At 45.2% G+C, this 47,867-nt stretch carries 40 protein-coding genes and 2 pseudogenes (1 of these 42 only partly in view); 36 read left to right on the top strand and 6 right to left on the bottom strand.

Going from position 1 to position 47,867, the window contains the following annotated elements; all coding sequences use genetic code 11:
* From QVP35_RS16535 to QVP35_RS02990, 23 genes and pseudogenes are all read left to right on the top strand, one after another.
* Positions 1 to 1,842 (top strand): annotated as a pseudogene (locus tag QVP35_RS16535) (hydratase); the annotation flags it as partial.
* Between the two features lie 12 nt (positions 1,843 to 1,854).
* On the top strand, positions 1,855 to 3,339 hold the full coding sequence (locus tag QVP35_RS03095; RefSeq protein WP_006566688.1) for a Na+/H+ antiporter NhaC family protein: 1,485 nt from the start codon (positions 1,855 to 1,857) through the stop codon (positions 3,337 to 3,339).
* Positions 3,340 to 3,349: 10 nt separating this feature from the next.
* Positions 3,350 to 4,282, top strand: coding sequence for an AAA family ATPase (locus QVP35_RS03090; RefSeq protein WP_006566689.1), 933 nt, complete (start codon positions 3,350 to 3,352; stop codon positions 4,280 to 4,282).
* A gap of 9 nt (positions 4,283 to 4,291) precedes the next feature.
* Positions 4,292 to 5,284, top strand: a complete 993-nt coding sequence (locus tag QVP35_RS03085; protein WP_006566690.1) for a DUF58 domain-containing protein — start codon at positions 4,292 to 4,294, stop codon at positions 5,282 to 5,284.
* 49 nt (positions 5,285 to 5,333) lie between these two features.
* Positions 5,334 to 7,352 (top strand): transglutaminase-like domain-containing protein, encoded by a 2,019-nt coding sequence (locus QVP35_RS03080; RefSeq protein WP_158565675.1) that lies wholly within the window; start codon positions 5,334 to 5,336, stop codon positions 7,350 to 7,352.
* A 120-nt stretch (positions 7,353 to 7,472) separates the two neighbouring features.
* Positions 7,473 to 7,934 carry a C40 family peptidase gene (locus QVP35_RS03075; RefSeq protein ID WP_006566692.1) on the top strand — a complete coding sequence of 154 codons (462 nt, stop codon included), beginning with the start codon at positions 7,473 to 7,475 and terminating at the stop codon, positions 7,932 to 7,934.
* Between the two features lie 207 nt (positions 7,935 to 8,141).
* Positions 8,142 to 12,056 (top strand): PAS domain-containing hybrid sensor histidine kinase/response regulator, encoded by a 3,915-nt coding sequence (locus QVP35_RS03070; RefSeq protein WP_022260779.1) that lies wholly within the window; start codon positions 8,142 to 8,144, stop codon positions 12,054 to 12,056.
* Positions 12,053 to 12,550, top strand: coding sequence for an ABC transporter substrate-binding protein (locus QVP35_RS03065; RefSeq protein ID WP_006566694.1), 498 nt, complete (start codon positions 12,053 to 12,055; stop codon positions 12,548 to 12,550). Before QVP35_RS03070 ends, QVP35_RS03065 begins: the two co-directional genes overlap by 4 nt.
* A 57-nt stretch (positions 12,551 to 12,607) precedes the next feature.
* Complete coding sequence (locus QVP35_RS03060) at positions 12,608 to 14,023, top strand: 5'-nucleotidase C-terminal domain-containing protein (protein WP_006566695.1); 1,416 nt, start codon at positions 12,608 to 12,610, stop codon at positions 14,021 to 14,023.
* An 11-nt stretch (positions 14,024 to 14,034) separates the two neighbouring features.
* Positions 14,035 to 14,676, top strand: coding sequence for a hypothetical protein (locus tag QVP35_RS03055; protein ID WP_006566696.1), 642 nt, complete (start codon positions 14,035 to 14,037; stop codon positions 14,674 to 14,676).
* A 12-nt stretch (positions 14,677 to 14,688) separates the two neighbouring features.
* Positions 14,689 to 16,611, top strand: coding sequence for a response regulator (locus tag QVP35_RS03050; RefSeq protein WP_009289471.1), 1,923 nt, complete (start codon positions 14,689 to 14,691; stop codon positions 16,609 to 16,611).
* Positions 16,612 to 16,693: 82 nt separating this feature from the next.
* Positions 16,694 to 17,890, top strand: coding sequence for an enoyl-ACP reductase FabV (gene fabV / locus QVP35_RS03045; RefSeq protein WP_006566698.1), 1,197 nt, complete (start codon positions 16,694 to 16,696; stop codon positions 17,888 to 17,890).
* Positions 17,891 to 17,893: 3 nt separating this feature from the next.
* The gene (locus QVP35_RS03040; RefSeq protein WP_006566699.1) at positions 17,894 to 19,027 is read left to right on the top strand and encodes a ribonuclease E/G; all 1,134 of its coding nucleotides are present in this window, start codon (positions 17,894 to 17,896) and stop codon (positions 19,025 to 19,027) included.
* Between the two features lie 120 nt (positions 19,028 to 19,147).
* A complete protein-coding gene (rplU, locus tag QVP35_RS03035) occupies positions 19,148 to 19,456 on the top strand; it encodes a 50S ribosomal protein L21 (protein ID WP_006566700.1) in 309 nt (102 codons plus the stop codon).
* Between the two features lie 15 nt (positions 19,457 to 19,471).
* A complete protein-coding gene (locus tag QVP35_RS03030; RefSeq protein WP_006566701.1) occupies positions 19,472 to 19,798 on the top strand; it encodes a ribosomal-processing cysteine protease Prp in 327 nt (108 codons plus the stop codon).
* A 4-nt stretch (positions 19,799 to 19,802) separates the two neighbouring features.
* Positions 19,803 to 20,084 carry a 50S ribosomal protein L27 gene (rpmA, locus tag QVP35_RS03025; RefSeq protein ID WP_006566702.1) on the top strand — a complete coding sequence of 94 codons (282 nt, stop codon included), beginning with the start codon at positions 19,803 to 19,805 and terminating at the stop codon, positions 20,082 to 20,084.
* A gap of 99 nt (positions 20,085 to 20,183) precedes the next feature.
* A complete protein-coding gene (obgE, locus tag QVP35_RS03020; RefSeq protein WP_006566703.1) occupies positions 20,184 to 21,467 on the top strand; it encodes a GTPase ObgE in 1,284 nt (427 codons plus the stop codon).
* Positions 21,468 to 21,476: 9 nt separating this feature from the next.
* Positions 21,477 to 21,767 (top strand): ribosome assembly RNA-binding protein YhbY, encoded by a 291-nt coding sequence (gene yhbY / locus QVP35_RS03015; RefSeq protein ID WP_006566704.1) that lies wholly within the window; start codon positions 21,477 to 21,479, stop codon positions 21,765 to 21,767.
* 29 nt (positions 21,768 to 21,796) lie between these two features.
* Entirely contained in the window at positions 21,797 to 22,402 is a 606-nt protein-coding gene (nadD, locus tag QVP35_RS03010; protein WP_006566705.1) for a nicotinate-nucleotide adenylyltransferase, read from the top strand.
* A complete protein-coding gene (gene yqeK / locus QVP35_RS03005) occupies positions 22,389 to 22,961 on the top strand; it encodes a bis(5'-nucleosyl)-tetraphosphatase (symmetrical) YqeK (RefSeq protein WP_006566706.1) in 573 nt (190 codons plus the stop codon). The genes nadD and yqeK overlap by 14 nt, the downstream gene beginning before the upstream one ends.
* Positions 22,958 to 23,311 (top strand): ribosome silencing factor, encoded by a 354-nt coding sequence (gene rsfS / locus QVP35_RS03000; RefSeq protein ID WP_006566707.1) that lies wholly within the window; start codon positions 22,958 to 22,960, stop codon positions 23,309 to 23,311. The genes yqeK and rsfS overlap by 4 nt, the downstream gene beginning before the upstream one ends.
* A gap of 186 nt (positions 23,312 to 23,497) precedes the next feature.
* Positions 23,498 to 24,306: pseudogene (locus QVP35_RS16690) on the top strand (leucine-rich repeat domain-containing protein); the annotation flags it as partial.
* 489 nt (positions 24,307 to 24,795) lie between these two features.
* A complete protein-coding gene (locus QVP35_RS02990; protein WP_353307738.1) occupies positions 24,796 to 26,604 on the top strand; it encodes an InlB B-repeat-containing protein in 1,809 nt (602 codons plus the stop codon).
* 78 nt (positions 26,605 to 26,682) lie between these two features.
* Here the strand turns inward: QVP35_RS02990 and lexA are convergent, their stop codons facing one another.
* On the bottom strand, positions 26,683 to 27,300 hold the full coding sequence (gene lexA / locus QVP35_RS02985; RefSeq protein ID WP_006566711.1) for a transcriptional repressor LexA: 618 nt from the start codon (positions 27,298 to 27,300) through the stop codon (positions 26,683 to 26,685).
* A 151-nt stretch (positions 27,301 to 27,451) separates the two neighbouring features.
* On the opposite strand from lexA, the gene QVP35_RS02980 reads away from it, so the two are divergent.
* Positions 27,452 to 27,751: a LysM peptidoglycan-binding domain-containing protein gene (locus QVP35_RS02980; protein ID WP_006566712.1), complete on the top strand. Its 300-nt coding sequence runs from the start codon at positions 27,452 to 27,454 to the stop codon at positions 27,749 to 27,751.
* Between the two features lie 102 nt (positions 27,752 to 27,853).
* On the opposite strand, the gene QVP35_RS02975 is transcribed toward QVP35_RS02980, so the two are convergent.
* Together QVP35_RS02975 and QVP35_RS02970 are read right to left on the bottom strand one after the other, a co-directional pair.
* On the bottom strand, positions 27,854 to 29,344 hold the full coding sequence (locus tag QVP35_RS02975) for an N-acetylmuramoyl-L-alanine amidase (protein WP_006566713.1): 1,491 nt from the start codon (positions 29,342 to 29,344) through the stop codon (positions 27,854 to 27,856).
* Between the two features lie 154 nt (positions 29,345 to 29,498).
* Positions 29,499 to 30,962 carry an N-acetylmuramoyl-L-alanine amidase gene (locus tag QVP35_RS02970; protein ID WP_022260776.1) on the bottom strand — a complete coding sequence of 488 codons (1,464 nt, stop codon included), beginning with the start codon at positions 30,960 to 30,962 and terminating at the stop codon, positions 29,499 to 29,501.
* Between the two features lie 395 nt (positions 30,963 to 31,357).
* Here QVP35_RS02970 and QVP35_RS02965 point away from each other — a divergent pair, with 395 nt between their 5' ends.
* The 10 genes from QVP35_RS02965 to QVP35_RS02920 all read left to right on the top strand — a co-directional run bounded on the left by QVP35_RS02965 (position 31,358) and on the right by QVP35_RS02920 (position 42,470).
* Complete coding sequence (locus tag QVP35_RS02965) at positions 31,358 to 32,065, top strand: AzlC family ABC transporter permease (RefSeq protein ID WP_006566716.1); 708 nt, start codon at positions 31,358 to 31,360, stop codon at positions 32,063 to 32,065.
* Positions 32,062 to 32,379, top strand: coding sequence for an AzlD domain-containing protein (locus QVP35_RS02960; RefSeq protein ID WP_006566717.1), 318 nt, complete (start codon positions 32,062 to 32,064; stop codon positions 32,377 to 32,379). The genes QVP35_RS02965 and QVP35_RS02960 overlap by 4 nt, the downstream gene beginning before the upstream one ends.
* Before the next feature lie 16 nt (positions 32,380 to 32,395).
* The gene (leuB, locus tag QVP35_RS02955; RefSeq protein WP_006566718.1) at positions 32,396 to 33,478 is read left to right on the top strand and encodes a 3-isopropylmalate dehydrogenase; all 1,083 of its coding nucleotides are present in this window, start codon (positions 32,396 to 32,398) and stop codon (positions 33,476 to 33,478) included.
* A gap of 84 nt (positions 33,479 to 33,562) precedes the next feature.
* The gene (gene ilvD, locus QVP35_RS02950) at positions 33,563 to 35,233 is read left to right on the top strand and encodes a dihydroxy-acid dehydratase (RefSeq protein ID WP_006566719.1); all 1,671 of its coding nucleotides are present in this window, start codon (positions 33,563 to 33,565) and stop codon (positions 35,231 to 35,233) included.
* A 12-nt stretch (positions 35,234 to 35,245) separates the two neighbouring features.
* Positions 35,246 to 36,934, top strand: a complete 1,689-nt coding sequence (ilvB, locus tag QVP35_RS02945) for a biosynthetic-type acetolactate synthase large subunit (protein ID WP_006566720.1) — start codon at positions 35,246 to 35,248, stop codon at positions 36,932 to 36,934.
* Positions 36,935 to 36,952: 18 nt separating this feature from the next.
* Positions 36,953 to 38,035, top strand: coding sequence for a 3-phosphoserine/phosphohydroxythreonine transaminase (gene serC, locus QVP35_RS02940; RefSeq protein WP_022260775.1), 1,083 nt, complete (start codon positions 36,953 to 36,955; stop codon positions 38,033 to 38,035).
* Positions 38,036 to 38,047: 12 nt separating this feature from the next.
* Positions 38,048 to 39,208, top strand: a complete 1,161-nt coding sequence (locus QVP35_RS02935) for a phosphoglycerate dehydrogenase (RefSeq protein WP_006566722.1) — start codon at positions 38,048 to 38,050, stop codon at positions 39,206 to 39,208.
* An 11-nt stretch (positions 39,209 to 39,219) separates the two neighbouring features.
* Positions 39,220 to 40,305, top strand: a complete 1,086-nt coding sequence (gene asd, locus QVP35_RS02930; protein ID WP_006566723.1) for an aspartate-semialdehyde dehydrogenase — start codon at positions 39,220 to 39,222, stop codon at positions 40,303 to 40,305.
* A gap of 173 nt (positions 40,306 to 40,478) precedes the next feature.
* Positions 40,479 to 41,519: an Ig-like domain-containing protein gene (locus QVP35_RS02925; RefSeq protein ID WP_009289481.1), complete on the top strand. Its 1,041-nt coding sequence runs from the start codon at positions 40,479 to 40,481 to the stop codon at positions 41,517 to 41,519.
* A gap of 90 nt (positions 41,520 to 41,609) precedes the next feature.
* Positions 41,610 to 42,470 carry a mechanosensitive ion channel family protein gene (locus QVP35_RS02920; protein ID WP_006566725.1) on the top strand — a complete coding sequence of 287 codons (861 nt, stop codon included), beginning with the start codon at positions 41,610 to 41,612 and terminating at the stop codon, positions 42,468 to 42,470.
* A gap of 39 nt (positions 42,471 to 42,509) precedes the next feature.
* On the opposite strand, the gene QVP35_RS02915 is transcribed toward QVP35_RS02920, so the two are convergent.
* Genes QVP35_RS02915 through argH form a run of 3 tightly spaced genes read right to left on the bottom strand, consistent with a single transcriptional unit; the run spans position 42,510 to position 46,407 of the window.
* The gene (locus QVP35_RS02915; RefSeq protein ID WP_006566726.1) at positions 42,510 to 43,286 is read right to left on the bottom strand and encodes a class I SAM-dependent methyltransferase; all 777 of its coding nucleotides are present in this window, start codon (positions 43,284 to 43,286) and stop codon (positions 42,510 to 42,512) included.
* A gap of 7 nt (positions 43,287 to 43,293) precedes the next feature.
* The gene (locus QVP35_RS02910) at positions 43,294 to 45,027 is read right to left on the bottom strand and encodes a hypothetical protein (RefSeq protein ID WP_006566727.1); all 1,734 of its coding nucleotides are present in this window, start codon (positions 45,025 to 45,027) and stop codon (positions 43,294 to 43,296) included.
* Entirely contained in the window at positions 45,028 to 46,407 is a 1,380-nt protein-coding gene (gene argH, locus QVP35_RS02905) for an argininosuccinate lyase (protein ID WP_006566728.1), read from the bottom strand.
* Between the two features lie 154 nt (positions 46,408 to 46,561).
* Here argH and QVP35_RS02900 point away from each other — a divergent pair, with 154 nt between their 5' ends.
* On the top strand, positions 46,562 to 46,987 hold the full coding sequence (locus QVP35_RS02900) for a putative ABC transporter permease (protein ID WP_009289485.1): 426 nt from the start codon (positions 46,562 to 46,564) through the stop codon (positions 46,985 to 46,987).
* Between the two features lie 215 nt (positions 46,988 to 47,202).
* Positions 47,203 to 47,867: the 5' portion of an ankyrin repeat domain-containing protein gene (locus QVP35_RS02895; RefSeq protein ID WP_006566730.1), read on the top strand. 70 nt of this gene lie beyond the right edge of the window; only the first 665 of its 735 coding nucleotides appear in the window; its start codon is at positions 47,203 to 47,205; the stop codon falls past the right edge of the window.

Below are 47,867 nucleotides of genomic sequence, written 5' to 3'. Positions count from 1 at the left end.
CAGCCATACCCGCTACGGAGCACTGGGAACAATGGCCATGGGCGAGGGAGGACCGGAGCTGGTAAAACAGCTTCTGAACCGTACTTATGACATTAATATGCCTTCCGTGGTAGGTGTTTACCTCACCGGGAAACCTGAAAAAGGGGTAGGCCCTCAGGACGTGGCTCTGGCCATTATCGGAGCCGTGTTTGAATGCGGATATGTTAACAATAAGGTGATGGAGTTTGTAGGACCGGGTGTGGCAAACCTGTCTGCCGATTTCCGGATCGGCATCGACGTTATGACCACAGAGACTACCTGTCTTTCTTCTATATGGAAGACCGATGACACGATCAAAGAATTTTACGAGATACACGGAAGAGAAAAAGATTACAAAGAATTAAATCCGGGAGCAGTCGCATACTACGACGGAATGGTGGAAGTGGATCTGTCAAAGATCAAGCCGATGATCGCCATGCCGTTCCACCCGAGCAACACCTATACAATAGAAGAAGTCAATGCAAATCTTAAGGATGTCCTGGCAGAAGTTGAAAAACGTGCTTTGGTCAGCCTTGACGGAGCCGTAGACTACTCTCTTCAGGATAAGATCAAAGACGGAAAGCTGTATGTGGATCAGGGGATCATCGCTGGATGTGCAGGAGGCGGATATGAGAATATCTGTGAGGCAGCCAATATCTTAAAGGGTGCCAGCATCGGCTCCGATGAATTCACCCTGAGCGTTTACCCGGCAAGTACGCCTGTATTCATGGAACTTGTAAAGAACGGGGCAGTGGCAGACCTGATGGCTACAGGCGCAGTTGTGAAGACGGCCTTCTGCGGACCGTGTTTTGGAGCAGGGGATAAACCGGCCAACAAGGGGATACACCGGCCAACAATGCGTTCAGTATCCGCCACTCTACAAGAAACTTCCCGAACAGAGAAGGCTCCAAGCTGCAGAGCGGACAGATCGCATCAGTTGCACTGATGGATGCAAGATCGATCGCAGCCACTGCGGCAAACAAAGGTTACCTGACTCCGGCGACAGACATTGATACAGACTTCAGCGTGCCGAAGTATTTCTTTGACAAGACGATCTACGAAAACCGTGTCTTTGACAGCAAAGGTGTGGCAGATCCTTCCGTGGAAGTACAGTTCGGGCCGAACATCAAGGACTGGCCGGAGATGTCTGCACTTCCGGAGAATCTGGTATTGAAGGTCGTGTCTGAGATCCATGACCCAGTGACAACCACGGATGAACTGATCCCGTCAGGGGAGACTTCTTCTTACCGCTCTAATCCACTCGGACTCGCAGAGTTTACACTGTCCAGGAAAGATCCGGCCTATGTGGGACTCGCAAAGGAGATCCAGAAAGCACAGAAAGCCATAGAGGCGGGGAACTGTCCTCTGGATGCCGTGGAAGAATTAAAATCTGTGATGGAAGCGGTTCATACGAAGTATCCGGAAGCCGGCGAAGGAAATATCGGCGTCGGAAGCACGATATTTGCAGTGAAGCCCGGTGACGGCTCTGCCAGAGAACAGGCGGCTTCCTGCCAGAAAGTCCTGGGAGGATGGGCGAATATCGCCAACGGATATGCAACAAAGCGCTACCGTTCCAATCTGATCAACTGGGGCATGTTGCCGCTTACGATCGAAGAAGGAGAACTTCCGTTTAAGAATAAAGACTTCTTATTCCTGCCTGGTATCAGAAAGGCAGTAGAGAACAAAGACAGCAGGATCAGGGCTTTTGTTGTGGAAGACGGAGGACTCAGGGAGTTTGCTCTGACTCTGGGGGAACTCACCGATGACGAAAGAGAGATCATCCTGAAGGGATGCCTGATCAATTACTATAAAGAGGAGAACTGAGGAGCAGTATAAATGGTCGGAACTATTTGGGCGCTGATACCGCCTGTCATTGCCATTGGACTGGCATTGATCACAAAAGAAGTTTACCTTTCCCTGATGGTGGGGATCGCCTCCGGGGCTTTGATGTTTGAACATTTTCAGCCTGTGGAAGCGATGAATACCATATTTGAAATCATGACCGGAAAGATCGGGAGCAACTGTGATATCCTGATCTTTCTCGTGATGCTCGGTATCCTGGTGGCCCTGATTACAAAATCAGGTGCCTCCAGGGCATACGGAAAATGGGCGCTGAAGGCAATCAAATCAAAGAGACAGGCTATGTTTGCAACCTCTCTTCTGGGGACGGTTATTTTTGTGGACGATTACTTTAACTGTCTGACAGTGGGAACCGTCATGAAGCCTATCACAGACAAATATAAGATCACCAGGGCAAAGCTTGCCTATGTGATCGATGCCACCGCGGCTCCTATCTGTATTATCGCACCGATTTCCAGCTGGGCCGCTGCGGTGGGATCTTCCCTGCCTTCGGGCAGCAATATCGACGGATTTTCCCTGTTCGTAAAGGCAATTCCGTTTAATTACTATGCACTGCTGACACTTGTATTCCTTATATTTTTAATGATCCTGAATGCTGATTTTTCTAAGATGAAGCGGTATGAGGAGGAGAAAGGGAATGAGACACACGATCAAAAGCATGAGGCAGATGTTCCGGTCGTCGGAAAAGGACAGGTAAAGGACCTGATCCTTCCGATTCTGTTTCTGATTGCTTCCTGTATTGGATTTATGCTTTATACCGGAGGATTTTTTGAGGGAAAAGATATTATAACGGCATTGTCCGAATGCAGCAGCGGAAGAAGTCTTGTATTGGGGTCCTTTTCAACGCTGATCTTTACATTTCTTCTGTATATTCCGAGGAAGGTCGTGGCCTTCGTGGATTTCTGCGGGAGTTTCAGCCAGGGATTTAAGTCGATGACATCGGCCATCATGATTCTTTGCCTGGCATGGACTCTTTCCGGCATATGCGGAGAAGAGTATTTAAGGATCGGACAGTTTGTCAGCGGGATTATCAGCGGAAATACATCCGCAGCGGCTGTGCTTCCGGCCCTGTTTTTCCTGGCTGCTCTGGGCCTGTCCTTTGCCACGGGAACTTCCTGGGGAACATTTGGAATTCTGATTCCTATCTCCGTAGCTGTCGTGGGGAATGATATTTCTGCGCTGACGCTGCTGGTGGGGTCTGTTTTGTCCGGAGCCGTATGCGGAGACCACATTTCTCCGATCTCCGATACAACGATTCTGGCCTCTGCGGGAGCCGGATGCCGCCATATTGACCATGTTGCAACACAAATGCCTTATGCGCTTATTGTGGCAGTCTGCGCTGTAGTCGGATACCTGACGGCGGGAGCGTTGAATAACGGATTTTTAGGCCTGGCGGTTGCGGCCGGAGCCCTGGCTGTGGCCATGGCTTCCATCGTGTGGAATCTAAAAAAGAAGGCTTAGAGGTGATAAGATGAGCAATTTGGCCACAAGAGCAATAGAAGAAATAGGAAAAGTGATCATCGGAAAAGATCATATCATAAGGCAGGTCATGACTGCGATCCTGGCCAACGGCCATATTCTGATCGAGGATATTCCGGGTGTGGGAAAGACTACGCTGGCGATTGCATTTTCTAAGGTTCTGGGTCTGGATTATCAGAGGATACAGTTTACGCCGGATGTGATGCCTGCGGATATTGCCGGGTTTTCTGTCTATAAGCAGGGCAGTGAATCCTTTGAATACCAAAAGGGGGCGGCCATCACCAACCTTCTCCTGGCAGATGAGATCAACCGGACTTCGCCCAAGACCCAGTCGGCTCTCCTTGAAGCCATGGAGGAAGGAAGAATCACCGTAGATGGGGTGACGAGAGAACTTCCCGATCCATATGTGGTCATTGCCACACAAAACCCTCTGGGAGCGGTGGGGACCCATTCACTCCCGGAGGCCCAGCTTGACCGGTTTATGATCCGGATTTCCATGGGATACCCGGACCGGGAGAGTGAGGTGGCGATGCTCAAACAGGAGAGAGTCAATGTTGCCATCGATTCTCTGGAAGAGATCATACAGGTGACGGATCTCATACTGATGAAACAGCAGGCGGAGCGGATATATGTCCACGAGGATCTGTACCGGTATATTGTCGATCTTGTATGTGCCACCAGAAATCATCCGGATCTTAGCATGGGGATCAGTCCCAGAGGAACTATCTCTCTTCTTCAGATGGCCAAGGCAAATGCATATCTCGATGACAGAGATTATATGGTACCGGATGATATTAAGCAGATTTTCTATGCCGCATCCGCCCACCGTGTCATGAAAAGCAAAGAGGCGAGGATCAAACGCAGGACGGTCAGGGAGATTCTTACGTCCATAGCCGAAGAGATCCCTGTCCCAGAGAGCAGATAAGGAGCATCCATGATCATTGGAATCATCATCCTAAGCGTGATTTATGTTATCTTATATCAAAATATCATCGGAGGATGCCTTCTGGCATCCTTATTTGTTTTGGTGTTATTTTCCTGGTGGAACGTGCGGAGGAAGACATCAAAGCTTAAGATTGAAGTGTCTCTTGACCGGAAAGCGGCTTCAAGGAAGGAAGAGATTCATTTAAAGGGAATCTTTGAAGGAATCCGGTGTCTGGATGCCGCAGAGTGCGAGGTGACTTACCAGGTGCGCTACTGGCTCATGGGCCGGAAAAAAGTCATAAAGGAGAGATTTGAGTATTCCGGGAAGGAGTCAGAGGGCTTTTTGATCCCGCTTAAATTTGACCACTGTGACGAGGTGCACATAACGGTAGCTAAAATAAAAATGCGGGATATGACGGGCCTGTTTTGGGCAGATAAATTTGTAAAAGTCAAAGCCGGGGTGCTTATCATGCCGGATGCGTATCCGCTGGGCCGGATGTCAGATCAGTCGGTGGAGGCAAAGACCATGGACCCGTATGAGTATGACGGCCTCAAGGAATACCGGCCCGGAGACAAAGGCTCCAGGATTCACTGGAAACTGCTCGCGGGAAAAAATCTGCTGATGGTGAAGGACACGGAGGAAGAAAGGGAAGAAAAGCTCTTAATTTTTCTAAGTCTTCCGGAGCGGGGAGAGGCATATGATGATTTTTTTGCTGTATTTTTCTCTGTCTCAAAGTTTTTTTTAGAGCAGGGAATGCCTCAGACAATTTACTGGGGGACAAAGGAATACTACCTGGAACGGTATCAGCAGTATGAAGAATTGTTTGGGGAGATGTTTGCCTCAGACTTCGACGGAAACTTTGAAAACAGGGAGTATGAGGGAATTCATATTTATATGAGAGAGACAGAGCCTGACCTGATTTATGTCGAAACAGAATCGGAGACGAATACAGTTGACAGGAGCGGGCTGGAACAGGGAATCTATGATCTGGAATTATTTTAAATCAGACTGCAAGGGGTCTTTTTATATGAAGGAAAAAATTCAACCATATATGAAATATATATTTCTGAGCATGATATTTCTTGGCTTGACAGACAGTGTGTTTGTCGGGTTTTTTACGAGAGCCTTTCAATATTATCTGCTTTGTGCCGGTGTGGCGATCCTGACAGTGCTCTGCGTTTTGTTAGAAAGGTATCCGAAAGCCGTCTTCGGCGCAGTCGGCTTTGCGGTAGCGGCTGCATTTTTTTTAAGGAGCGCTCTTGCCAATGGATTTCAGGTGATCAGCAACCGGATGGCCGATGCAGTAAATCAAGTGTTTGATATGGGATTTTATTATTACGTGGATATCCGGCCTGAGTATACGCGGCGGGACAGTATCCTCTTTATCCTGCTTTTATTCCTGCTGGGCAGTGTGGTATTTCATTATCTGACGAAGAAGACGAAGATCTTTGCGGCAGTGGTATCTGCCGTCGAAGCCTGTCTGCTGATCCTGACTCCGTACTCTATCACGGGACCGTTTCTGCTGTTTTTATGCGGATTGACTGGCTATGTCCTTTGGACACGCAAAAAGACATTCAGCGCATCGGTCATATCCGTATGCCTTCTTCTGGGGGCTGTCGCAGTATCCGGAACTGCCGGAGAGCCTGCAGAAAGCAATCCGGTGAAGGAGACGGCACTGGAACTTGTAAGGACGCTGTCACAGGGCAAAGATTATCAGGTGGCAGGAGGGATCGGAAGCGGCGATATCGGAAAGATCGGTTCCGTGGCACCCAGGGGAACGAAGCTGTTTCAAGTAAAGCTTTCAAAACCGGAGACGCTGTATCTGAAGGGATTCACAAGCGGTGTTTATGAAAAAGGAATGTGGAAAAAGGAAAAGAAAGACGCAAAGGTGATTCTGGGAGAGAACAGCCTGGATCTGCCCTACCAGTTTTTTGATCTGAAGATTCCTGAGCTCAGCCTTGAACTTTTAGATACCGGTCTTCAGAAAAAAACGGAAAATGCAGAGATCCGCTATCAGAAATTTACGGATGAATATTATCTTTGGCCTTATTTCAGCAGTATTTCTCCGGAAAAGGGGAGATACTACGGAGATTACAATATAAAAAGGAACGGAAAGAGGGAAAAGGAAACGCTTACATACTATCCTGTATCCTTAGACAATATCCTGAAGGCAGACGGGAGGATCACCGATGCCCTTCTGGACGGACAGACCGGGGATGTAACTTTGGAAAGGGAATATTTTGAGGCGATGGATTCCTACAATCAATATGTCAGGAGCCAATATTTGAAGGTTCCCGGAGATTTAAAGAAGAAGCTTACAAAGAAATTTCCGGAACTGCTGCAGGTGGTCTCCATGAGGAAAAAGACCGGGATGATTCAGACACTTTTGAGAGAGAACTATCAGTATACAAGCGACTCCGGAACTACCCCGGAGGGGAAAGATCCCATCTGGTATTTTCTGAATGAGAATAAAAAAGGCTACTGTACGCAGTATGCCTCCGCTGCGGTCATGATGTTCCGTTCTGCGGGGATTCCTTCCAGATATGTGGAGGGATATCGGATTGATGAAAGGAAGTTTAAGAGGGATCATACGGCCCAGGTTACGGATTTTTATGCTCACGCATGGCCCGAAATATACGTAGAGAATGTGGGGTGGGTTCCGGTGGAAGTGACCAATACCCGGAATCTGCTGTCCGAACAGGATCAGACAGAGAGGGATGCATCATACACAGAACACGGGAAGGATTCCTTTTTGAAAAAAAATCTGGTTCTTCAGAGCCTGGCTGCACTGCTCTTATCTTTTTTCGTAATTGTTACAATTGTTAAGATTACGGCAGAAATTATCCGGTACAGAAACTGGAGAAAGAGCACGAACAAGGAGAAAGTCATAGTTTATCAAAATTTAATAAATTCTCTGACAGAAGGCAAGAAGCTGGACGAAAAATATGTCCTGACTCTCGAAAAAGTGCGTAAAATCTCGGAAAAAGGCAGATTCAGCCAGCATGAAATCACTGACGAAGAACTAAGATATGTGAAGAGATTTGTCGATATATTAAAGAAAAAAATATAATTGTTACACAAATGTTAAAAAACTCTTGACAGTTTTATTACATATAAGCTACAATAGCAACAGTGAAAGAAATACATGAAACATTATTGTAGTATTTGTATTGATTGATTAGGAGAACACATGAAACGTTTGGTAGTAAAAGCAATGGTAGTCATAATGCTCACTGTAGTGGGATGTTCAGCGATCGGCGGAACAAGAGAGACAGAAGCTGCTTCCAATAAAGGGCAGAAAGTTGTGAATTATGCAAAACGCTTTGTCGGTAATAAATATAGATATGGCGGAACCAGTTTGACGAGAGGAGCCGACTGTTCCGGATATGTAATGTCTGTTTACAGAAAATTCGGAAAAAGACTTCCGCACTCTTCTTACGGAATGAGAAAAGTAGGAAAGAAAGTAAAAGGCGGAATCAAGAAGGCGAAGCCGGGAGACATCATCTGTTACAGCGGACACGTAGCAATTTATATGGGAAAAAATAAAATTGTCCACGCAAGCAACTCTGCACCGTATCCCAGAGGGGGAATCAAGATCTCCAAGAATGCAAAATACAGAAAGATCGTCGCAGTAAGAAGAATTTTTAAATAAGTATACATAAACATAAAACTGTTGTATTAGTATTTATACTACTGATACAGCAGTTTTTTTGTTTCGCCCTTGATCCGTGTGTGATCATTGCACTTTTATACCTTGTATGGTAAAATTAATTAATATATATATGGACAGAGTTGGTGCCGGGATAAGAATTTTTATTCCTGTCCAATGTGGAAAGCAGTAACAAAGGCGGTGCTGTGGATGGAGAAGATAAGGCGTGAGGTCCAGGAGGCCCTGGAGATGATTCCAGGCGGAGTGTGTGTGTATTTGTATAAAGAAGGTCGGATTTATCCGGTGTTCCGCAACTCCTCATTCTATGAAACATTAGGCTGTTTTGAGGAGTATACCGGGGAAATAAGCCGGGAGACGGCATTTCAGGGAATACACAGGGAAGACCTTCCGGAAGTGAAGGAAAAAGTAAACAGATTATTGCGTAAGGGCACGGCATTATCACATACCTGCCGTATTTTTAATGACAATCAGGGAAGATACCGGTGGGTCCATATCGATGGGTCCGCAGAGCACGGTGAAGATGGCAGCGTGCTCTTTTATGCTGTTTACAGAGATGTGAGTGAACAGATACAGCTGAAAGAGGAATTGGTCCGTTCCAATGAACAGATGCAGGATATTATAAATTTGATTCCCGGAGGCGTGGCGATCTACAAAGTATCTGATTTCTTTGAGACCGTATATTTTTCGGACGGTGTATCGGAGTTATCCGGATATTCAGCTTTAGAATACAGGGAGCTGATCAAAAGGGACGCTGTTGAGATGACCTGCCGTGAAGACAGAGAAATGATCATCTCCAAGGCAGGGGAAGTGGTTCAGACAAAAGGAACTTCAGAATTTGAATTCCGCAAAAAGCACCGGAATGGGCAGATTGTCTGGGTCCATGTACAAATGAAGTGGATTGGAGAAGAAGATGGGTGCCCGCTTGTGCTCTGTGTATTTCATAATATTACCGATCTTAAAGAAGCTCAGCTGGAGAAGGAACATCTGATTAACTCTATACCGGGAGGGATTGCCAGCTATCGGGTGGAAGGGGAACGATTCATACCCGAGTTTTATTCTGACGGTGTGATGATGATTTCAGGCCATACACGGATGGAATTTGAAGCAATGGTCCGGCGCAATGCATTTGATGTTATTTATGAGCCAGACAGGAAGAGAGTGCTGGAAGCCGCAAAAACTGCTCTTATAAGCGGGGAAGTGCTGGACGTCTCATATCGGATGTATCATAAAGATGGAAATCTGATCTGGATTCATTTAAATGGCCGGCGCATGGGGCCTTTGGCGGAGAAGATGAGATTTTATGCCGTGTTTACCGGAATGTCTGCTGAGGCCAGGCTGTTTCAGGAGATTGCTAATGAAACGGCCGACGGCATCTATGTGATTGACAGATCGAACTTTGAACTGCTCTATGCAAATGAATCTTTAAATCTTTTTATGGAAAAAAAGGAATGTACCGGTCAAAAATGTTTTAAAGTCCTCCACGGTAAAGACAGTCCTTGTGAATACTGCAACATTATACAATATGAACCCGGAAGCGAAGAACATGAGATAAAGATTCCCGGCTCAGACAGGGTGTACAGCGCCCGCTGCCACAAAACAGTTTGGAATGGAATTCCCGCCTATGTGCAGTATGTTAAGGATATCACACAGACGGTGAGAGAGCAGGAGAGGATCAGGAATCAGTATAAAGACCTGCTTCTGAAGCATTACCGGACTCCCGGTCCCGATGCACTGGTCGTGGGGCACTGCAATGTCACGAAGAGCAGGATTCTCGATATTTTAGATTATACCGGTTCGGATCTGATGGAAACCTTCAGTGACGACAGAGAATGTTTTTTTATGGGCCTTTCAAGTCTGGTGACGGATGAGAAAGAACGGAAAACATTCCGGGAGACATTTTTAAATGAGCCGTCTCTAAAGGCCTTTGAGCGGGGAGACTTAGAGCGGAAGCTTGAGTGCTTTGTCCGCCTGCCGAAGGATCAGAGGGGCAGATATGTACAATTTAATATGAATATGGTAGCAGCGCCTGACAGCGGAGATATCACAGGGATTCTGACGGTAACGGATATCACCGAGCGGAAGATTTCGGATCTGATCCTCAGGCAGCTGTCAGTGACAGGATGTGATTTTGTTGTCGATGTTGATCTGACCGCAGACCGTTATAAATTGCTTTCCTGCAGTGAGAATGCATTCTGTGTTCCGCCGCATAGGGGCAGACATTCCGAATGGACCGCCTATATGCTGCGGTCAAGGGTTGTCCCAAGAGACCGGGAGCAGTATAAGAACGGGCTGGAACCGGAAAAAATGATGAGCAGGCTTCAAAAAGACGGGCCGTATACATTTGCCTTTTGCATCTCGGATGATAAAGGGGATATCAGAACAAAAAACATGACAGTTTCAGCCGTCGATCTGAGACTTGGCAGGGTCTGCCTGTCCAGAAGCGATATCACAGACTCCATCCGGGAGCAGCAGGGACTGCTCCATATGATTGCGTATACATTTGAATTGGCTGCGTTCATTAATTTAAGCAGCAGAAGCCTGACATTATATACGAGGGAGAGCGTACTTGACAATTTACAGCCCCATTATGTAGAAAACTACGACAGGACAATTCTTAAATTTGTTGAGCACCACGGTACTTCAGAACATAAGGAAGAAGCACGGACACAGTTTAGGATTGAGACAATGACGGAGCGCCTCAGAGAGAAGCCTAACGGTTATGATTTTCTGTTCTCCTATGAAGGAGATAACGGGGAACGTTTTAAGCAGATCAATGTCCTGTGGGGAGACGTAAATCATAGGACACTCTGCCTGGTGAGGGCGGATGTGACGGAAATGCTGACTGCGGAGAGACAGGCGAAAAAACGGTTGGAACATGCGCTCGCATCGGCAGAAGAAGCCAATAAAGCAAAGAGTGATTTTCTCTCTGCTATGAGCCATGATATCCGGACCCCTATGAATGCGATTATGGGGATGACAACACTGGCATCCGCCTATCTTGGTGACGATGAACGGGTGGCCGGATATCTGGATAAGATAGAAGTGTCTTCAAGGCACCTGCTCAGCCTGATCAACGATATTCTGGATATGAGCAAAATTGAGAGGGCACAGATCACTTTGAATCTCTCGAAGGTATCTATTCCTAAACTGTTGGATCAGCTTTCTGTTATGATTTTATCTCAGGCAGAGGAAGCAGGCCTTACACTTAGCATACGGGCGGAAGGGGTGAATCATGAAGATTTTTATGGAGATCCTCTCCGCATCAATCAGATCCTTATTAATTTGCTGAGCAATGCTGTAAAATTTACAAATAAGGGAGGCATGGTGGAACTGCTGGCAGAAGAAGTTGAAACAGAAGGATCAGCCGGGCGTGTGAGTTACCATTTTACGGTCAGAGATACAGGGATCGGCATGCCGGAGGAGTTTGTTTCCAAAATCTTCGAGCCGTTCAGCCGCAGCGGAAATGCGGCGCATATTGAGGGGACAGGGCTTGGTCTCAGCATTACAAAAGGACTGATTGATCTGATGGGTGGAAAAATTTCTGTGGAAAGCTGGATCAATGAGGGATCTGTTTTTAGAGTGGAATTAGAGTTTGACCGGGCACAGGCAGAAAACAGTTCTTATATAAAGAATGCAGAGCCGTCATTCAGCCTTTCTTCCGGGAAAAGGGCATTTTCCGGCTGCTGTTTTCTGGTGGCCGAGGATAACGCCATTAATGCAGAAATACTTTGTGAACTGCTTGGACTTTGCGGAGCAGAAACTGTGCTCATGACGGATGGAGCTAAGGCGGTAAAGGCATTTCAGGATACAGAGCCGGAAACATATGATGCCATTCTCATGGACATCCAGATGCCTAAGATGAACGGATATGATGCCGCCCGCGCTATCAGAGGAATGGAGCGGGAGGATGCGGAGGAGATACCGATTATTGCCATGACGGCCAATGCTTTTAATGAGGATGTTCAGAACGCATTTCAGGCGGGGATGAATGCCCATATAGCAAAACCTATCGATTTAAATGTACTTATGAACACACTGCAGAAGGTTTTGGATGAATCAGGAAAGGAACTGGAAACTTCCGGAGAACAGAAACGGAGGAAATGAAAAGAAGAGTATTGGCGGTCATATTAAGCATAGCATGTTTGACTTCTATATTTACAGGGTGCAGTTTAAAGAAAAGCAATGAGAGCAAAAAGAAGACAGTAGTGACACTTGTCTATAATCAAAAGTTAAATAATTTTGAAAAATATGTGGAAAGTAAACTTCCTGATGTAGATCTGCAGTGGGAACATATGGCTTCCAGTCCGCTGAGCACTACGATCAAACGGCGGTTAAAAGCCGGACATGGCCCGGATTTGGTTGTCTCCACCCAGCCGGCAGATGAGGAGAGCTCAGCGGATGTGCTTCCTCTGGACGGATATGAATTCAGTGACCGTTATGAGAGCACTATGCTGAAAAATCTGACAGTAAATGAAAGGCTTTATTACCTGCCTATGCCGGGACAGTATAATTGCTATGTGATCAATAAGACCTTATTTGAGGAAGCAGGTCTTAGTCTGCCAAAAAATAATCGGGAGCTAGTATCGGATCTTGAATAATTCCGTAAGAAAAAGATTGGCCTGTCTGATACCGGACACGTTTTTGGCATTAGAGAAATGACAAATGAAAATATCGGAACCTTTCTTGCGGGCTGTATAACACCTGAGTTTTTGGGGAATGCAAAAGGGGTAAAGTGGCTGGCCGCCTATGAAAAAAAGGAAGGGAAGATGACGGGTACATGGGAAAAAGCATTTTCTTTGTTTGAACAGTTACAGAAAAAGGATCTGATGAACCTGGAGCCTCTGCGCAAGCAGGGCAACTTGATCAACAATACAATCTATATGGGCAGAGGGAAAATGATCGCAGCCTATGGAAGTTCGGCATTTCTTGAAGAGTGCCGGCAGATGAATGAAAAAGAAGTGAAAGCGGGGACTAGTAAAAAGTATGAATATGTAATGCTCCCTTTCCTGGGAGAAAAGAAAACAAAGAATTGGACGCTGACGCTTCCGGCAGGCTATGTTGGACTTAATTCAGCTCTGAAAAAGGAGGGTAATGAAGAAAAGATGGATGCCTGTCTTAAGGTAATGGATATTATTTCTACTCAAAAAGGGCAGGAAGCGCTCATGAAAGATTTAAGGCTTGATAACTCCTATTTAAAGCAATTTGACAGAAGTGACAGTAAAGCTCCTTCCGGACTTGAGAGCACAGTTAAGGACGGATACGTCTATTATGTAAAATTTCCGGGGAAAGTGGTGGAGTATCTGGGATTGCAGGGAACACAATATCTGAGTGGACAAAAAAGTGTAAAAGATGTTTTGGCGGCTGTGGATGATTACTATCTTAACGGATCAAAGGAGGCTGATCAGGACCTTACGGTTGTGGGTACCTCCCCGAAAGATTTTATTTATCAGAATTATAACACTCGGCTGAAGGAGACGATTCTTGGAAATCTCGTGGCCGACAGTATTGCCGATTATTCTGATGCTCCGATTGCCGTGGCAAATGGAGGGGGAATCCGGGCAAGCTTATACAAAGGCAATATTCTTGGAGATGATCTGAAGGCAGTATGTCCTTTTGATAACCAGATTCTTGTAGTAAAAATGACAGGTTCAGTGCTCAGGGAGATGCTGGAGCACAGTTTATCCGAAATTGACGGCAGCCGTGGAATTCCGGGAGGAAGATTCCTGCAGGTATCCGGTATCACATTCACTTATGACAGCGCCAAGCCGGTCGGACACAGACTTTTAGATGCAAAGCTGAAGGATGGGACAAACATCGAGAACAAGAAAGACTATACTGTGGCGATCACAGATTATATGGCAGGTTCCAAAGGATATTTAGAGGGCAACGGCGACGGATATACGATGCTCAATCTTTTCAGTGAAAAAGACCCGAAAGCAAAAGGTGTTACGCCGGTAAAACAAAATGTGGGTACTTACCGTGATGCTATGCAAAATTTTATTCAGAAACATGCGGATGCTTTGGAAGCTGTCAAAGCCGAGGGGCGTATTACAGACATCAATGACGATTAGGGAGGAAGTTTATGGCCAAAAAATCAAGCAGGCATATGGGAAGCAGTGCGCCGGCGTTCATTTTGATATTAATCTGTGCTTTCCTGATGTTCTTTATGCTGCAAAAATTCCAGAGCCGGACAGATGACACTGTTTCCAGTATCAGCAAAGCTTATCTGAGTGAGCTGAGCAGTCAGACGGTAGGTCATTTGAAGACGAGTCTGGACAGCCAGTTTGCCCAGATCGTCACGACTGTGGACAGTATCAATGAAGCTGACCTGAAAGACTTGAATTCGCTGCAGCGGTTTTTGAAAAAACAGATGAAGAACAATCGATTTTCCTATGTGGCCGTGCTGGACAGCGATGGTATGTGCTATACTCCTGATGATGTTTACTCAGCCATATCAAAGATCAACTCTTTAGATACGCTTTTAAGCGGAAAGGGAAGATTAATTTCTTCCAATGAAACGATTCTTGGAGACGACATGATCTTACTTGGAACTCCGGTTTCTGATATTAAATTCAGAGGGAAGCAGATTACCGCGGTTTTGGTCGGAATGGATACCCATATACTCAGTGAAAAACTGGTTCTTCACAAGGACAATACGAATTCTTATGCTGATGTCATATCGAAAAAGGGTGCATTTGTTATGCGTTCCGCCAAGGGAGCTTAGACCCGGGCAGGTGTGAATTATTTTGGAATGCTGGAGAACAGGGCCGTTCTTGACAAGGGATTCTCTCTCAAAAAAATGCAGGATCAGATTTCCGGCCGCAGAGAGGGAATGGCAGCGCTTTCGATTGACGGAGTACATGAATATGTCTATTACGGTCCTATTCCGGAAACCGAATGGACGGTATGCGTGACGATGCGTTCCGGAGGGGTAGATTCACAGATTGAATCTCTCAGTGGGTTTATGTCCCGCAGTACAGTGGCGGCTGTATTGTTTATAACGGCTCTCATTATGGGCTTTTCTCTGGTGTACATTCATCTGATCCGGCGCAACGCAGAGCTTCTGGCAGCAGAGAAAAACAGGGCGGAGGAGGCATTTAAACATGCGGAAAAGGCAAATCTGGCAAAGAGCGAATTCCTCTCAAGAATGTCTCATGAGATCAGGACACCAATGAATGGCATTATCGGCATGACGCTGATTGCCGGGCAAAATCTTCAAAATTCGGCGAAGATCAGCGACTGTCTGAAAAAGATCAGCCTTTCCTCAAAACATCTCCTGGCACTTATCAATGATGTTTTGGATATGTCAAAGATTGAAAGCGGTAAGATTGAGATCAAAAACGAAGTATTCGACTTTAAGGTTTTCATTGAATCTTTGACGACGGTTTACTATGCTCAGGCCGTGTCCAAAAAATTGAATTTTGACACGATTCTGATTGGAGAAGTGCGGGAAGAATTGATAGGAGATTCTTTGAGATTGAATCAGATTATTACAAATCTGCTTTCCAATGCTATTAAGTTTACACCGGAGGGCGGGAATGTGACGCTCAGAATTCAGGAATTAAGAGAAGAAGATGAGCTGGTTTGGTTCAGATTTCAGGTAGAGGACACCGGATGCGGCGTAGCACCGGAAAATATGGAAAAAATATTCAATGCTTTTGAACAGGAAACATCAGATGTGGCACAGAAATATGGAGGCACGGGTCTGGGACTGTCTATTTCCAGGCGTTTTGCCTCATTGATGGGCGGCAGTCTGATATTGAACAGTGAAGTTGGAAAAGGCAGTGTTTTTACGGCAGATATCCCATTTCAGATTTCAGAGAAGAAAAAAGCTCCGGCCGTTGATTATGGAAAACTGAGAGTTCTGGTCGCAGACGATGATATGGTCACTTGTGAGCATGTCTCACTGCTCCTTAACAATATGGGGATTCGTTCTGCATGGACGGATAATGGATATGATGCCGTATCACGTGTAGAACAGGCTCATAATAAAGGCGAGGATTTTGATGTGTGTTTTGTGGATTGGAAAATGCCGGGCTTGGATGGGCTGGAGACTACACGCCGTATACAAAACATTGTAGGAAATGAATGCACGTCTGTCGTACTGATCACTGCCTATGATCCGGGGGAGATTGAAGAGGCGGCGAAGGAAGCGGGAGCAGTCGGGGTTATCAGCAAACCTTTATTTGAAACGACGCTGTCGCAGGCATTTGAGTCGATAAGAATGACAGATCCGGCCAATCCGCCGCAGTCTAAGAGAGAAGCGCGGCACGACTTTACAGGCAGACATATATTAATTGCAGAAGATAATGAAATAAACAGGGAGATCGCGGTGGAACTGGTTGCCATGTCCGGTGCAGAAGTAACTGCAGTTGAGAACGGGGAAGAAGCACTGAACATCTTTAACGCTTCAGATCCGGGATTTTTTGATCTGATTCTTATGGATATACAGATGCCTGTCCTTGACGGTTATGAAGCTGCCCGCAAGATTCGTTCCCTGGAACGGCCGGACGCAGGGACTGTGCCAATCTTTGCTATGACGGCAAATGCGTTTGCTGAAGATATGGAGAAAAGCAGGCAGAGTGGTATGGATGACCATATCAATAAGCCGATCGATTTGAATGAATTGTTTGACAAGATGGCCAGCAGGCTTTCCTAAATATTGGGGAAACTTGACAGTGGAATGAGGAACGATTATAATTTTCAGTAATGAATGAACAGGAAAAGAAAAGGAGATATACATGAAAATAAGTCCAAAAGTCCGGGAATTTTTGTGCCTGACCGCACATCCAGAGGGCTGCCAAAAAAACGTTGAGAATCAGATTACATATGTAAAGAAGCACAGTGAAGTTAAGAACGGGCCAAAGAAAGTCCTGATCATCGGAGCGTCCACCGGATACGGACTGGCATCAAGGATCAACGCGGCATTCGGATGCGGTGCTGCTACGATCGGCGTCATGTTTGAGAGACAGGCTGCAGGAAAGAGGACTGCTACGGCGGGCTGGTATAATACAGCTGCATTTGAGCATGCGGCAGCCAATGAGGATCTGTATGCCAAGACAGTCAACGGCGATGCATTCTCAAAGGAAGTCAAAGATCAGGTGATCGATCTGATTAAGAAAGATCTGGGAAAAGTCGACGCCGTCATTTACAGTCTGGCAGCACCGAGAAGAACGGCCGAAGACGGCACCGTGTACCAGTCTGTGCTAAAGACGACAGGAGAAGATTTTACAAATAAGAATCTGAATCTGAAAGACAATACCATCGGAGAGAAAACCATCGAGGCTGCCACAGAGGAAGAAGTGGAAGCGACGGTGAAGGTGATGGGCGGAGAGGACTGGAAGGCATGGATTCGGGCCCTCACAGATGCCGATGCCATTGAAGAGGACGCTGTTACATTCGCCTATTCTTATATCGGACCGGAACTCACTTATCCCATTTATTTTGAGGGTACCATCGGCGCTGCAAAGAAACATCTGCACAAGACTGCAGGTGAGATCAGTGAAGAATTTAAAGAAAATGGAATCAGTGCATATATTTCGGTCAACAAGGGTCTCGTCACTCAGGCGAGTTCTGCAATTCCGATCGTTCCCCTGTATATGGCGGTGCTTTACAGTGTCATGAAGGAAAAAGGACTCCACGAAGGATGCATCGAACAGATTACCAGGCTGTTCGGAGAAAAGGCTGTGTTTGGACAGGCAGAGACAGACGGTCAGGGGCTGATCCGTCTGGATGACTGGGAGTTAAAGCCGGAAGTACAGGCAGAAGTGGAACGGCGCTGGGAGAAGATCAATACAGAAAATGTCAGGGAGTATGCCGATATTGAGGGATACTGGGAAGACTTTTACCAGATGTTTGGCTTTCATATGGACGGAGTGGATTATGAAAAAGATCTGGACCCTTCCGTGAATATCCCGAGTATACCGGACGCAGAATAATATATGAATGAAGTAATCATTACAAGGCTCGGAAGACATATTGTCAGCGCATGGCTTGAGGACGGAGAATTCGCGGAATTTTCCTCTGAACCGGCTGAGGAAGGCAGTCTGGTCGGAAATATTTACAAGGCCAGGGTGAAGAATATCGTAGGAAATATTCACGGAGCTTTTGTGGAGATCGACGAGGGCAGGCTCTGTTTTTATCCTCTGGACGAACGAAGAAAACCGGGAAAACTCAAAAACGAAGAAGAAATCCTCATTCAGGTAAAAAAAGACGGTACAGATAAGAAGGAGCCGTTAGCCACAGAGAACATTGAACTGACCGGAGAATATCTTGTGCTGTCCTCTGACAAGCCGTTTGTTGGCATATCAGGGAAAATTCGGGACAAAGAAAAAAAAGAAGACTTAAAGAGATTTGTCTCTGCTTTTGTCACCGGGGAGTATGGATTTATTGTGAGAACAGAGGCTGAAAATGCGGATCAAGACAAAATCGGGAGAGAAGCAGCAAGTCTGGCTGAGAGATATGTTCAGATCCGGGAGAAACAGCAGTATATGAAGCCATGCCGGCTTCTGGCCACAAATCAGAGTTTCTCATCCCGTTATGTGTTTGGACTTTCTCCTTCCCGGGCGGAACGTATCATCTCCGACGATGAGGTGATCTTAAGAGAGGCAGAGGAGAATGGATATCAGGTCCGCCGGATGGACAGACAGGATCAGTCTATCGAGAGAGGATACCGGCTTTCTCACGCACTTGAGGCAGTGTTTCATACGAGAGTGTGGCTCAGGTCGGGAGGGTTCCTGATCATCGAGCGCACAGAGGCCATGACAGTGGTCGATGTAAATACAGGAAAGTCGATCGGGCGTGGACAAAAGGAAGGCCATATCATAAAAATCAACCGGGAGGCGGCAAGGGAGACGGCCAGACAGATCAGGCTTCGGAACTTATCCGGGATCATTCTCGTGGATTTTATTGATATGAAAGAAAAAGAAGAAGAGGGCAGGCTCCTCTCCTATATGCAGACGATGCTGAACCGGGATTCCAAGAAAGCGGTGGCCGTAGACATGACGAAGCTTGGACTAATGGAGATTACGAGAAAAAAGATCAGGAGACCCCTAGAAAAAGAAGATTTTCTGTAAGATTATTGCTTGACATGGAAAAAATAAGTTGCTATACTGTAACAGTATGCCGCACAGCGAGGTATAAGAATCTGCAAGGATCACCAAAGCTGGCGAGTTTGATTATAGGAGGTGCCATAGATGTACGCCATTATTGCAACAGGAGGAAAACAGTATAAAGTAAGCGAAGGTGACGTGATCAAAGTTGAAAAACTTGACGCGGAAGTCGGAGCAAAGATTACTTTTGATCATGTTTTATTAGTTGGTGGGGATACTGTAAAGGTAGGAACACCGAACGTAGATGGTGCAAAGGTTGAAGCTTCAGTTGTAAGCGAAGGCAAAGACAAAAAAGTCATTGTTTACAAGTATAAGAGAAAAACCGGATACCATAAGAAGAATGGTCACAGACAGTTATTCACACAAGTGAAGATCGATAACATTGTTGGATAATAAAGGACCGAGAGGATGACACAGATTACATTCTACCGGGACCATAAAGGAAAGCCTGTGGGCTTTCAGGCGAAGGACCATGCCGGATATGCAGAGGAAGGACAGGATATTGTCTGTTCTGCGGTATCTGCACTGGTCATCAATTTCCTGAATTCTTTTGAACAGCTGACAGAGGATGCCGGCACATGCCGTACATCGGAAGATGATGCGGTGATCGAGTTCAGAGTTTCAGGTACATGTTCTGAAGAAGGACAGATTTTATTGGATTCTCTGGTTCTTGGGATAACCAACATTGAATCGGAGTATCGTCCATATATTCACGTAGTATTTGAGGAGGTGTAAGACAATGATGAAAATGAACCTTCAATTTTTCGCTCATAAAAAGGGAATGGGTTCCACAAAGAACGGAAGAGATTCTGAGTCTAAGAGATTAGGTGCGAAAAGAGCTGACGGACAATTTGTAAAAGCTGGAAATATTCTTTACCGCCAGAGAGGAACAAAGATCCATCCGGGAGTCAACGTAGGCCGCGGTGGTGATGATACTTTATTTGCATTGACAGATGGTATCGTTCGTTTCGAGAGAAAAGGCAGAGATAAGAAACAGTGTTCTGTACACCCAGTTGCATAATTGTCGACTTAAGTTTGTACAGGCAGACAGTTGAATGTTTAACGGCTTCAAATTTCACAATTTGGAGCCGTTTTTTTGAAAATCAGAAAGGAAAAGCCGATGTTTGCAGACAGAGCAAATATATATATCAGATCAGGAAAAGGCGGCAGCGGCCATGTGAGTTTCCGAAGAGAGCTCTATGTGCCCAACGGCGGTCCGGACGGCGGAGACGGAGGACGCGGCGGCGACGTGATCTTCGCTGTGGACGAAGGGATGAATACTCTGGCAGATTACCGTCATAAACGAAAATATAAGGCCGGAGACGGCGAAGAAGGCGGAAAGAGACGCTGCCATGGCGCAGACGGAGAGGACATTGTACTGAAGGTTCCGCCGGGAACGATCATAAAAGAGAAAGAAACAGGGAAAGTAATCCTTGATATGTCAAATAAAAAAGAACCGGTAGTGCTTTTAAAGGGAGGCCGCGGAGGAAAAGGCAATCAGCATTATGCCACGGCCGTGATGCAGGCACCTAAATATGCCCAGCCGGGAGGCAAATGCCAGGAACTCGAGGTGACCCTTGAACTAAAAGTAATTGCCGATGTGGGACTGGTAGGCTTTCCAAATGTGGGGAAATCCACGTTCTTATCAAGGGTCACCAATGCAAGGCCCAAGATTGCAAACTATCATTTTACAACACTGAATCCTAATCTGGGGGTCGTAGACCTGGCGGGAGGAAAAGGCTTTGTCATCGCCGATATTCCCGGAATCATAGAGGGAGCTTCTGAGGGAGTCGGCCTGGGATTTGAATTTCTCCGCCACATCGACAGGACGAAGGTCATGATTCACCTGGTGGATGCGGCTTCTGTGGAAGGCAGAGATCCGATTGCGGATATCCGGGCCATCAACGGCGAACTGGAAAAATATAATCCGGAGATCTTAAAGAGACCACAAGTCATTGCGGCCAATAAGATCGACGCTATGACCGAAGAAGACCGGGAAACCGTGCTGGATCTGCTGAAGGAAGAATTTGCAGAGAACGGCATTGAAGTATTTCCAATCTCGGCTGTTACCGGAGAGGGAGTCAAAGAGCTTTTGTGGCATGTGAGGAAGCTTTTAGATGAACTTCCGGAAGGCGCGATGGAATTCGAGCAGGAGTACGACCTTGACTTCGAGGAAGAAGAGGGCGGAATCAATGTGGCAAACCCGGAAGAAGGAGTCTTCACGGTGGAAGGCCCGAAGGTAGAGCGAATGCTCGGCTACACAAACCTGGAGTCAGAGCGGGGATTCGATTTCTTCCAGAAATTTTTGAAACGAAACGGAGTCCTTGAAGAGCTGGAAGCCATGGGAATTGAAGAAGGGGATACCGTAAAATTATATGATTTAGAGTTTGATTATTACAAGTAAGGAGAAGCAATGACGAGTAAACAGAGAGCTTATTTAAAAAGCCTGGCAATGAAGATAGATCCTGTCTTCAGGGTTGGAAAAGACAGCATATCCCCGGAACTGATCGAGGGGGTAAGAGAGGCCATAGATGCTAGGGAACTGATAAAGATCGCAGTTCTTCAAAACTGTATGGATGACCCGAAGGAAGTGGCGCAGACTTTAGCCGAGCGGACCAGATCAGAAGTGGTCCAGGTTATCGGAAAGAAGATCGTGTTATATAAAGAGTCCAGGGATCACAAGAAGATCCAGCTGCCGAAATAATATCATGGAAGGGGCTTTTCGGAGGGATTATGAAGAAAATAGGAATTCTTGGCGGGACATTCAACCCGATCCATCACGGACATCTGATCCTGGGGCAGACTGCCCTTGAGGATTTTGGGTTGGACAAGGTGCTGATCGTCCCGACCAAAAATCCGGCCTACAAAAAAATATCTAAAAATGTAGAGATCGAAGACCGTGTTAATATGGTCAGAATGGCCATAGAGAACCATCCCGGCTTTGAATTTTCTGACATTGAACTGGACAGGGAAGGATATACTTATACAGTAGATACACTGAGAAAGCTTACCAGACTGCATCCTGATGCGGAGTACTATTTTATCATGGGCGCAGATTCTCTGTATCAGATCGAATTGTGGAAAGATCCGGGACAGATCTTGTCAATGGCAACGATTTTGGTTGCATCCAGAAATGATTCCAGGAGTGCATTGGATGCACAGATTGAATACATTCAGGACAAGTATCAGGGACGTATTTATCATTTGGACAGTCCGGATTTGGAAATCTCATCGAATGAGATCAGAAAGAGGGCGTCCAGAGGACAGAGCATCCGCTATTTTGTACCGGAAAAAGTCAGACTTTATATAGAAAGAAATGATTTGTATGGAACTCAATGAAATAAAGAAAAAACTGTCGGGAAACCTGAAAGAGGGCCGTTATACACATACGCTCGGTGTGGCCTACACCGCATCTGCAATGGCAATGGCAATGGGAGCAGACATTCAGAAGGCATTCAGGGCAGGGCTGCTCCACGACTGTGCCAAAGGATATTCCATAGAACAGCAGATGAAATTCTGCGGTCAATATGGGATCATACTCACAAGAGAAATGAAAAAAAGTCCGCAGCTTCTTCATTCTGCACTGGCACCGTATATAGCAAGGGACTGCTACGGCAATGAGGATGCAGAGATTGCATCTGCGGTAGAATGTCATACAACCGGAAAGCCGGGAATGAGTCTTTTAGATAAGATTATATTTATTGCCGACTATATAGAGCCCGGCAGAAAAGACATACAGGGTCTTTCCGAGATCAGGCGGCTGGCATTCTCGGATATCGACCGATGTCTTCTTAAAATAATTGAAAATACCATGCAGTATCTGAAAAGCAGGGATCAGGCGATTGATCCAAGGACCACAGAGACTTATGAATACTACAAGGAGGGTGATCACACATGAATCAGTCTTTAGAAATGACAAAAATTGCGTATCAAGCGTTAGAAGAAAAGCTGGCCGAGGAGATCAAGGTCTTAGATATCCGCCAGATCTCCGTCATTGCCGATTATTTTATCATCGCCAACGGAAAAAATAAGAATCAGGTGCAGGCGATAGTCGACAATGTACAGGATGCTTTGCAGAAAGCAGGATATGAGATGAAACAGATGGAGGGATATCAAAATGGAACCTGGGTTTTGATTGACTTCGGTGATATTGTAATTCATATCTTTGATCAGGAAAACCGTTTGTTTTATGATCTTGAGAGAATCTGGAAGGACGGGGTGGAGGTCTCAATGGAGACCGGTGTCTAGCCCGCTGTTATAAAGAAAAAAATAGGTGAAGATTGCTGTCGCAATGGCTGAAATAATATGGCTGTGCGGCAGTTTTTTTCTTTTATAAAATTAAAAATTAAGAGACTTTTCTTTGGGTTATGATGTATAATAAAGGTAAATTAAAGGGGATTCTACAGGGAAGCATAGTATAATGGAGGGGATAGAATGAAGGGGATAAAAAAGCCGCTTATTATTTTGCTCGTCTTAATATTGTCAATACGTACAACAGGAGCCATAATGGCTGAGAATGGCGGAGCTGATCATATAATGCCTAAGGAGGAGGACTATATGTTCAGCGCAGGGGCGATTACTGGTCTGAGTACCGACTTTTTAAGCGGATTGACAGATGAGCAGAAACAGAATATTCATTTGGTGATTCCGGGTACGATCAACGGACAGACGGTAACATCGATTGCAAAAGATGCTTTTAAACTCAGTTATAATACAAAGTATTCAGGGTGCAGATTCGTAAGCCTGGATCTTTCAAATGCATCAGGGCTTACCAGTATTGGAGAGAATGCATTTTACGGAGCTTCCGGCATAAGCGGATCACTGAAAATACCTTCTAAGGTGACGGCGATCGGCAACAGTGCTTTTCGGGGATGTACCGGATTTACCGGAACACTTGTGCTCCTGGGAATTTAAAGATGATCGGAGATTACGCATTTTTTGATGTGGGACTTGGAGGAACTTTACAGATACCCGATCAAGTAACCTCCATCGGGTCAAATGCATTTAAGATCAGCGACAGCAGCCTCGTCGGTTTCTCAGGGAAGCTGACAATACCGGCAAGTGTTGAAAGTTTGGGTTCCGTTGCTTTTTCCGGAAATAAAAAGATAACATCGGTTGAATTTGAGGGGAACAAGCTGACTCAGATACCGGATTCTGTTTTCCGTTACTGCGGTCTGAACGGCGCGGTTGTGATACCGCCTTCTGTCCAAAAGATAGGAAGAAATGTATTTGATTCCACTAATTTAAAAACGATCTATCTGCCAAAAAGGACGGATGAAAGCAATACAGCGTTTATCAACTCGGGTACGTTCGGCACGTTCTCAAACAGCAAACTGACGGCAATCGTGTGTCATAAAGAGGATTTCAGTGTGGTTTGCAGTACATTAGGATCTCAGTTCAGCAAAAAGACAGGATATGAAATTTCTGTCAGTTTTGTAAACGGAGGAAGTGCTGAACCGATTGATCGGCTGTATAACCTTCCCTATAATTATACGAAAGATGATCAGGGAGTGTGGAGTGCAGACAGTACATACAGGTTTCCGCAGATACAGGGGAAAAAGTGGGGGCTCACAGAAAATGCAGTCAGCCCGGTGTCTGAAACGGATATTATAAAGCAGGAGAAACTGTATCCCATCAGTGCACTGGAAGATCCGGTCATTACCTTCGGAGACGGAATTGATAAAGTATATGACGGTGAACCGGCAGCGTTAAAAGTGACGGCGGAACACCCGATGGCAAAGCCCATAGGGAAGGCGAAAACAGGGGATGTAGTGTTTTATTATACATGGTCATGGGGAACGATCACATCATCTTCGGCAGTTTTAAAAGGCTTTGATGAGAATACTTATAATGTGACAGATGTCAGGGAACCAAGATTCCCTATTTCGTGCGGTGTTCGTGTTCAGGCGTGTCTTGTAAATGGCACGAAAGCAACTCCGTTCTATACAGTTGATCATGATTTTACGGTGCATTTGCGACAGGCTGAACCGGAAGTGAATCCTGTATATCCAAAAGGAATGACAAATATCTCGGAAGGTATGCCTCAGATTACTCTCTCAAAAGGAGATACCAAGGGTACTATAAGCTGGGACAAAGACCAGATCTTTGAGGTTGGAAAAAAAGAGTACCGATGGACCTTTGTGCCGGATAAAAATACGGACGGAAATTATAATTATGCCTCTAAATCTGGTACAGCAGTGCTGAATCTGGTGGATGGAAAAGTATTCAAAGCCACAGTGCATCAAGCAGAACACGGACACATCACTCCGGAAGGCGAGTTTGAGACTGCGCAGGGAAGCCTGACTGAGTTTCGAATTAAACCGGATGCGGGTTATCGGCTTAAATCTGTCAGCATGAATGGCCGAGATGTAACCGGAGAGATTGAAAATGATGTTTATACGCTTCATAATATTCAGTCAGACTATGAGATCAGTGCAGTATTTGCTCCACTGTCAGCGGCAGATATGAAGAAGATTGCAGATCAGCTGCCGCAGGCTGCCAGCGGAAAGCCTTTGAATGAGGAAGAAAAAATTTCGATTCTGGATGCGAAACAGCATTTTGATGCTCTGCCGGAAACATCACAGGAAGAAGTTCCGGAGGCATCGAAGAAAAAGCTGAGAGAAGCAATTTTAAGCCTGCCCCAGGTGCAGACCGAAGTGAGCGGCAACCTGCAGCTGAACGATCAGTCTCTGCTTCTGGATAATATGACTTCCGCGGATGTACAGAAGCTTTATCAAAATGACAGAAGCTTTAAAATTGAAGTAGTGGCCGCAGATACGAGACCGGATCGGGGAGAAGCAAAAGCGATAGAGGGACAGCTTCACGGAGCCACTATATATAAAAATATGGATATCCGAGTAATAAAGACCGTTGTGGAAAATAATAAAAAAACGATAGAGGACCTGTCAGTCTTGCGTTCTCCAATCCGTATTGTATTTGATATACCGGAAGAAATCAGAGCTCCTCAGTCAGGAGCCGAAAGAGAATTTTTTATCATAAGAGCACATAAGGCGGACGGAAAGATAACAGCAGAACTGCTGACGGATCAGGACGACAGCGACGCTACAGTTACAGTGGACAGTGATCAATACTCTGTCTATGCGATCGCCTATAAGGACAGTGGAATTTCAGGGAAGGATCCGCAAATACAGACACCAAAAGAAGAACGGTACGAGGTAGTGTTTGACAGCCGGGGCGGCAGCAGCGTGCCGAGTATAAAAAATATTAAATATGGTGATCACATTCAGGCTCCGCATACTCCGAACAGAAAAGGTTTTTCGTTTACAGGCTGGTATAAACAAAAGGAATGTAAAGATAAATGGAATTTTAATGAGGATATCATCACAGAAAACAGGGTCTTGTACGCGGGGTGGAAGGAGTCCGCAGATGTGGGAGGGTCACTGAGTGTTACGAATAACAGCAGCAAAAAATCAAAATTTCTGCCGAAAACAGAAGATTCTATGACTTTTAATAGTGCAGGGCGTATGGGAATAAGTATTGTTATAATGGCGCTGCTGTATAGAAAGAGAAGAAAACTTTAGATAATGAAAAAGAAGAAAAGCTGAATGCGGCTTTTCTTCTTTTTTGTATGTAAGACTGCGTAATGTATAACTGTCGGATCATGACATGCTGCGGTAAAGGCCGATAACCTTTCCTAATATAGAAACTTCATCTACAATGATCGGGTCCATAAAATCGTTTTCCGGCTGAAGGCGGTAATGCCCGTCTTCCTTGAAGAATCGTTTGACGGTGGCGGAATCTTCTATGAGGGCTACGACGATATCGTTATTCTCAGCGGAAGGAGTTTCCTCGACGATCACCATGTCACCGTCATAGATGCCGATGTTGATCATGCTGTCGCCTTTCACATGGAGAATAAAGGTGTTTTTGGAGCCAATAAACTCAGGAAGCATGGGAAAGTAGTCTTCAACGTTCTCAGTAGCGATGATCGGCTCTCCTGCAGTGACGGTTCCCACTATAGGAATGTTCACTACCTCGCGTCTCGTGAGCTGGAAGTCATCGTCTATGATCTCAATGGCTCTTGGCTTCGTCGGATCTCTTCGAATATAGCCCTTGCTCTCTAAAGACTCCAGATGGGAATGAACGGAAGATGTGGACTTCAGACTGACAGCGGCACAAATCTCACGGACTGCGGGCGGATATCCCTTTTCCAGTATCTGAGATTTTATATATTCTAAGATTTGTTCTTGTTTTGGGCTCAGCTTTTGTTTGCTCATAATGTGCCTCCTTTATTTTCTTGTTATTATCTTACCATATATTACAGATTGAAACAAGTGTTCCCGAACAAATTTTCGGAAAGACATTGACAAACGAACGCGCGTTCGTTATAATAGAACTATAAACAAATGTTCGATAGGAGGATGCGTTATGAAAACACTGAAGATAAAAGTTTTGATCACAGTCTTATTTATTGTTACGATTTTGGGTATCGCCGGTGCTGTTGTGGCGGAGAGCCGGCAGGTGGCGGGGGCTGCCGACGGCAGAGAGAAGTATTTTACCAGTATCCGGATTAAAAAAGGGGACAGTCTTTGGAGTATAGCAAAAAGCCGTATATCGGAGGAATACAGTTCTATTGGTGAGTATGTGGAAGAAGTATGCGAGACCAACCATATCTATGACGGGGAGATCAAAGAAGGTATGTACCTGGTTGTCCCATATTACAAATGATTCTGTGATGAGTATAAGATTATGAATTACTTTGGAAGCTGAATAAAAGGCCGGAACAACTCGGCATTGAGTTGTTCCGGCCTCCTGTAACAGATAAATTTCTTATCGTTTGCTCGGATATGTAGAAAAAGAGTTTACGATAGCGTTGTACACGGCTTTTCCATAAGTACCAGTATTGCTTTTCATTTTTTTTGCTTCTGTCTTGTTAGAGATGAAGCCGATTTCTGTAAGGCTGGAAGCAGTCTTTGTATTTCTCAGGACAGCCAGTCCAGTCCTGTTTTTAAGTCCACGGTTCGTAAAGCCTGTGGCAGGCCGTACATATCCATGAATCTTGTTTGACCAGTTGTAGCTGGTAAGACCTGAGGTTGACTTATAACCTTTGGAGTTATAGAGAGTCTCCGTCCCGTGGGCGGAAGGAGTCGCTGAGTTTATGTGGACACTGATAAAACGGTCAGCCCCTACATTGTTTGCCAGATCTGAGCGGTATGACAAAGATGGGTACCAGTCGGACAGCCGTGTGTAGTAGACTTTATATCCGGAATTCTTGTCAAAGTATGATTTGGCAGACTTGACGATTTTAAGTGTCAGATCCTTTTCCCTGAGCCCGTTTCCGGTAGCTCCGGAATCAGATCCTCCGTGGCCCGCATCCAACACGACGATACGGTTATATATCTTCTTCGGTGAATCATACTTTATATAGATATAGTCGGACGTCTGTGAGACTGCATAAGCCTTTATCACGTCTTTTCTCGGACGGATATAGATATTCGTATAGCCGCCGCTGTATGTGACCGTATAGGAACGGAAGTACTTGTCCGTTTTTATGTAGCGGTTGGAACTGGAGCTAAAGTGTGTCTTATAGTTGCCCTTTACCTTAATGATCAGCCTGCGGTTATCGTAATCGTCCGAGGTTGAGATGGCAGATGACGCAAGCCCTTTTGGCTTTTTTATCCTCACACTGTAGTTAGATGCAGAAGCAGTGATCCTTGTCCCGGGAGTGATACTTGAAGTACCAGAGGAAGAGGAGGCTCCTGAATTTGAACTGCCCCCTGTATTAGTGGAAGGCAGTTTCTTCGTTGTTATCAGGCCGCTTTTCTGTGAACCGCTCCATTTGTAACTGTGGCCTAAGTTCTTTGCACAGAACGCCCCTGGCACATAGATATAATTCTTTTTCTTTGCGTAAGAATATACTTTCCTTGCCGGAGTAGGCATCTTTGTCTTTTTCCCGTTTACATAGGCATACATGCTGTCGAGTGTCATGACAACAGATTTACTTCCACGTTTCAGCGTAACTTTTTTTGTTTTAGACGAATAGCTGTAAGACACCCCTAAGCTTTTCTGTTTTTTAAATAGCCAGTATGCTGAATACATAGAAGTGTTGGCCCGGGAGAATCCGGGGGCATAGGTTTTTACTGTTTTGCCGTTGACTTTTACATTTCGGCATTTCTTTTTCTGCTTTTTTCCTGCAATCTTTAGTGTATAATACTTGCCTGCTTTTGGTACAGAGGCTGCGTTTACGGTGGATGCAGGGATCGTAGCTGCTGTCAGCATCATAATTGATAAATAAGCGATAGATTTTTTTAAATTATTCATACTTTCCCGTCCTTTCGCGTAAATTGTAACATAATCGTAATAAAAATGCAATAATCATATAAAAAATCCCATAATATTTTGCTTTTTGGAGGACTCTCCAAAAGAAATATCATGGGATTCCGGATGAGGCTACGATCGTCGTCATTCAGTAATACTAAAAGGAAGCCAGGATTCCATCATAAAATGCCTTTCCGATCTTTGTATAATTGTTTTTCATGGAGGACGCCTCCGTAGGGTTGGATATGAACCCTACTTCTCCGAGAGTTGCCGCAGTTTTGGAATAAGTCAGGACAGCGACTCCGTTTACTCCGGGGACTCTTTGCTTTAAACCGCGGTCTGTAAAACCGGTGGCACTTCTGATTTTCTTATGTACATCACTGGCCAGGGCTTTGCCGGTCAGACTGCTGTACGGGGAAGGAGCTTTTCCGCCTTTTGGGTTATAGAGTGTTTCGGTACCTTTTGCTGAATAACTGATTTTGCCTACATCGTTGATATGAACACTGACAAAGCGGTCTGCACCTACGTTGTTTGCCATCTGATACCTCTCCGAAAGAGACGGATACCAGTCAGACAGTCTCGTATAGTAGACTTTATAATTGGCATTCCGATCAAAGTAATATTTCGTTTTCTGTACGATGGAGAGTGTCATGTTTTTTTCCTGAAGACCGTTTCCAATGGCTCCCGGATCGCTGCCACCATGTCCGGCATCTACGACAATAACCCTTGAGAACATAGATTTCGGGGCAGCATATTTCACATAGATATAATTAGAATCCTGTGTAATGCTGAATCCTTTGATAGAGCTTGTCTTCAGGTAGATCTTGGTCTTTCCTCCTGTGTAAGATACAGAATAGGTCAGGCTGTCTTTTATATTCCGGTTGGCAGAAGAGGAAAAATGGGTTTTATAATTGCCGTTGATATTTAAGATAAGCCGTTTGTTCCAATAATCATCTTCTGAAGTAACTGCTGAGGATGACAGGCCCGACGGTTTTTTTAAACGTATGGAATAATTGCCGCTGCCTGCGGTTATTTTTGTCTTCGGTGCCGTGGTCTGTGAGGCAGACGGTGCTTGGGCGGATGGTGTTCCGGATGAGGGAGAAGACGAAGAAGATGCCTTCATCACTCCGGACAAGAGCCGGTTGTTCCAGGTGTATGAGATGCCCAGCTTTCCGGCCACAGTCTGTCCGGGTACCATGATATAGTTTTTCTTTTTTTTCACATAACGGACTTTTCTGGGGGCAGCCGGAAGAGTGAATGATTTACCGTTTAAAGTAGCTTTCTTGCTGTTCAAAGTCATGACAACCGTCTTGCTGCCTCTTTTCAGAGTAATTTTTTTCGTTTTGCTTGTATATTTATATGAAGTACCAAGAGATTTGCACCTGCCAAAAATCCAGTAGGCAGAATACATAGAAGTAGATCCGTCCAGAAAGCCGGGCATGTTTGTTTTAATGACTGTGTTATTATATCTTGCGTTCAGAGCTTTCTTTGTGTAGGTTTTTTTGTTGTGTGTATATTGTACTTTAAATTTTGTCCCCGCGCTGATGGCAGAAGCAGGATGGATGCTTGAGGCAAGCATCAATGCTGACAGGCCAAAGCACAGAAGTGTTTTTCGATTCATATGGACTCCCCTTTTCCTTTTTTATTCTCTTTCTGCTATTATAATATATTTTTCTGTCTGAAACAACAGCGTAATCATTAATGGAAGATCATGGAACGGGAGTATCCGGTTTCGCCAATCAGCATTCGGCGTGCAAAGTTTAAAGGCCTTTGAAGTAGTGAGTGACATGGGAGACGAAGCGACCCTGTTTTCTTTGATCTGAAGATTTTAAAATATTGTCATAATTCTTGTTAAAACAGCAAAAAGGCCCAGAGAATCACATATTCAATGAAAAAACTATTTTCAATCTATATTAAAATATGGTATTCTATTATATAAGTTCGCTTCAGGAGGGAGTTGAAACCCCCTATATTATAGAAGAAGAACAATTAATGTAATAGCGACAGGAGAAGAAAATGAAAGTAGAGAACAGCTTTCGCCGGGGAGCTTTGGATTCCATTCCGATAGCGCTTGCGTATCTGGCAGTTTCTTTTGCTTTTGGAATCGCCGGGAGTGCCAAGGGTGTTCCTGTCTGGGCGGTAACGCTGATCTCTGCCACATGCCTTACATCAGCGGGCCAGTTTGCAGGACTGATTTCCATTACCGCAGGAGGATCTCTGATCGAGCTGGTTCTGTCTCAGGTTATCATCAACCTAAGATATTCTATTATGTCTATTGCGATTGGACAGAAGCTTGAATCAAGGACAAAACTTTGGAACAGATTTTTGATGGCATTTGGAGTCACCGACGAGATTTTTGCCATGGCCTGCGGCCGAAAAGGTGAGATAGGTCCAAAATATTTTTATGGACTCATGAGTTTCTCATGGCTCGCATGGACGTTAGGTACCTTCCTGGGAGCCACTGCAAGCGGGCTGCTGCCCCAGATGGTGATGAACGCGCTGGGGATTGCTATCTATGGAATGCTGACTGCGATCATTATTCCGCCGGCAAAGCATAATAAAAAAATAGTGGCAGTTATCATTGTGTCTGTATGTTTTAGTTTATTATTTCATTATGTAAAACTGTTTTCTTTCATTTCCAGTGGATTTTCCATTATTCTCTGCACGCTGATCGCAGCGGGGGCAGGGGCTGTATTGTTTCCGGTGAAGGAGGAAGAGGAATGAATCTTTGGAGATTATTTTTGTATATCATTGCAATGGCAGTGACTACATATCTTGTAAGAATGATTCCGCTGACGGTCTTCCAGAAAAAGATAACCAATCGTTTTTTTCGATCGTTTCTTTTCTATGTGCCATATGCTGTTTTGGCAGCCATGGTCATACCGGCAGTGTTTTCAGCTACAAAGAGTTTTGGATCATCCGTCACAGGTTTTGCGGCAGCGGTGATTCTCTCATACAGAGAAATGAACATCGTCACGGTAGCCTGTTTAAGCTGTGCGGCAGCTTTGGCAGCGGAGATGGTATCAGTGATATTATAAGGAAGAGGAGAAGACTATGAATTTTAATGTAGCAGTTATCAAAGGAGATGGGATCGGCCCTGAGATTGTAGACCAGGCTGTGAGAGTTCTGGATGCAGCGGCAGAGAAGTCGGGACATGAATTTACATATAAGCAGATTTTAATGGGAGGGGCATCCATTGACGCCTATGGAAAACCTCTCACAGAGGAGACACTGGAGACTGCCAGAAACAGTGATGCAGTCCTGATGGGGTCGATCGGAGGCAACACTACCACATCGCCGTGGTATCGGCTGCCTGCTGAGCTTCGTCCGGAGGCAGGGCTTCTTGCCCTGAGAAAGGGATTGGGGCTGTTTGCAAACATCCGTCCGGCTTATTTATATGAAGAGTTAAAGAAGGCATGTCCATTGAGAGACGAGATCATCGGCGACGGTTTTGACATGGTGATTATGAGAGAATTGACAGGCGGACTTTATTTTGGAGAGAGAAGCACCGAAGTGGTGGACGGCATCCGGGTAGCGAAAGATTCTCTCACATACAATGAAAATGAGATCAGAAGAATTGCAGTCAAAGCCTTTGATATCGCCCGCAAGCGAAAGAAACATGTTATCAGTGTTGACAAGGCCAACGTATTGGACTCTTCAAGACTCTGGAGACAGGTAGTGGAAGAGGTTGCAAAGGACTATGAGGATGTAACTTACGAGCACATGCTGGTTGACAACTGTGCCATGCAGCTGGTCAACGACCCAAAACAGTTTGATGTGATCCTGACAGAGAATATGTTTGGAGATATTTTATCAGACGAGGCCAGTATGATTACCGGGTCCATCGGGATGCTCTCATCGGCCAGCCTTGCAGAGGGCAAATTCGGATTATATGAGCCGAGCCATGGTTCTGCCCCTGACATCGCAGGAAAAGATATTGCCAACCCGATCGCTACAATCCTGTCGGCAGCCATGATGCTCAGATATTCGTTCGATCTGGACGCAGAGGCCGACATGATCGAAATGGCAGTGAAGAAAGTGCTGAAAGACGGATACCGCACCGTGGATATTATGTCCGACGGAATGGTCCAGGTGGGAACCAAAGCGATGGGAGATCTGATCATCGAGAGGATATAAGACAATATGATATAAAGTGCCATAGGCATATAAAAAGCCTCCGGAATCCCGGAGGCATAGATAATATTTAGGAGGAAGTGCGATATGAGTAATACTTATACAAATGGAGAGAATTTTGCTCCTCAGAGATCGTTGTTTAATGCATTGGGTTATACCAAAGAAGAGATGGAAAAGCCGCTAGTCGGTATCGTCAGCTCATACAATGAAATCGTGCCGGGACACATGAACCTGGATAAGATCGTAGAAGCAGTAAAAATGGGAGTCGCTATGGCAGGCGGAACCCCGGTCGTCTTTCCGGCGATTGCAGTCTGTGACGGAATTGCCATGGGGCATATCGGAATGAAATATTCTCTTGTGACAAGGGATCTGATCGCTGATTCCACAGAGGCAATGGCACTGGCCCATCAGTTTGACGCCTTGGTCATGGTCCCCAACTGCGACAAAAATGTTCCGGGACTCTTGATGGCAGCGGCACGCGTCAATGTACCCACAGTGTTCGTCAGTGGCGGACCAATGCTCGCAGGACGTGTAAAGGGACAGAAAACCAGTCTGTCCAGCATGTTTGAGGCGGTGGGCTCCTATGCTGCCGGTTCTATCTCCAAGGAAGAACTGGATGAATTTGAAAACAAGGCATGTCCGACCTGCGGTTCCTGTTCCGGCATGTACACGGCAAATTCTATGAACTGCCTGACAGAAGTGCTGGGCATGGGACTGAAAGGAAACGGAACCATTCCGGCAGTATATTCAGAGAGAATCAAGCTCGCGAAGCATGCAGGAATGAAAGTTATGGAGCTTCTTGAAAAAAATATCCGCCCGAGAGACATCATGACCGAAAAGGCATTTTTGAATGCACTGACTGTGGATATGGCACTGGGATGCAGCACCAACAGTATGCTCCATCTGCCGGCCATCGCCCATGAAGCAGGCGTAGAACTGAACCTGGAGCTGGCAAACGAGATCAGTGCGAAGACACCAAATCTCTGCCATCTGGCTCCGGCAGGCCATACTTATATAGAAGATTTAAATGAGGCTGGCGGCGTTTACGCAGTTATGAATGAACTAAATAAGAAAGAACTGTTACATACAGATCTGATCACCGCAACCGGAAAAACGGTGGCAGAGAATATTGAAGGGTGTGTCAACAGAGATCCGGAAGTCATCCGTCCGGTGGAGAATCCATACAGCGAGACCGGCGGAATCGCAGTGCTTAAAGGAAATCTTGCACCGGATTCCGGTGTCGTAAAACGTTCTGCCGTGGCTCCGGAAATGTTAAAGATGGAAGGGCCTGCAAGAGTGTTCGACTGTGAGGAAGATGCCATCAAAGCGATCAAAGGCGGAGAGATCAATGCCGGAGATGTGGTAGTCATCCGCTATGAGGGACCGAAAGGCGGACCGGGAATGAGAGAGATGCTCAATCCGACCTCAGCCATCATGGGCATGGGACTCGGCTCCAGTGTGGCGCTTATCACAGACGGACGTTTTTCAGGGGCTTCCAGAGGCGCATGCATCGGACACGTTTCTCCGGAGGCAGCGGTCGGCGGACCGATCGCCCTTGTGGAAGAAGGAGATATGATCTCCATCGACATTAATGCAAATACACTGAATGTAAAAGTGTCTGACGAAGAGATGCAGAGACGAAGAGAAAACTGGGTGCCGAGAGAGCCGAAGATCACAACAGGATATCTGGCAAGATATGCGTCTCTTGTGACTTCCGGAAACCGCGGTGCCATCTTAGAAATCAATCAGGACAAATAGAGAGGTATTCTTATGAAGCAATTGACGGGATCACAGATTGTTTTAGAGTGCTTGAAAGAGCAGGGGGTCGATACGGTTTTCGGCTATCCGGGCGGTGCCATCTTAAATATCTATGATGAATTATATAAGCAGCAGGACTGCTTTAACCATATTCTTACCGGACATGAGCAGGGCGCTTCCCATGCGGCGGACGGTTATGCCAGATCCACCGGAAAGGTAGGCGTGTGTTTTGCAACTTCCGGTCCGGGAGCGACGAATATTGTTACGGGGATTGCAACCGCATATATGGATTCTATCCCTATGGTGGCGATTACATGTAATGTAGGAGTCAATCTTCTCGGAAAGGACAGCTTCCAGGAAGTAGACATTACAGGGATCACGCTTCCCATCACAAAACATAACTTTATTGTCAAGAATGTAGAAGACCTTGCAGACACGATCCGAAGGGCATTTAGGATTGCCCAGACCGGAAGAAAAGGGCCGGTCCTCATCGACATTCCGAAGGATGTGACGGCAGCAGTCACGAATTATAAAGAACACAAGCCAAAAGAAATCAAAAGAAAGATTGATAATATCAAAGAAATGGATATCCGGCAGGCCATTGAACTGATCGAATCGTCCAAAAAACCGTTTATACTTGTGGGCGGTGGAGCCGTGCTCTCGGACGCATCGGAAGAACTCAGAGAATTTGTAGAAAAAGTCCACGCTCCGGTTGCCGATACACTGATGGGCAAAGGCGCCTTTGACGGGACAGATGCCCTGTATACCGGCATGCTCGGCATGCACGGGACCAAAACGTCCAATCTGGGAGTCTCGGCCTGTGATCTGCTGATCGCCATCGGAACCAGATTCAGCGACAGAGTATTGGGCAATCCGGATTCTTTCGCAAAGAATGCAAAGATCCTGCAGATCGATATCGATCCTGCGGAGATCAATAAAAATATTATGGCACATACCCATATCATCGGTGATATCAAGGCGGTACTCACGATGGTAAACCGCAGGCTCGGACAGCAGAACCACAATACCTGGGTAAAGAATGTCATGGTGGATAAAGTAAATTATCCTTTGACCTATGACAAATCGAAGCTTTCCGGTCCTCAAATCGTAGAGGCGATCTACAATCGAACAAAAGGGGATGCGGTGATTGTTACCGAAGTGGGACAGCACCAGATGTGGGCAGCCCAATTCTATCAATATAAAAAGCCGAGGACATTCCTGACATCGGGGGGGCTTGGAACTATGGGATACGGTCTGGGAGCCAGCATAGGAGCAAAAGTGGGCAGCCCTGAAAAGACCGTTATTAATATCGCAGGAGACGGATGTTTCCGTATGAATTTAAATGAACTTGCAACGGCGACCAGATATAATATTCCGATCATTGAAGTGATCATCAACAACAGTGTGCTCGGAATGGTACGCCAGTGGCAGAATCTGTTTTATTCAGAGCATTATTCTTACACGACCTTCGAGGATCCGGTGGACTTTGTGAAGGTTGCGGAAGGTATGGGTGCGCTGGCGAAACGGGTGACGACTCTTGAAGAGTTCGAGTTTGCGTTCGAGGAGGCACTCGAAGCAGGAAGACCGGTTGTTCTGGACTGTCATGTGGATCTGGACGACAAAGTCTGGCCGATGGTGAATCCGGGAGCCGCAATCCAGGAAGCGTATACAAAAGAAGACTTGGAAAAAACAACAAAGTAAATTTGGAGGATTATGAAAATGGCAAGAGTGTATAACTTTTCAGCAGGTCCGGCAGTGCTGCCGGAAGAAGTGTTAAAGGAAGCAGCAGAGGAGATGCTGGACTACAAAGGCTGCGGCATGTCTGTAATGGAGATGAGCCACAGATCTAAAATGTTCTCTGACATCATCGAGACGGCGGAAGCTGACTTGAGAGAATTGATGAACATTCCTGACAACTATAAAGTATTGTTTTTGCAGGGAGGAGCTTCTTCACAGTTTTCTGCAATCCCGATGAACCTGATGAAAAACAAAGAGGCAGACTTCATTATTACGGGACAGTGGGCAAAGAAAGCATATAAGGAAGCCAGCCGATATGGAAAAGCAAACATCATCGCTTCATCTGAAGACAAGACTTTTACATATATTCCGGATTGCTCTGATCTGAACATTTCTGAAAATGCAGATTACGTGTATGTATGCTATAACAATACGATTTACGGAACTAAGTATCAGCAGGTGCCGGATACAAAAGGAAAGATCCTGGTTGCAGACATGTCTTCCTGTATTTTGTCTGAGCCGGTAAATGTGGAAGATTTTGGAGTCATCTACTTTGGAGTACAGAAAAATGTAGGACCTGCGGGAGTTGTAGTTGCAGTCATCCGGGAAGACCTGATTACGGACGATGTGCTTCCGGGAACACCGACTATGTTAAAGTGGAAGACTCAGGCAGATGCCAAATCTTTATATAATACGCCTCCGTGCTATGGAATTTATATCTGCGGAAAAGTATTCCAGTGGCTGAAAAAACAGGGCGGACTTGAAGCAATGAAAAAGCACAATGAAGAGAAAGCAAAGATCCTCTATGATTTCTTAGACCAGAGTGAAATGTTTAAGGGAACTGTCGTAAAAGAAGACCGTTCGCTCATGAACGTTCCGTTTGTCACTGGTGATGATGAGATGGATGCCAAGTTTGTCAAAGAGGCGAAGGAAGCCGGATTTGAAAACTTAAAGGGACACCGCACCGTCGGCGGAATGAGGGCAAGTATTTACAATGCAATGCCGAAAGAAGGCGTAGAGAAGTTAGTTGAGTTCATGAAAAAATTTGAAGAAGAAAACAAATAAGGAGTGTTGAAAATGTATACAGTAAAATGCTTAAACCCTATTTCAAACCGCGGTTTGGATTTATTTACAAGCGAGTTTGAGGTAATCGACGATTTAAACGCTGCCGATGCAGTTTTAGTCCGCAGTGCATCTATGCATGATCTGGAAGTGCCGGATTCTATGCTTGCAGTGGCACGTGCGGGAGCGGGAGTCAACAATATTCCGCTGAATGAATATGCTGAAAAAGGAATCACCGTTTTTAATACGCCGGGTGCCAATGCAAATGGTGTGAAAGAATTAGTAGTTGCAGGGCTTCTTTTGGCTTCCAGGGACATCATCGGCGGTGTGAACTGGGTAAAAGAGAATGCAAAAGAGGCAGATCTTGCAAAGATGATCGAGAAGAAGAAGAAAGAATTTGCAGGAAATGAGCTGAAAGGAAAGAGCATCGGTGTCATCGGGCTCGGAGCCATCGGTGTTCTGGTTGCAAATATCTGCAATCGTCTCGGCATGAATGTCTACGGATATGATCCGTATGTATCTGTACGTTCTGCATGGAGTCTGTCAAGAATGGTAAACCACAGCAGTTCCTTAGACGAAATCTATGAGAAATGTGATTTTCTGACCATCCATGTTCCGTATATGGAGAGCACAAAGGGAATGATTGGAAAAGAAGCTGTCCAGAAGATGAAAGACGGAGCGACCATCTTAAACTTTGCAAGAGGTGAGCTGGTGGACGATCAGGCGGTACTGGACGGACTCGCATCCAAGAAGATTAAACATTATGTGACAGACTTCCCGAATCCGGCAGTAGCAGCGGCAGACGGCGTGATTACGATCCCTCATCTCGGAGCTTCCACAGAAGAATCTGAAGAAAACTGTGCGGAGATGGCAGTCGATCAGCTGATGAACTATCTGGAAAAAGGAAACATTGTAAATTCTGTTAACTATCCAAACTGTGATTTGGGAGACATCGAGGCAGAATGCAGGATTACGGTTCATCACAAAAACCTTCCGAACATGATCGGACAGCTTACATCAGCTCTGGCAGAAGAAGGATATAATATTGAAAACATGCTCAACAAGTCCAAAAAAGATTATGCATATTCTATCTTTGATGTGGAGAAGCGTCCTTCAGAGAAAGTGCTTTCAAAAATGAAACAGATCGATGGTGTCATTCGTTTAAGAGTATTATAGAGGTGAAAAATATGAGTGAAAAATTAAGAGTCGGAATTCTTGGCGCTACCGGAATGGTAGGTCAGAGATTTATTTCCCTTCTGGAGAATCATCCCTGGTTTGAGGTGACTACGCTGGCAGCCAGTCCGAGATCTGCCGGAAAATCTTATGAAGAGGCAGTAGGCGGGCGCTGGAAAATGGACACCCCGATGCCGGAGGCAGTGAAGAAGCTTATTGTAAAAAATGTAAACGAAGTGGAAGAAGTAGCATCTGAAGTAGACTTTGTTTTCAGTGCGGTGGATATGTCAAAAGAAGAGATCAAGAAGATCGAAGAAGACTATGCGAAGACGGAGACACCGGTAGTTTCCAATAACAGTGCACACCGCTGGACGCCGGACGTACCGATGGTTGTGCCGGAAATCAATCCGGAACATTTTGATGTCATTGAAAGCCAGAAGAAACGTCTCGGCACAAAGAGAGGTTTTGTTGCCGTAAAGCCGAACTGTTCGATCCAGAGCTATGCACCGGTCCTCACCGCATGGAAGGAATTTGAGCCGTATGAAGTGGTAGCAACTACATATCAGGCGATTTCCGGGGCAGGAAAGAATTTTACAGACTGGCCTGAGATGGTTGGTAATATCATCCCGTTCATCGGCGGAGAAGAAGAGAAGAGTGAGCAGGAGCCGCTTCGTCTCTGGGGGCACATCGAAAATGGAGAGATAGTAAAGGCAGAGTCTCCGGTCATTACGACCCAGTGCATCCGTGTTCCGGTATTAAACGGGCATACTGCGGCAGTATTTGTGAAGTTTAAGAAGAACCCTACAAAAGAACAGCTGATTGAAAAGCTTGTAACATTTAAGGGGATTCCTCAGGAATTAAGTCTTCCGAGTGCGCCGAAACAGATGATCCAGTATTTAGAGGATGACAACCGCCCTCAGGTAAGCATGGACGTGGACTATGAGAACGGAATGGGCGTATCCATCGGACGTCTCAGAGAAGATACCGTCTATGACTATAAATTTGTAGGATTATCCCACAATACGGTCCGCGGAGCGGCCGGCGGAGCGGTTCTCTGTGCAGAGACTTTGAAAGCCAAGGGATTCATTGCAAAAAAATAAAAAGATGTAACGAACCAGCCATTAAACAGTTTAATGGCTGGTTTTTTCTTCCACAAATTACCTCGGCAGAGATGTTACAAATGTTACAAAAACAATTGTATTTGTTCACAATTTATATTATAATAAGATTGTTTCAATGTAAAAACATTTTACGGAGACAAAGGGAGAGACAGATGAGTAAGAAAAGGATAAGATGGGGGATTTTAGGACTGGTACTGGGTCTGGCAGTTGCTTTTCCGGCAGGAGGGAAATTAAAGGCCGCCATGACAGTTGTAGAAGTAAAAAAGACAGGACAGGTCGTCGATGAGTTTCAGGGAGTGAACGCGGTTTACCGTCCGGGAAAGTGGGACGGAAATGACAAGACTTATTCCTGTGCGGCCCTGGTTAAGAAATATTATCAGGCCAGATATGGATTTACACCGTACAATCTTTTTTCCGGAGCAACGCCGGAGGAGTATGAAAAAGGCGGTAAGTTCAAAAAGGTTTCTTCACCAAAGGTGGGAGATATCGCATCGGCAGGCACACACTGGGCTATTGTTCAGAATGTTTCCGGAAACAATGTCACATTGCTTGAGCAGAACTGGAAGTGGCAGGAAAAAGGCAGGACCTATGCCAAGGCGGACAGAGTCGTATCAAAGGGTGAGATGAAGTATTTCCGTTACTATGACAAAAGCGGCAGGGAAGTGTCAAACGGCAGCAGTCCGGTGGCATCATCTACGTCCAAACCAAGGACATTGAGTATTAACAAGACAAGCCTTTCGGTCAAAACCAGAGCTACTGCAGCCCTGAAGGCAACGATCGGCAATAAGAGGAGCGGAGATAAATTGATATTCTCTTCTTCCAATAAAAAGATTGCCACAGTCTCCTCAAAAGGAGTGATAACCGGAGTCAAAACGGGCACATGCTATGTAACGGTTAAAGTCAATGGAACCAGCCTTTCAAAGAAGTGCAAGGTCAAAGTATCCCTTGGTTCCAGAATCATAAAGCTGAACGCCAGCAGGCTGACACTGATGAAAGTAAAAAAATATCCTTTGAAAGGTGTCATTTATAATAAACGGTCCAAGGACAAACTGAAGTATAAGACAAGCAATAAAAAGATCGCCACAGTCTCTTCCAAGGGAGTTGTCAAAAAGAAGAAAAAAGGAAAGGCAACGATAACCGCATGGATTCCGGGTACATCCACGAAGAAAACATGCAAAGTTACCGTAAAATAGAGTACATAGGGAAACACGCACTGCGTGTTTCTTCTGTTTTAAAGCCGAAGATATAAAAAATACTTATAAATAACAGGAGAAGAACATAAGATGATAGCATCAAGCGTGAATTGGAATGTCGTATTGAATCATTATACAGATCAGATTTTAGATTTTGCACTGAATATATTGGTGGCACTGATCATTGTCGGTGTCGGGTTTAAGCTGAGCAAATGGCTGGTTTCTCTGTTTCGGAAAGGAATGGAGAAGCGGAAAGTAGATCTCGGAGTTGTAACCTTCAGCTGTTCCTTCCTGAAAATTGCCCTGAGGTGCATTGTCATATTCATGGCAGTAGAGCGTCTGGGAGTGAAGGGAACATCTATTGTGGCTCTGTTCGGATCAGCCGGTGTTGCCGTAGGTCTGGCCCTGCAGGGGAGTCTCTCCAATATTGCAGGAGGAGTTCTTCTGCTGATCCTGAAACCGTTCCAGGTGGGAGATTATATTGTGGTGGACGGCACAGGCTGTGAAGGTGAAGTGGCATCCATGGACATTTTCTACACAAAGCTCAAGACCGTGGACAATCGGGTCATCGTGATCCCAAACGGAACACTGAGCAACAGCAATTTGATTAATAACACAAAGCAGGACAGCAGACTGATTGATTTGAAGATTGGGATTGCCTATGACAGCGATATACAGAAAGTAAAAGAGACGATGCTCGGTGTGGCGAAAAAAGAGCATATGACCCAGGATGAAAATATTCAGGTATTTGTCAGTGATCTGGCCGACAGTTCCGTGATCATGGGGCTGAGGGCATGGGTATCTACGGAGGTGTATGTTTCCACTAAGTGGTCTTTGCTGGAGCATATCAAAGATGCATTTGACCGGGAAGGCATTGAAATACCTTACAATAAACTGGATGTCAATGTTACGGAAATAAAGGGAACAGATCGGGAACAGGCTACAGTATAGGGACGAAAATATCCATAAGAAATGGAGAAAATCTGCGGTTTACAGATTTTCTCCATTTCTTTTTTGAAACAAAAGATTGTTTACTTTCTCAGTGATCCAGATTTCACTTTCTGTGATTTCGATATCGTATCCGGCAATGACCTGCTGATCGAACCGGTGTATTATTTCATCAAACTCCGGAGCATTCTCCTTTTTCTTAGGAAACCGTATTTGGGTTTCAAAGCTGTCTGCAAACTGTAATCCTGTCAATTCGCCGAGTTTAAGCCACTCCTCTTTTGTATAGAACTTGATATGTCCGTCTTTTTTCATCTGCATATATGCATCCACAAACCGTTTGTCATCATTATCATTCGGAGCGGGATCGGCAAGAAATAATTTTCCGTTTGGTTTCAATACCCTGTTGATTTCATGGAAAGTATCGGCGATTTGCGGAAAATGATGCAGAGCGTACCGGGTAATAACCAGATCAAATGTCTCATCGGCAAAAGGGAAGGCAAGACCGTCATAACTTAAAAAAATCAGATTTCTTAAGCCCTCGGTTTCAGACCTTTTTCTGTTATGATTCAATGCGTTTTCCACGATGTCCAGTCCGGTAACTTCGGCTTCCGGATATTTCCCGGCAATGGGAAAAGCCAGATAGCCTGTCCCTGTGCCGAGATCAAGAACATTCATTCCAGGGCTTATATTCAGGAAATTTAGGATCAACTCCAGATGATTTTGGTCCTGAGTCTGTTCATTGTAAAAGGTTCCTGACTTAAAACTTTCTTCAAATCCTTTTTTTGTACGTTCTATGCTCTCATATGAATCACGTTTCACTGTATCTTCACCTCTGAAATTTCTTTAGCTGTTCCTGAATCTTTTCCTTTGTTCTCTTCAGCCAATAGAGGACCGAATTTTGTTTGACATACACAAGGATTCCGGCAACGAGCAGAAGGACTAGGGGCAGGAGGAATTTCAGTGCATTTAATAAGAAATGACCCGAAGTGCTTCCTTCATAGTTTACAGTAAAAGAATCGCCTGTGAGTTCTACCTTATGAATAGAAGCTATTGCCTCGTCTCCCTCCATCAGGGCGGAGATCGGTTTATCCGCTACGTTCTGTGCCATTTTAATGTTTTTGGAATGATCTGCGGTCACAGAAATATCAACAGAGGAATCTTTGCTCACGGAGGCAAAAGTGAAAGTGCCTTTGGCTTTCTTATTGTTCAGATGCAGTCTGAATTTTCCGGTATAGCCGGATGTCTGTCCGCGGAAAAGGGTCTTCTTGGTCTCATAGGAAGAAGAACTGCCCTTCCAGATCTTTTTCAAATCTGCATCGCATTGGTCTACGGTGCCTTTCTGTGTGAAAGAGAGGCGGTAGTCATCCTCTTTGTCCAGTGAAACATTGGAGACAGTACTGCCCATAAAGGCTTCTTTGAGTTTAGCAAGTTCCCGTTTGTTACAGACAGAAGAGAAAATAAAGCTGAAACTTCTTCGGATATCATTTTTATTTTTGTAAACTTCCGCAATCTCATACTTTCTCACCGGCTGTCCAAAGGAAGATGAGAAATTTACTTTCTTTTTGCCTGTTTTTCCGTCGATCAGAGTCTGTTCGCCGCTGCCGGAATAGGCGGCGTTGGAAATATGAGTGTAGGTGACGGGGACTTTTCCGGATTCGTCTGCAAAGTTTTTAAAATCTAATGTCTCTTCATAGTCCAGGAGGAATTCAAAGGGGCTGCCGCTCTTTGTCTCTACCCGGTATGTGCCTCTCGTATCTGATGTGTGAAGCACCTTTCGTGTGACGGCGCACAGATCGGAAAAATTATCTTTGGTAAAGGTGATGATCAGGGTTTTTCCGTCTTTTTCATTTTTCCAGCTTTTCTTATAAGAGGAGCCGGAAAAATAGCTGTTGACGGCAGATGAATGTTTTTCCAGGGTTTCTTTCGGCAGCCTGAAGGAAATCGTCCTTTTGAGTTTTCTGCTGCTTGTCTCCCGGGTTTTGATATCAATGGATGTGACAGGTACATAAGTCATTTCATCAATGCTGATCTTTTCATCTGTCTCGTATTTTTTTCCTGCGAACGTAAATTCTGTGCTCTTCAGGTTCCACAGGTCATTGACAGATTTCTGATCCACATACCCCTTCTCATAGAGAGCTGTATAGAGCCAGGACATCAGATCTTTCGTGGAGAAATTTTCTGAATAGCGAAGTCCCTTTGCAAACGGAGAATCTGCATAGCTGTAACTGATCTCCGGGGCAAAATTCAGCAGGGACTCGACTTTTTTTCTGTAATCTTTCAGGGAAGAAAAGTCCATGCGGAAGGTGTAGACCGTGTCGTCTTTTTCCGTGGTCTGCTTATAGACAAGGGCTTTCGGGCAGGCATCCCGTATGACCTTGTCTAAATCTTTTTTGGAACCGGAAAAATATCTTGCCAGATCGGCAGAACTGACCGTACAGGTCATGAGCCTGTGTCCGGAAAAATCTTTATTCAGTTCCATGCGGCTGTTCAGCTCGAGTCCGCATCCCCACAAAAAAATGAGAGAGAACAGCATAAGAGACAGCAAACATTTCTTTTTCATTTACAATTCCTTTAAATATGCTTCGTTTATTTTGATTACTTTTTTCATCGCATCCTGTCCCGGAGCTCCGATGGTATTTCGCTTTTCTACGCAGGTCTTCATGCTGATCGCATCATAAATATCTTCCGCAAAGGCAGGGCTGATCTCCTGATATTCCTCAAGAGAGAGCTCATCTAGGGAAATGCCTTTTTCAATACATAAAAGCACCAGCTGACCTACGATACCGTGAGCGTCCCGGAAAGGAACTCCGTGGTTTACCAGATAATCCGCTGCATCGGTGGCGTTGGTAAAGCCGTTCTTTGCGCTGTTTTCCATGCGGTCTTTATGAAACGTCATCGTCTTTATCATTCCTGTGAACAGGCTTAAACAGCCTTTTACCGTATCAATGGCATCGAAAGTATATTCTTTATCTTCCTGCATGTCTTTGTTATAGGCCAGCGGAATTCCCTTCATAGTCGTGAGGATGGAATTAAGAGCCGCATAGACACGGCCGGTCTTTCCGCGTACCAGCTCTGCGATATCCGGGTTTTTCTTCTGCGGCATAATGCTGCTTCCGGTACTGAAGCCATCGTCGATGGACACAAACTGGTATTCATTGGAGTTCCATATAATGATCTCTTCACTGAACCGGCTCAAATGCATCATAACAGTGGAAAGAGCAGATAATAGTTCTATGATATAATCCCGGTCGGAAACAGAATCCATGCTGTTTAAGGTTGGCCCGTAAAAGTCCAGAAGATCTGCGGTCATTTTTCTGTCCAGCGGATAGGTTGTCCCGGCGAGTGCTCCGGAACCTAACGGACAGTAATTCATTCTCTCATAGATATCGGTAAGGCGGGAGTAGTCCCTTTTGAACATCTCCATATAAGCGCCCGCGTGATGGGCAAGTGTCACCGGCTGTGCCTTTTGCAGATGGGTAAAGCCGGGCATAAATGTATCAAGATTGTCTTTCATGATCTGATGCAGATTTTCCATAAGATCCTTTAAAAGTTCCTTGAGAGAAGTGATTTCGTCTCTGGTATAAAGTTTCATGTCCAGAGCCACCTGATCGTTTCGGCTCCTTCCGGTGTGAAGCTTCTTTCCGGCATCGCCGATGCGGTCGATTAAATTGGCTTCCACAAAACTGTGAATGTCTTCATACTCACTTGTGATCTCAATGGTTCCTGACTCGATGTCTGAGAGGATACTGTTTAAACCGCCGACGATCTGGTCTCTCTCAGCCGCTGAGAGGACACCGATACTTTCAAGCATCGTAACGTGTGCAATGCTGCCCTCGATATCCTGACGGTAAAATTTCTGGTCAAATCCGATGGATGCATTGAAGTTGTAAACCAGCTGGTCGGTTTCCTTGGTGAACCTGCCACCCCATAATTGTGCCATATGTATTTCCTCATTTCTTATTATTTTGTCTTTTGATAAATTCTAACCATAATATTTTACACTATAAATGCAATATTTACTATATTTTTATTGGAAAAAGAGCGTATATCAAAACCCGGCATCGCACACAATATTTAAAAAACGGGTGAATAGAATGGAACGAAGATTAAAAATAGAAAAGCATTTAATTTTATTTGTTTTGGGCGGGATGGGATATTTCTTCCTGGAAGTTTTAGTGAGGGGATATTCCCATTATACGATGTTCCTGTGCGGAGGAGCCTGTTTTTTGTGCATCGGGCTTTTAAACGAGAGTGTAAAGATCAAGATGAGCTTTGTAAGCCAGATGGTTCTCTCTACGTTTATTATCACAGGGCTTGAGCTGATCACGGGGCTGATCGTTAACGTATGGCTTGGCTGGGATATTTGGGATTACTCTGATCTGCCATATAATTTTAAAGGGCAGATCTGCCTTTTGTACTCGGTGCTCTGGTTTTTTGCGTCCAGCGTGGCGATTGTCATGGATGATTTTTTAAGGTATAAACTGTTTCATGAAGAAAAACCTCATTACAAAATCCTTTGATTCTTTCCAGCAGTCAGAAGGAGGCTGTCTTGCCTTCTTCTGATCATATTTTGGGCAGACATCAGGCTCTTTTTATGATATTATTGTCAGGAAAGTATAGGCAGGGTGGAATTGCGGTGAACCGATTTCTTATCAAACTATAATAAAATCATAAGTATTTTCATAAGAATTAGCCAGAAAGAGTTTTATATAATGGTAGCTGCGAGGTGATTCTTATGAAAAAAATACCGACAGTACATAAAAAATTGGCAGCTGTCCTGCTGTTTGTCTTATTGGTGGGCTGTTTTCTGACGGGTGTTCTATATATATCCGGAAAAAAAACAGCCAAAAAATCTGTATATAAAAATGGAACGGTCCAATACAATATTTTCTATAATAACAAGGAAGAAATCAGACGGATGGTAAAGCAGGGCTTTGATCTGAATGACCCTGATCAATCTGCAGCCAATACCCCTCTGCTTATGGCGATTGATGCTCTCGACCGGAACCGGATGTACGGTATGGTGGAATTTTTGATCGGGCAGGGGGCAGAAGTGAATGCGGATTATTCTGCAGAAAATGATATTGTCTTTCGCCGCAGGACTCCGCTCTATGAGGCCATCTCCTTCGGAGACCGAAAGCTGCTCAGTCAGCTTTTGAAGGCCGGGGCAGATGCGGCTTATCAGGATAAAGACGGGACAACGCCGCTGATGTTTGCCTGCTATATGGCAAATGGAAACGTAGATCAAAACTCGGTGGATATCATCCGGAGTCTTCTGTATGCTGGTGCTGATCCGTCTGCCGTAAATAAAGACGGAAAAACAGCCGAGGACTATTTTGAAATGGGACGAAAGAACATAGAAGCCGAGATGAAAAACAGCCGCTTAACCGACGAAGAGAA

Origin of the sequence: Anaerostipes sp. CAG:276, assembly GCF_000432215.1 — a bacterium.
GTDB lineage: Bacteria > Bacillota > Clostridia > Lachnospirales > Lachnospiraceae > Anaerostipes > Anaerostipes caccae.
Note: the sequence above shows the minus strand (reverse complement) of the source record. Positions and strands in the feature narration are given on the sequence as shown.

Bases quoted from the DNA above. Each gene is read 5' to 3' on its own strand.
- QVP35_RS03095 (WP_006566688.1), top strand. From the start codon at position 1,855: ATGGTCGGAACTATTTGGGCGCTGATACCGCCTGTCATTGCCATTGGA.
- QVP35_RS03090 (WP_006566689.1), top strand. From the start codon at position 3,350: ATGAGCAATTTGGCCACAAGAGCAATAGAAGAAATAGGAAAAGTGATC.
- QVP35_RS03085 (WP_006566690.1), top strand. From the start codon at position 4,292: ATGATCATTGGAATCATCATCCTAAGCGTGATTTATGTTATCTTATAT.
- QVP35_RS03080 (WP_158565675.1), top strand. From the start codon at position 5,334: ATGAAATATATATTTCTGAGCATGATATTTCTTGGCTTGACAGACAGT.
- QVP35_RS03075 (WP_006566692.1), top strand. From the start codon at position 7,473: ATGAAACGTTTGGTAGTAAAAGCAATGGTAGTCATAATGCTCACTGTA.
- QVP35_RS03070 (WP_022260779.1), top strand. From the start codon at position 8,142: ATGGAGAAGATAAGGCGTGAGGTCCAGGAGGCCCTGGAGATGATTCCA.
- QVP35_RS03065 (WP_006566694.1), top strand. From the start codon at position 12,053: ATGAAAAGAAGAGTATTGGCGGTCATATTAAGCATAGCATGTTTGACT.
- QVP35_RS03060 (WP_006566695.1), top strand. From the start codon at position 12,608: ATGACAAATGAAAATATCGGAACCTTTCTTGCGGGCTGTATAACACCT.
- QVP35_RS03055 (WP_006566696.1), top strand. From the start codon at position 14,035: ATGGCCAAAAAATCAAGCAGGCATATGGGAAGCAGTGCGCCGGCGTTC.
- fabV (WP_006566698.1), top strand. From the start codon at position 16,694: ATGAAAATAAGTCCAAAAGTCCGGGAATTTTTGTGCCTGACCGCACAT.
- QVP35_RS03040 (WP_006566699.1), top strand. From the start codon at position 17,894: ATGAATGAAGTAATCATTACAAGGCTCGGAAGACATATTGTCAGCGCA.
- rplU (WP_006566700.1), top strand. From the start codon at position 19,148: ATGTACGCCATTATTGCAACAGGAGGAAAACAGTATAAAGTAAGCGAA.
- QVP35_RS03030 (WP_006566701.1), top strand. From the start codon at position 19,472: ATGACACAGATTACATTCTACCGGGACCATAAAGGAAAGCCTGTGGGC.
- rpmA (WP_006566702.1), top strand. From the start codon at position 19,803: ATGATGAAAATGAACCTTCAATTTTTCGCTCATAAAAAGGGAATGGGT.
- obgE (WP_006566703.1), top strand. From the start codon at position 20,184: ATGTTTGCAGACAGAGCAAATATATATATCAGATCAGGAAAAGGCGGC.
- yhbY (WP_006566704.1), top strand. From the start codon at position 21,477: ATGACGAGTAAACAGAGAGCTTATTTAAAAAGCCTGGCAATGAAGATA.
- nadD (WP_006566705.1), top strand. From the start codon at position 21,797: ATGAAGAAAATAGGAATTCTTGGCGGGACATTCAACCCGATCCATCAC.
- yqeK (WP_006566706.1), top strand. From the start codon at position 22,389: ATGGAACTCAATGAAATAAAGAAAAAACTGTCGGGAAACCTGAAAGAG.
- rsfS (WP_006566707.1), top strand. From the start codon at position 22,958: ATGAATCAGTCTTTAGAAATGACAAAAATTGCGTATCAAGCGTTAGAA.
- QVP35_RS02990 (WP_353307738.1), top strand. From the start codon at position 24,796: ATGGCAAAGCCCATAGGGAAGGCGAAAACAGGGGATGTAGTGTTTTAT.
- lexA (WP_006566711.1), bottom strand. From the start codon at position 27,300: ATGAGCAAACAAAAGCTGAGCCCAAAACAAGAACAAATCTTAGAATAT.
- QVP35_RS02980 (WP_006566712.1), top strand. From the start codon at position 27,452: ATGAAAACACTGAAGATAAAAGTTTTGATCACAGTCTTATTTATTGTT.
- QVP35_RS02975 (WP_006566713.1), bottom strand. From the start codon at position 29,344: ATGAATAATTTAAAAAAATCTATCGCTTATTTATCAATTATGATGCTG.
- QVP35_RS02970 (WP_022260776.1), bottom strand. From the start codon at position 30,962: ATGAATCGAAAAACACTTCTGTGCTTTGGCCTGTCAGCATTGATGCTT.
- QVP35_RS02965 (WP_006566716.1), top strand. From the start codon at position 31,358: ATGAAAGTAGAGAACAGCTTTCGCCGGGGAGCTTTGGATTCCATTCCG.
- QVP35_RS02960 (WP_006566717.1), top strand. From the start codon at position 32,062: ATGAATCTTTGGAGATTATTTTTGTATATCATTGCAATGGCAGTGACT.
- leuB (WP_006566718.1), top strand. From the start codon at position 32,396: ATGAATTTTAATGTAGCAGTTATCAAAGGAGATGGGATCGGCCCTGAG.
- ilvD (WP_006566719.1), top strand. From the start codon at position 33,563: ATGAGTAATACTTATACAAATGGAGAGAATTTTGCTCCTCAGAGATCG.
- ilvB (WP_006566720.1), top strand. From the start codon at position 35,246: ATGAAGCAATTGACGGGATCACAGATTGTTTTAGAGTGCTTGAAAGAG.
- serC (WP_022260775.1), top strand. From the start codon at position 36,953: ATGGCAAGAGTGTATAACTTTTCAGCAGGTCCGGCAGTGCTGCCGGAA.
- QVP35_RS02935 (WP_006566722.1), top strand. From the start codon at position 38,048: ATGTATACAGTAAAATGCTTAAACCCTATTTCAAACCGCGGTTTGGAT.
- asd (WP_006566723.1), top strand. From the start codon at position 39,220: ATGAGTGAAAAATTAAGAGTCGGAATTCTTGGCGCTACCGGAATGGTA.
- QVP35_RS02925 (WP_009289481.1), top strand. From the start codon at position 40,479: ATGAGTAAGAAAAGGATAAGATGGGGGATTTTAGGACTGGTACTGGGT.
- QVP35_RS02920 (WP_006566725.1), top strand. From the start codon at position 41,610: ATGATAGCATCAAGCGTGAATTGGAATGTCGTATTGAATCATTATACA.
- QVP35_RS02910 (WP_006566727.1), bottom strand. From the start codon at position 45,027: ATGAAAAAGAAATGTTTGCTGTCTCTTATGCTGTTCTCTCTCATTTTT.
- argH (WP_006566728.1), bottom strand. From the start codon at position 46,407: ATGGCACAATTATGGGGTGGCAGGTTCACCAAGGAAACCGACCAGCTG.
- QVP35_RS02900 (WP_009289485.1), top strand. From the start codon at position 46,562: ATGGAACGAAGATTAAAAATAGAAAAGCATTTAATTTTATTTGTTTTG.